At 37.0% G+C, this 57,671-nt stretch carries 53 protein-coding genes, 1 tRNA gene and 1 riboswitch (1 of these 55 only partly in view); of the genes, 31 read left to right on the forward strand and 23 right to left on the reverse strand.

Going from position 1 to position 57,671, the window contains the following annotated elements; genetic code table 11:
- Positions 1-1,363, reverse strand: partial view of a histidine kinase gene (locus V5290_RS11430; protein ID WP_333385648.1) — the 5' portion only. The gene continues 224 nt to the left of window position 1, outside the view; only the first 1,363 of its 1,587 coding nucleotides appear in the window; its start codon is at positions 1,361-1,363; its stop codon lies beyond the left edge, outside the window.
- A 167-nt stretch (positions 1,364-1,530) separates the two neighbouring features.
- Positions 1,531-1,684, forward strand: a riboswitch (molybdenum cofactor riboswitch).
- On the opposite strand from V5290_RS11430, the gene moaA reads away from it, so the two are divergent.
- The 9 genes from moaA to modC all read left to right on the forward strand — a co-directional run bounded on the left by moaA (position 1,675) and on the right by modC (position 7,690).
- Positions 1,675-2,652 carry a GTP 3',8-cyclase MoaA gene (gene moaA / locus V5290_RS11435; RefSeq protein WP_333385652.1) on the forward strand — a complete coding sequence of 326 codons (978 nt, stop codon included), beginning with the start codon at positions 1,675-1,677 and terminating at the stop codon, positions 2,650-2,652. It overlaps the preceding riboswitch by 10 nt.
- 102 nt (positions 2,653-2,754) lie before the next feature.
- The gene (gene mobA / locus V5290_RS11440; protein WP_333385655.1) at positions 2,755-3,360 is read left to right on the forward strand and encodes a molybdenum cofactor guanylyltransferase; all 606 of its coding nucleotides are present in this window, start codon (positions 2,755-2,757) and stop codon (positions 3,358-3,360) included.
- Between the two features lie 68 nt (positions 3,361-3,428).
- Positions 3,429-3,947: a molybdenum cofactor biosynthesis protein B gene (gene moaB, locus V5290_RS11445; protein WP_333385657.1), complete on the forward strand. Its 519-nt coding sequence runs from the start codon at positions 3,429-3,431 to the stop codon at positions 3,945-3,947.
- A complete protein-coding gene (gene moaC / locus V5290_RS11450) occupies positions 3,947-4,423 on the forward strand; it encodes a cyclic pyranopterin monophosphate synthase MoaC (protein WP_333385660.1) in 477 nt (158 codons plus the stop codon). The genes moaB and moaC overlap by 1 nt, the downstream gene beginning before the upstream one ends.
- 35 nt (positions 4,424-4,458) lie before the next feature.
- Entirely contained in the window at positions 4,459-4,707 is a 249-nt protein-coding gene (moaD, locus tag V5290_RS11455; RefSeq protein WP_333385663.1) for a molybdopterin converting factor subunit 1, read from the forward strand.
- Positions 4,708-5,157, forward strand: coding sequence for a molybdopterin synthase catalytic subunit MoaE (gene moaE, locus V5290_RS11460; RefSeq protein WP_333385665.1), 450 nt, complete (start codon positions 4,708-4,710; stop codon positions 5,155-5,157).
- Positions 5,158-5,218: 61 nt separating this feature from the next.
- Positions 5,219-5,941 carry a molybdate ABC transporter substrate-binding protein gene (gene modA / locus V5290_RS11465; RefSeq protein WP_333385667.1) on the forward strand — a complete coding sequence of 241 codons (723 nt, stop codon included), beginning with the start codon at positions 5,219-5,221 and terminating at the stop codon, positions 5,939-5,941.
- Positions 5,941-6,627 carry a molybdate ABC transporter permease subunit gene (modB, locus tag V5290_RS11470; protein ID WP_333385671.1) on the forward strand — a complete coding sequence of 229 codons (687 nt, stop codon included), beginning with the start codon at positions 5,941-5,943 and terminating at the stop codon, positions 6,625-6,627. Before modA ends, modB begins: the two co-directional genes overlap by 1 nt.
- Entirely contained in the window at positions 6,620-7,690 is a 1,071-nt protein-coding gene (gene modC / locus V5290_RS11475) for a molybdenum ABC transporter ATP-binding protein (RefSeq protein ID WP_333385674.1), read from the forward strand. The genes modB and modC overlap by 8 nt, the downstream gene beginning before the upstream one ends.
- Before the next feature lie 34 nt (positions 7,691-7,724).
- Here modC and V5290_RS11480 read toward each other — a convergent pair whose 3' ends face one another.
- Together V5290_RS11480 and ubiU are read right to left on the reverse strand one after the other, a co-directional pair.
- The gene (locus tag V5290_RS11480) at positions 7,725-8,600 is read right to left on the reverse strand and encodes a U32 family peptidase (RefSeq protein ID WP_333385677.1); all 876 of its coding nucleotides are present in this window, start codon (positions 8,598-8,600) and stop codon (positions 7,725-7,727) included.
- Between the two features lie 22 nt (positions 8,601-8,622).
- Positions 8,623-9,618, reverse strand: a complete 996-nt coding sequence (gene ubiU, locus V5290_RS11485; RefSeq protein ID WP_333385680.1) for a ubiquinone anaerobic biosynthesis protein UbiU — start codon at positions 9,616-9,618, stop codon at positions 8,623-8,625.
- Between the two features lie 192 nt (positions 9,619-9,810).
- Here ubiU and ubiT point away from each other — a divergent pair, with 192 nt between their 5' ends.
- Together ubiT and V5290_RS11495 are read left to right on the forward strand one after the other, a co-directional pair.
- Positions 9,811-10,335, forward strand: a complete 525-nt coding sequence (ubiT, locus tag V5290_RS11490; protein ID WP_333385683.1) for a ubiquinone anaerobic biosynthesis accessory factor UbiT — start codon at positions 9,811-9,813, stop codon at positions 10,333-10,335.
- 78 nt (positions 10,336-10,413) lie between these two features.
- Positions 10,414-10,737: a YkgJ family cysteine cluster protein gene (locus tag V5290_RS11495; RefSeq protein ID WP_333385686.1), complete on the forward strand. Its 324-nt coding sequence runs from the start codon at positions 10,414-10,416 to the stop codon at positions 10,735-10,737.
- Between the two features lie 80 nt (positions 10,738-10,817).
- On the opposite strand, the gene epd is transcribed toward V5290_RS11495, so the two are convergent.
- Positions 10,818-11,837: an erythrose-4-phosphate dehydrogenase gene (gene epd / locus V5290_RS11500; protein ID WP_333385689.1), complete on the reverse strand. Its 1,020-nt coding sequence runs from the start codon at positions 11,835-11,837 to the stop codon at positions 10,818-10,820.
- Positions 11,838-12,450: 613 nt separating this feature from the next.
- On the opposite strand from epd, the gene V5290_RS11505 reads away from it, so the two are divergent.
- Positions 12,451-14,031, forward strand: coding sequence for a BCCT family transporter (locus V5290_RS11505; RefSeq protein ID WP_333385691.1), 1,581 nt, complete (start codon positions 12,451-12,453; stop codon positions 14,029-14,031).
- A 270-nt stretch (positions 14,032-14,301) separates the two neighbouring features.
- On the opposite strand, the gene V5290_RS11510 is transcribed toward V5290_RS11505, so the two are convergent.
- Together V5290_RS11510 and V5290_RS11515 are read right to left on the reverse strand one after the other, a co-directional pair.
- A complete protein-coding gene (locus V5290_RS11510) occupies positions 14,302-15,018 on the reverse strand; it encodes a 3'-5' exonuclease (RefSeq protein WP_333385694.1) in 717 nt (238 codons plus the stop codon).
- An 8-nt stretch (positions 15,019-15,026) separates the two neighbouring features.
- Complete coding sequence (locus tag V5290_RS11515; protein ID WP_333385696.1) at positions 15,027-16,895, reverse strand: DUF294 nucleotidyltransferase-like domain-containing protein; 1,869 nt, start codon at positions 16,893-16,895, stop codon at positions 15,027-15,029.
- A gap of 365 nt (positions 16,896-17,260) precedes the next feature.
- Here V5290_RS11515 and V5290_RS11520 point away from each other — a divergent pair, with 365 nt between their 5' ends.
- Positions 17,261-18,202 (forward strand): LysR family transcriptional regulator, encoded by a 942-nt coding sequence (locus tag V5290_RS11520; RefSeq protein ID WP_333385697.1) that lies wholly within the window; start codon positions 17,261-17,263, stop codon positions 18,200-18,202.
- Positions 18,203-18,461: 259 nt separating this feature from the next.
- Here the strand turns inward: V5290_RS11520 and V5290_RS11525 are convergent, their stop codons facing one another.
- The 5 genes from V5290_RS11525 to V5290_RS11545 all read right to left on the reverse strand — a co-directional run bounded on the left by V5290_RS11525 (position 18,462) and on the right by V5290_RS11545 (position 22,888).
- Entirely contained in the window at positions 18,462-18,806 is a 345-nt protein-coding gene (locus V5290_RS11525) for a DUF3316 domain-containing protein (RefSeq protein WP_333385699.1), read from the reverse strand.
- Positions 18,807-18,885: 79 nt separating this feature from the next.
- Complete coding sequence (locus V5290_RS11530; protein ID WP_333385702.1) at positions 18,886-19,227, reverse strand: DUF3316 domain-containing protein; 342 nt, start codon at positions 19,225-19,227, stop codon at positions 18,886-18,888.
- Positions 19,228-19,307: 80 nt separating this feature from the next.
- On the reverse strand, positions 19,308-19,649 hold the full coding sequence (locus V5290_RS11535; protein WP_333385705.1) for a DUF3316 domain-containing protein: 342 nt from the start codon (positions 19,647-19,649) through the stop codon (positions 19,308-19,310).
- Between the two features lie 415 nt (positions 19,650-20,064).
- The gene (gene gabT, locus V5290_RS11540; RefSeq protein ID WP_333385706.1) at positions 20,065-21,354 is read right to left on the reverse strand and encodes a 4-aminobutyrate--2-oxoglutarate transaminase; all 1,290 of its coding nucleotides are present in this window, start codon (positions 21,352-21,354) and stop codon (positions 20,065-20,067) included.
- Between the two features lie 76 nt (positions 21,355-21,430).
- On the reverse strand, positions 21,431-22,888 hold the full coding sequence (locus tag V5290_RS11545) for an NAD-dependent succinate-semialdehyde dehydrogenase (RefSeq protein ID WP_333385709.1): 1,458 nt from the start codon (positions 22,886-22,888) through the stop codon (positions 21,431-21,433).
- Positions 22,889-23,044: 156 nt separating this feature from the next.
- Between V5290_RS11545 and V5290_RS11550 the strand changes: the two genes are divergently transcribed.
- A complete protein-coding gene (locus V5290_RS11550; protein WP_333385711.1) occupies positions 23,045-23,983 on the forward strand; it encodes a LysR family transcriptional regulator in 939 nt (312 codons plus the stop codon).
- 110 nt (positions 23,984-24,093) lie between these two features.
- Here V5290_RS11550 and V5290_RS11555 read toward each other — a convergent pair.
- Together V5290_RS11555 and V5290_RS11560 are read right to left on the reverse strand one after the other, a co-directional pair.
- Positions 24,094-24,169 (reverse strand) — tRNA-Val (locus V5290_RS11555).
- Positions 24,170-24,286: 117 nt separating this feature from the next.
- Positions 24,287-24,937, reverse strand: a complete 651-nt coding sequence (locus tag V5290_RS11560; RefSeq protein WP_333385714.1) for an AhpA/YtjB family protein — start codon at positions 24,935-24,937, stop codon at positions 24,287-24,289.
- A gap of 127 nt (positions 24,938-25,064) precedes the next feature.
- Between V5290_RS11560 and serB the strand changes: the two genes are divergently transcribed.
- Positions 25,065-26,084, forward strand: coding sequence for a phosphoserine phosphatase SerB (gene serB / locus V5290_RS11565; RefSeq protein WP_333385717.1), 1,020 nt, complete (start codon positions 25,065-25,067; stop codon positions 26,082-26,084).
- 109 nt (positions 26,085-26,193) lie between these two features.
- Here serB and V5290_RS11570 read toward each other — a convergent pair whose 3' ends face one another.
- Complete coding sequence (locus tag V5290_RS11570; RefSeq protein ID WP_333385720.1) at positions 26,194-28,515, reverse strand: PilZ domain-containing protein; 2,322 nt, start codon at positions 28,513-28,515, stop codon at positions 26,194-26,196.
- 97 nt (positions 28,516-28,612) lie between these two features.
- Positions 28,613-29,158, reverse strand: a complete 546-nt coding sequence (locus V5290_RS11575; RefSeq protein ID WP_333385723.1) for a DUF2058 domain-containing protein — start codon at positions 29,156-29,158, stop codon at positions 28,613-28,615.
- Positions 29,159-29,310: 152 nt separating this feature from the next.
- On the opposite strand from V5290_RS11575, the gene V5290_RS11580 reads away from it, so the two are divergent.
- Positions 29,311-29,679, forward strand: coding sequence for a CBS domain-containing protein (locus tag V5290_RS11580; RefSeq protein WP_333385726.1), 369 nt, complete (start codon positions 29,311-29,313; stop codon positions 29,677-29,679).
- 182 nt (positions 29,680-29,861) lie between these two features.
- Here V5290_RS11580 and aat read toward each other — a convergent pair whose 3' ends face one another.
- Both aat and gltA read right to left on the reverse strand, forming a co-directional pair.
- A complete protein-coding gene (gene aat, locus V5290_RS11585; protein ID WP_333385729.1) occupies positions 29,862-30,575 on the reverse strand; it encodes a leucyl/phenylalanyl-tRNA--protein transferase in 714 nt (237 codons plus the stop codon).
- Between the two features lie 82 nt (positions 30,576-30,657).
- Positions 30,658-31,935 (reverse strand): citrate synthase, encoded by a 1,278-nt coding sequence (gltA, locus tag V5290_RS11590; RefSeq protein ID WP_333385732.1) that lies wholly within the window; start codon positions 31,933-31,935, stop codon positions 30,658-30,660.
- A gap of 381 nt (positions 31,936-32,316) precedes the next feature.
- Here gltA and sdhC point away from each other — a divergent pair, with 381 nt between their 5' ends.
- The 9 genes from sdhC (at position 32,317) to V5290_RS11635 (ending at position 42,608) form a co-directional block, all read left to right on the forward strand.
- Positions 32,317-32,691 (forward strand): succinate dehydrogenase, cytochrome b556 subunit, encoded by a 375-nt coding sequence (gene sdhC / locus V5290_RS11595; protein WP_113818008.1) that lies wholly within the window; start codon positions 32,317-32,319, stop codon positions 32,689-32,691.
- Complete coding sequence (gene sdhD / locus V5290_RS11600) at positions 32,685-33,029, forward strand: succinate dehydrogenase, hydrophobic membrane anchor protein (protein WP_333385736.1); 345 nt, start codon at positions 32,685-32,687, stop codon at positions 33,027-33,029. Before sdhC ends, sdhD begins: the two co-directional genes overlap by 7 nt.
- Positions 33,030-34,796 (forward strand): succinate dehydrogenase flavoprotein subunit, encoded by a 1,767-nt coding sequence (gene sdhA / locus V5290_RS11605; RefSeq protein WP_333385739.1) that lies wholly within the window; start codon positions 33,030-33,032, stop codon positions 34,794-34,796.
- A 13-nt stretch (positions 34,797-34,809) separates the two neighbouring features.
- Complete coding sequence (locus tag V5290_RS11610; RefSeq protein WP_333385742.1) at positions 34,810-35,526, forward strand: succinate dehydrogenase iron-sulfur subunit; 717 nt, start codon at positions 34,810-34,812, stop codon at positions 35,524-35,526.
- Between the two features lie 53 nt (positions 35,527-35,579).
- Entirely contained in the window at positions 35,580-38,393 is a 2,814-nt protein-coding gene (gene sucA / locus V5290_RS11615; RefSeq protein WP_333385744.1) for a 2-oxoglutarate dehydrogenase E1 component, read from the forward strand.
- Between the two features lie 48 nt (positions 38,394-38,441).
- Positions 38,442-39,608, forward strand: coding sequence for a 2-oxoglutarate dehydrogenase complex dihydrolipoyllysine-residue succinyltransferase (gene odhB / locus V5290_RS11620; protein WP_333385747.1), 1,167 nt, complete (start codon positions 38,442-38,444; stop codon positions 39,606-39,608).
- 120 nt (positions 39,609-39,728) lie between these two features.
- Entirely contained in the window at positions 39,729-40,895 is a 1,167-nt protein-coding gene (gene sucC, locus V5290_RS11625; protein ID WP_333385748.1) for an ADP-forming succinate--CoA ligase subunit beta, read from the forward strand.
- The gene (gene sucD, locus V5290_RS11630) at positions 40,895-41,767 is read left to right on the forward strand and encodes a succinate--CoA ligase subunit alpha (protein WP_333385751.1); all 873 of its coding nucleotides are present in this window, start codon (positions 40,895-40,897) and stop codon (positions 41,765-41,767) included. The genes sucC and sucD overlap by 1 nt, the downstream gene beginning before the upstream one ends.
- 352 nt (positions 41,768-42,119) lie before the next feature.
- Entirely contained in the window at positions 42,120-42,608 is a 489-nt protein-coding gene (locus tag V5290_RS11635; RefSeq protein ID WP_333385754.1) for a hypothetical protein, read from the forward strand.
- Between the two features lie 59 nt (positions 42,609-42,667).
- Here the strand turns inward: V5290_RS11635 and V5290_RS11640 are convergent, their stop codons facing one another.
- Complete coding sequence (locus V5290_RS11640; RefSeq protein ID WP_333385757.1) at positions 42,668-43,816, reverse strand: methyltransferase; 1,149 nt, start codon at positions 43,814-43,816, stop codon at positions 42,668-42,670.
- A gap of 115 nt (positions 43,817-43,931) precedes the next feature.
- On the opposite strand from V5290_RS11640, the gene V5290_RS11645 reads away from it, so the two are divergent.
- Positions 43,932-45,008: a glycosyl hydrolase family 18 protein gene (locus tag V5290_RS11645; RefSeq protein ID WP_333385760.1), complete on the forward strand. Its 1,077-nt coding sequence runs from the start codon at positions 43,932-43,934 to the stop codon at positions 45,006-45,008.
- Positions 45,009-45,096: 88 nt separating this feature from the next.
- Positions 45,097-45,696, forward strand: coding sequence for a PhnA domain-containing protein (locus V5290_RS11650; protein ID WP_333385761.1), 600 nt, complete (start codon positions 45,097-45,099; stop codon positions 45,694-45,696).
- A gap of 110 nt (positions 45,697-45,806) precedes the next feature.
- Here the strand turns inward: V5290_RS11650 and pyrC are convergent, their stop codons facing one another.
- The 4 genes from pyrC to pdsR form a co-directional block, all read right to left on the reverse strand.
- Positions 45,807-46,838, reverse strand: coding sequence for a dihydroorotase (gene pyrC / locus V5290_RS11655; protein ID WP_333385764.1), 1,032 nt, complete (start codon positions 46,836-46,838; stop codon positions 45,807-45,809).
- A 141-nt stretch (positions 46,839-46,979) separates the two neighbouring features.
- Positions 46,980-47,939: a coproporphyrinogen III oxidase gene (locus V5290_RS11660; RefSeq protein WP_333385766.1), complete on the reverse strand. Its 960-nt coding sequence runs from the start codon at positions 47,937-47,939 to the stop codon at positions 46,980-46,982.
- A 24-nt stretch (positions 47,940-47,963) separates the two neighbouring features.
- Positions 47,964-50,147, reverse strand: a complete 2,184-nt coding sequence (pdsS, locus tag V5290_RS11665) for a proteobacterial dedicated sortase system histidine kinase (RefSeq protein WP_333385769.1) — start codon at positions 50,145-50,147, stop codon at positions 47,964-47,966.
- Positions 50,147-50,854 carry a proteobacterial dedicated sortase system response regulator gene (gene pdsR, locus V5290_RS11670; protein ID WP_333385771.1) on the reverse strand — a complete coding sequence of 236 codons (708 nt, stop codon included), beginning with the start codon at positions 50,852-50,854 and terminating at the stop codon, positions 50,147-50,149. The genes pdsS and pdsR overlap by 1 nt, the downstream gene beginning before the upstream one ends.
- Before the next feature lie 173 nt (positions 50,855-51,027).
- On the opposite strand from pdsR, the gene V5290_RS11675 reads away from it, so the two are divergent.
- The 4 genes from V5290_RS11675 (at position 51,028) to V5290_RS11690 (ending at position 56,611) form a co-directional block, all read left to right on the forward strand.
- Complete coding sequence (locus V5290_RS11675) at positions 51,028-52,131, forward strand: OmpA family protein (protein ID WP_333385774.1); 1,104 nt, start codon at positions 51,028-51,030, stop codon at positions 52,129-52,131.
- Between the two features lie 525 nt (positions 52,132-52,656).
- A complete protein-coding gene (locus V5290_RS11680) occupies positions 52,657-53,520 on the forward strand; it encodes an HAD-IIB family hydrolase (RefSeq protein WP_333385777.1) in 864 nt (287 codons plus the stop codon).
- A 16-nt stretch (positions 53,521-53,536) separates the two neighbouring features.
- Positions 53,537-54,760 carry a glycosyl transferase gene (locus V5290_RS11685; protein WP_333385780.1) on the forward strand — a complete coding sequence of 408 codons (1,224 nt, stop codon included), beginning with the start codon at positions 53,537-53,539 and terminating at the stop codon, positions 54,758-54,760.
- A gap of 78 nt (positions 54,761-54,838) precedes the next feature.
- On the forward strand, positions 54,839-56,611 hold the full coding sequence (locus V5290_RS11690) for a sugar phosphorylase (protein WP_333385784.1): 1,773 nt from the start codon (positions 54,839-54,841) through the stop codon (positions 56,609-56,611).
- A 114-nt stretch (positions 56,612-56,725) separates the two neighbouring features.
- Here the strand turns inward: V5290_RS11690 and V5290_RS11695 are convergent, their stop codons facing one another.
- Complete coding sequence (locus tag V5290_RS11695; RefSeq protein ID WP_333385787.1) at positions 56,726-57,652, reverse strand: DUF3014 domain-containing protein; 927 nt, start codon at positions 57,650-57,652, stop codon at positions 56,726-56,728.
- Between the last annotated feature and the right edge of the window lie 19 nt (positions 57,653-57,671).

Genomic DNA, 57,671 nt, shown 5'->3' on the forward strand with positions numbered 1-57,671 from the left:
TTGCATTGATCATGGCTTCACGAATAATTTGTAATAAATGTATGTGTTGGTTTGCATGAGTTTGGAAATTAGATTCAAATTCTCCTAGTTGAATTTTGGCGGTGGTTTGTTTTTGTAATTGAGAAATCATCACTAATACAGCTTCTTTAAAGTCAGATTCGCTGATGTTCAATCTAAAGGTAGAGAGCAGTGAACGTAGTTGAACATAAGCATCACTGACTGCTTCTTCAATATTACTTACCGAGTTTTTAACTGCCTTTTTTTCACTATCTGCGTCTATTTGTCTATTTAAAACCGTACATTGGATTTTTAAGAAAGATAAAGCTTGTGCAATGGAGTCATGTAACTCACGAGCAATAACACCACGTTCGTCCATTAATAGTAGTTTTTGCTCTTGTAGGCTGTACTCTTCTTGATACAAAGCTCTTGCTAACAAGCTACTGAAGCTCACAATTATTGAAGTGTTTTCAGCCATTGGCGTTGCTTGAATATAATTTAAATATCCAAAAGGTTCGCCATTGATCATGATTGGAATGCGTTTGTTGTTTTGATTATTTTTTGTAGCACATCCGTAATCACTGTCTATTTCAACGCCGTTTACTAGTTCTAAACATAACTTACTTAAATTAGTTTGTTTGGCTAAGGCATTCAAGGCTTCAATAATGATTGGATGAGTTAATTTAACTGTACTCAAAGTTTGAGATATAGTGAATAAAAACTGAATACTCTCATTCGCTGTTTCTAATTCCGTTTTCTTATCAAAAACTTTCTTTTGCATTGCGGTAATTAGTGACTCAAGCTCTTCAGACATACTTTTTAAACCAGTTGATAAAAAGCCTATTTCATTGCTAGTTTCTACAAAGTCGACATTGAAGTGATGATTGGAAATAGAGTAAACGTTCTCTTCCAGTCTATTCAGTGGTGTAATAATACAGCGACGACAGTAAAACAGCAGGAATATTGCACTAAATACTACAAAAATAAACATGATCATCTGTGAAATAAATATCACTGATGACTCTTTTTCGACTAATGCTCGATATTGTTCAATAGTAATTTCAATATTATCTTTTAATTGTGTTAACTTTAGTGTGAGCTCATCGTCTGACAATTGATCAAGTTGTTGTTGAATGGCGATCAGTTCAAACCTCAACTCTATATTTGCTTCGTGAATTTGGTTAACATCAAAGAACTTGTTTTGTAAAAGTTGATTAGCTACTAAAGGTGAATACTCATTGATTATACGTTGAATTTTTTGACGATCTAATCGTTCAGGATCGATAAAACTCTTCGTCTCATATCGCAGAGTTGTTAAACTTTTGATAGCATCGTTATTGCTGCTTTGGCTCTGTGTTGTTGTCATAAAAATGAAAACGTGAGCCCCTGATAAAATGAAGGTCAGTAAAGCAATCGTTGAAATCACTTTTGTAATTGAAAGTGAATGTAATAGTAGATTAATCTTCATAGATAGTTAAAAATAAAAGGTTACAAGTTGATTGAGAGGCCCAAGTAGGGAATTGATTTCATTCATATATTAATTAGCTCCGAGCTTTTATCACTAAGTTTAACACGTTTTGTTTTAAATATGTGATGCTAGCCGCTTAACTGAACATTTGGTTAAGAAGGGTAAGCTTAGAAATGAGTTTGCCTCCCGTGTTTGGAAAGGAACTTACCATGCAGTTAGTCGATAAATTTTATCGAAAATTTGAATATTTGCGCCTATCGATTACCGATGAGTGTAATTTCAAATGCAATTATTGTTTACCAGATGGTTACCAACGTACTCACCAGAAACAATTTTTGTCACAAAATGAAATACAAAACTTAATTACTGCTTTTGCAGAATTAGGCACGAGTAAAGTCAGGATCACTGGTGGTGAGCCTAGTTTACGTAGAGACTTTTCCGGAATTATAGAACAAGTTTCTAACACCCCCGGTATAAAAAAAGTCGCAACCACAACTAATGGCTTTAATCTCAGTAAGCATGCTGTTGATTGGTATCAAGCAGGGCTTAATACTATTAATGTCAGTGTTGATAGTTTAGATGCTAATACTTTTAATATTATTACCGGTAAAAATATCTTCCATAAAGTGATGGAAGGGGTTGAAGCTTGTGTTAAAGCTGGTTTTGAACAAGTAAAAGTCAATAGTGTGTTAATGAAAGGCTTAAACGATAACGATCTTAATACTTTTTTATCCTGGATAAAAACGCAACCAATCCAATTACGCTTCATAGAATTAATGCAAACAGATGATAATAATGATTTTTTTAATCGTTACCATCTTTCTGGCGAAACCATTAAGCAAGCCTTATTAGATCAGCATTGGCAACAGAAACCTCGAGTGGTCAATGATGGTCCCGCTGAGGTCTTTTCACATCCTGATTATCAAGGTGAAATAGGTTTAATAATGCCTTACAGCAAAGACTTCTGTGACAATTGTAATCGTTTACGGGTATCTGCAGTAGGTCGTTTGCATCTGTGCTTATTCGGTGAAGAGGGTGTTGATTTAAGACATCTTTTACAAGATAGTAAAGATAAAGCTGAACTTAAAAGTACCATATTATCTGCCTTAAAAGAGAAGAAATCGTCGCATTTTCTTGATCTTGGGTTAACTGGAGGTACACCACATTTAGCGTCAATTGGCGGCTAATGGTGTACATAAAAGTTATAGAAAGAATTATCTCAAGATAATTTAGGTATGGTAATTATTTCTTTTCCCATGTTACTGGGAAAAGAAATTAGCGAGAGAATTATGGATCTAAAAATAGCAGGTATTGTGTTAGCTGGAGGTCAATCTTCAAGGATGGGACTGGATAAAGCCATGCTAACCATTGAAAAACATACCTTGTTGATACGAGCATTAAATTTATTAAAACAGAGTGGTTTAAGCGATTGTTTTGTGAGCGGGGAATATCCAGATTTTTCATGTATTACAGACCAATATAACGGCTTAGGTCCTCTCGCTGGAATTGCTGCTTGTACGGAGCAATTGATTGATGATTATGATGCACTCTTCATTGTGCCGGTGGATATGCCTTTATTAGCAGAGCAAGATTGTACTGCATTGATAGATACTTACCTACAAACGATGCTACGACAGCCACTTGGACAAGCTGCAGGAGTTTATTATCAAGAGTCAATTTTTCCATTAATCTTGACTTTAAATACCCCATTGCATGACTATCTGTTAGGTATCATTCAAACACCCCATAAAAAATACCGTTCTTTATATCGTTTATTTGAAACCCTTTCTGTACAAGGTGTTGCTGCTAATGCGAATAACATAGAACGATTTGAAAATGCCAATACACCTGAACAATGGCTGCGTTGTTTAAACAGTTATTCTAAATTAGGCTAGTTCAAATAAAAAATTATTATTAACACATTTTTTTACATTATTACTCTATATAGACGACAAGGATTAACATGAGCCATCTATCAACTAAAGCATTTACACCGGCGACAATAGCCGTATTAACCGTTTCAGATACTCGTGATGAGTCAACAGATACTTCTGGTGGTTATTTAGTCGAATCTTTAAAAACAGCTGGGCACCATCTCGCAGATAAGCAGATTGTCATCGATGATCCTTACAAAATACGTGCTGTGGTATCGCAATGGATTGCAGATCCTGCGATAGAAGTTATTTTAACGACCGGTGGGACAGGTTTTACAGCAAGAGATACAACACCTGAAGCCGTATCGGTTTTATTCGATAAGCAGGTCGAAGGCTTTGGTGAAGTCTTTCGTGCTGTGTCATACCAAGAAATTGGAACATCAACAATTCAAAGCCGAGCGCTTGCTGGTTTTGCTAACAATACGGTTATTTTTTGTATGCCGGGTTCAACAGGCGCCTGTAGAACTGCTTGGACAAATATTATTGAGGAACAAATTAATTCTCAACATAAACCATGTAATTTCATGCCACATGTAGGAGTTAAATAATGTCTAGCGGTTTTACACATATTAACCAAGATGGTAAAGCGAATATGGTTGATGTAACAGGCAAAGACAGTACTGTACGTCAAGCCATTGCTGAGGCCTATGTTGAAATGTCTAAACAAACATTAGACCTAATTATTAATGGTCAGCATCACAAAGGTGATGTCTTTGCTACTGCGCGTATCGCTGGAATTATGGCGGCTAAAAAGACGGCTGATTTAATTCCCTTATGCCACCCATTAGCATTGACCAAAGTAGAAGTGCATATTACTGCTGAGCCACAGTCTAATCGGGTCAGAATTGAAAGTTTATGTAAACTTTCAGGAAAAACTGGTGTGGAGATGGAAGCTTTGACTGCAGCTTCCGTTGCTGCATTAACCATTTATGATATGTGTAAGGCTATTCAAAAAGATATGGTGATATCGTCGGTTAAATTATTAGAAAAGACTGGCGGAAAATCTGGTCATTATACGGCATAACATAAGTCACCATCGGATGTGAACTAGGAGAAATCATGATTACGGTTTTATTCTTTGCCAAATTAAGTGAGCAGCTAGGTGTTAAAAGCTTACAAGTAGATTGGCAACAAGCGCAAGATGTCGATCAACTGTTTCAATATTTAACTGAATATAAGAAAGAGTGGTCGGTAACGTTAACTTCTCAACCTTGTTTACGAGCAGTGAATCAAGAAATGGTCACTAATAATATTAAGCTGAAAGCGGGGGATGAAGTCGCTTTCTTTCCGCCTGTAACTGGTGGTTAAATGATTAGTGTACAACAGCAAGATTTTAATCAACAAAGCGAATATGAACGTTTACGTTGCCAATCATCAATTGGTGCAATCGTTACTTTTACTGGTTTAGTGAGGGACATTAATGATGGGTATTCAGTCAGTGATTTATGCCTTGAGCATTATCCTGGAATGACTGAAAAAAGCTTAATGAATATCGTTGAACAAGCTAAGTCACGTTGGAATATTATTGCTTCCACAGTGATCCATCGTGTTGGGCAATTAAGTATCAACGATCAAATTGTATTTGTTGGTATAGCCAGTCAACATCGTGGGGATGCCTTCGCAGCATGTGAATTTATAATGGATTACTTAAAAACCGAAGCACCGTTTTGGAAAAAAGAAACCATGGAAAGTGGTGAAAGCAAATGGGTTGATGCTAGGGAAAGCGATCATAAGACACGTTCTAAGTGGGTAATGTAATGGTCTTAATGGCCGTTCTTTAATTTTTCTCTATGAATATTTAAATCAATTAAGGTTTTTTATGTTTGGCTTTGTCATTCGTCTGTTTTGTATACTGTTAATTTTTCCTAGTATATCCAGTCAAGCTGCGATCAATATTGCTGTTGCCAGCAATTTCAAAGTCTCAGCGGAAGAGATAGCGGAGAAGTTCACAGAGAAGTTCGATATTGATGTAAATATTTCTAGTGCATCAACAGGCACTCTATATCAACAGATTCTGCACGGAGCTCCCTTTGATCTATTTTTATCAGCGGATCAAACACATGTGCAATTATTACAACAAGCTAATAAGGTTGGAGATAATCAACGTTTTGTATATGCACAGGGGCGGCTGGGGTTTTGGATGCCTTTAGCGGAAAAAGCGCCAAGTATTGATACTTTAATTTCTTATGCTGGGCGTTTGGCGATTGCAAATCCTAAGTTTGCACCCTACGGTGTGGCGGCACAAGAAGCGTTAACCTACTTAGGTAAATGGGGCAAACAACAATATATTCAAGGCAGTAATATTAGTCAAACCTATCAATTCGTTGAGTCAAAAAATGTTGCTGCTGGTATGGTTGCTTATGCAACATTAATACAAAAGAATAAAAAGCACTTTTTATTAATTCCTGCCGAATGGCACCAGCCAATTATACAGTCAGGGGTCGTTTTAAATACCGAACAAACAGAGCAAGCAAACTTATTCCGCGATTTCCTGCTTTCAGAATCAATCCAACAATTGATACATTCTCAGGGTTATAATTAGTGTTGAGTGCAAGCGACTTACAAGCCATCTGGCTTACTTTAAAATTAGCTGGATTAACTACCTTATTATTGATGGTATTTGCGCCGCCATTAGCTTGGTGGTTAGCTCGAAGCCAAGCTAAAGTTCGACCTTTAATAGAATCGCTCGTTGCGTTACCGCTTATTTTGCCACCTACGGTATTAGGCTTTTATCTGTTACTTGCATTTTCCCCCAACCATTTTCTAGGTCGCTGGTGGTTGAGCTTTAATGAACAGTCTCTGGCTTTTTCATTTTCTGGGTTAGTTATTGCTTCTGTTATTTACTCATTACCCTTTGTAGTGCAACCTTTACAAAGTGCTTTTGTACATTTAGACAAACGCTACTTAGAAGTTAGTGCAACATTAGGGTACGGAAAGTATGAACGGTTATATAAAATAATTTTCCCGATGCTATTACCTAGTTTTATTATTGCCGCAGCCTTAGGTTTCGCTCATACCATTGGTGAGTTTGGGGTGGTATTAATGATAGGAGGAAATATTCCTGGAGAGACGCAAGTACTATCAATTCAGCTGTTTGACCATGTAGAGTCATTACAATATAACCAAGCACATCAATTGTCGTTTATGTTGTTAGCCTTCTCTGTTTCATTGTTAGTAGTGATTTATGGTTTTTTACAAAAGAGACAACAAAGGATATTAAATGCTTAAGCTTGATATTCAAAAGTCATTTATCAATCAACAAACCGGAGTAAGCAGGGAGCTTTATTTTAAAGCTAATATAGATTTATCTGGGGTATGCGTTATTTTTGGTGACTCTGGCGCAGGAAAAACAACACTATTACGTTGTTTAATTGGCTTAGAATCCTGCGTCGGCGATATTCAATTCAAGCAACAGATCTGGCAATCAGAGCAACAGAAGTCTATTCCGACAGAAAAGCGTGGTATTGGTGTGGTGTTTCAAGAACCAAGATTGTTCCCTCACTTAAATGTACAACAGAACTTACAACTAGCGGTAAATAAAGCTTCCTCACATGCGTTTACTATTGAACAACTTGCTAATAAATTAGGGTTCACTGAGCTTTTAACGCATCAAACCACTCAGTTATCTGGTGGACAAAAACAGCGTGTTGCTATCGCACGTGCTTTATTAACCGATCCTCAGCTATTAGTGATGGATGAGCCACTTTCATCTTTAGATCAAGGTAGTAAACAATTATTGTTACCCTTCATTAAAGAGGTCAGTCAAAAAATCCCGATCTTATATATTACTCATTCAGAACAAGAGCTTTTTTATCTTAGTCGTAACATGTTGTTAGTGAACGATGGCCAAATAGAAGCCAGTGGAGAACCACAGCAACTATTCTTAAATAGCGATTTATCATTAATTAAATTTGCACATCAAGGGCTGATATTGAGTGTTGATGTAAAAAGCTACGATCCAGAAGAAGCGTTAATTAAAGCTTGTTTAGACAGTCAAAACTTATATATTTCAGCTGAAACTCCACCACTTGTTGAGAAGATACAAGTTAAAATTAATAGCCGAGATGTGATTGTGGCACTTCAACCGATTGAAGAGAGCTCTTTGTTAAATTGTCTATCTGCAAAAGTCGTGGGTTTTGATATAGATTCACAAAAAGCTGTGGTTTTGACCTTACAGTTTGAAACGCAATCTTTGTATGCTTACATTACACTACGGTCATTTAACAAACTACAGTTAGCGGTGGGTAGTGAAGTTTTTGCACATGTAAAGACCATGAGTATTGTTAATTAGTTGTTGTATTGGCTAGCCTGTTGGTTTTTAAAGTTCAACTTTTTGCTAATCCTTCGATACTATGCCAGTAACCATTGCATTGTAAGCTGTTTAATTGTGTGTAGTTATTTTTACATAATAGTTGCTCTTTGAAATGACTTATTGTTTTTAAGCTATTAAGAGAGTTAGGACTAACACGTAATATATCCACTAGACCCTCCATGCTTTCAAGGTCATTAATTAGGTTATAACAGTATCCAGACAACGTTTGTATACCATTCAATATAAACACTTGTTGATCTTCCTGAGTGTGAGCGATTCTACCTTGTGGATAGTTGATGCAGGTTAAACCACAGTCGTCTTTTGCTTTGTTTTCTGATCGTGCAGTAAAGCACCGTGCTGAATAGGCTAATGGAAGGTGACCATAGGACAGTACTTCTACTTCAAATTGATCACGCAATTTCATTTTATGAACATCATCAATTATATTTGATAACCAATCCCTTGATAACTCTACCGGCATTACCCAGCGTTGCATACCTTGATTAATCAGTAATTTAAGTGTTTGTGCATTGTAACAGTTGATAGCAGGACCACATACAAAAGGTAGTTTTTTCTCCGTTAATATTTGCACAGCTCCGAGATCATTGGCTTCGATCTTAATTTCGCCATTTTCGCAAAGTTTTCTTAACGCAGTTAATTCAGAAGGTGCTTCTAATAGCGCCATAGTGGATAAAACAATCTCTTTTTCATGTTTGTTCATTGATGTTGCTAGCTCAATCCAGTCTCTCGTTTTAAGCTCTCTGCGTTTACTGCAAACGGTTTCACCTAAGTAAATAATATCAGCATCGCTACTGATCGATTGTTGATAAAAATCTAAAGTTTGTTGTTTTGGCCAATAATATAATAATGGGCCTAATGAGACTTTCATATATAAATCCTGTTGTTGTTTTTTATTGCCAGTTACGATGATAAGCGCCAAGAGTAGTTTGATTACCTTCGGAAAGGTTAGCGAGTTGATGATCCCATTGTGGTTTAACTTGATATTGAGAAGGCTGTTGTTTGTAACTATCAATAGCTGCACGCCATACTTTGGTTATTTGCTCTACGTAAGCTGGACTACGTTGCCGTCCTTCAATTTTGACTGAGCTAATGCCCATCTCTATTAAGTCGGGTAAAAGTGACAAGGTATTTAAACTTGTCGGTTCTTCTAGTGCGTGATAAATATCTCCATCGACATTAAAACGGCCTTTACATAGAGTTGGATAACCTGTTTTTTCATGGTCTTGATATCGGTCGATTAAAATATCATTTAAGCGTGACGTTAAACCATCAGAGGTCTCTTGCCATCTAACAAATTTAGCCGGTGAACACGCACCTACGGTATTAGGTGATTCACCTGTAAAGTAAGAGGATAAATAGCATCTTCCCTCAGCCATGATACATAAACTACCGAAGGCAAATACTTCTAAGGGGACATGACTGTTTCGTGAAAGTTGTTTAACTTGATGTAGCGACAGTACCCGCGGTAATACCACTCGTTTGATATTGAAGTTACGTTGATAAAATTCAATGGCAGCAGTATTCGTAGCAGAAGCTTGTACAGATAAGTGTAGCTCTAAATCTGGGTATTTTTGAGTCGCGTAATCTAAGGTAGCGATATCCGCAATAATGGCAGCATGGGCCCCTAAGTCAACGCATTGATCGACTGCATCATACCAGCGCTTTTCTTGGCCGGGGTGAGCGAAAGTATTGATTGCTACATGTAAATGTTTGTTGTGATCTGCTACGTACTGCGCCCCCTTTGTTAACTTTGCCGCATTAAAGTTCAGTCCAGCAAAATGTCGAGCATTAGTATCATTTTTTAATCCAATATAAACTGCATCAGCGCCACAATCGATTGCCATTTTTAGCGCAGGTAAACTACCAGCAGGGCATAGTAACTCCATCTTTCCACTCCTTTTTAGCCATTTATTGTAATGAGTAAGAAGGAGGGCTTATTGACATAGGGCATATATTGTTGAGTTATTAGTAAAAATAAATATATTGAATAAGCCATTAATCATTGATGTACAGCAATTTGTTTTTTGTAAAAAAGATTAAAGTGGACATTTCATTTATCACAATTGCGAGTAATGATTATGCTGGCTTCATTTAAACAAGAAATACACCACCAACTGGTTATTAATGCTCCTAAAGTATTGGCTTTTCCTGCGCGGACGATACCTTTTTATATGCATCAAAAAGGCTTAGCTTTAATTTTAAATCAACTATTTGAAGAAGCCATTAAAGATGGGGACTTAGACTTTTTACAAGGTAAGTGGCTTGCGATTCGTATTGATGATTTGTCGATACATTGGCAAATGAGCTTCAATAAGGCGCTACTTATAAAAGAAGATGATGGCATACCAGATGTTAGTTTTACTGGAAATATCAATGATCTAATATTAATAGCAGGTCGAAAAGAAGATCCTGATACATTATTTTTTCAACGACGCTTAATCATTGAAGGAGATACTGAGTTAGGGTTAGAAGTGAAAAACTTGTTAGATAATATTGATTTTGATAATTTACCTCATTTTTTACAAACCTTAGTTGCGCAGTTTTCCTTGTTTGTACAGCAAGGTGTCCAACAACCTAATCAGTTTTTCCCCACAATAAGATAAACAATTGCATCGCATAGGTATCTTTTATTTCATAAGGTCTATAGTCTGTAGCATTTTATAGCCAATTCCAGTAAATAGATGCCAAATAATAACTCAACGCCAACTGCAGAGACGATAGCAGTTACTAATATAGATAATAACGAATTAACTTGTGCAAAATGTAATGCTGCCTGCTGTCAGTTAGAGGTGATGTTAATTACTGATACTGGTGTGCCTGAGCAATATATCGACCGTGATCAATGGGGCGGCGAAACCATGAAAAAGTTGGATGATGGTTGGTGTATTTGCGTCGATAGAGAAACCAAGCTGTGTAGCATTTATGAAAACAGACCTTGGGTTTGCAGGATTTTTGAAATGGGCTCATACGAGTGTAGTGATGAGTTTATTCCAGTAAATCAATAAGCATTAATGATAGCTTAATGTAGGCAATAGGCAGACTCATGAACCTGCCTATTATTTTATTAATGTTTGTTTTTGTTTTATTATTGGTTTGCTAATTGTTTGAAGTACAAACAGGTGTCAATTAAACGATTTGCAAATCCCCATTCATTATCACACCACACCAATAGCTTCACTAAATGACCGTCACTTACGCGCGTTTGTGTCCCATCAATGATACAAGATCGAGGATCGTGGTTAAAGTCTACAGATACTAATGGGGCTTCTGTATAGCCTAAAATACCAGAAAGTGACGTTGTAGATATTTGTTGTAAACATTGGTTAATATCATCAATACTTACTTTTTTATCAACAGTAATACTCAAGTCCATTGCCGTCACATTAATAGTTGGGACACGTACAGCAATCGCTTCAAATTTATCTGCAAATTTAGGCAAAATACGTTCAATACCGGCTGCCAATTTAGTATCAACGGGGATAATTGATTGGCTAGCCGCTCGTGTTCTGCGTAAATCATGGTGATAGGAATCAATGACAGGTTGGTCATTCATCGCGGAGTGAATAGTGGTGATAGTACCGCATTTAATATCAAAAGCAGCATCTAAACTGGCAATCACTGGCACGATACAATTTGTCGTACAGGAAGCGCCTGAAATATAAGTTTCTTGCCCGGTTAATGATTGGTGGTTAACGCCGTAAACAACGGTTGCATCTACATCGTGATCTGCTGGATGAGAGAAAATAACTTTTTTAGCACCTGCTGTTATATGTGCCTGAGCATCGATTTTTGAACCAAAGATCCCAGTACAGTCGATAACGATATCAATATCTAAAGTTTCCCATGGTAAATCACTAATATTTTCATAGGCTAAAAGTTTAATCGCATGACCAGCAATAATAAGCTGTTGTTCACTCTGCTCTACACTATAAGGGAAGCGTCCATGGGTTGAATCATATTGTGTTAAATGGCAAATAGCATCCGCAGCGGCGAGTTCATTGATAGCTACAACTTCTATTTGAGTTTGGTGATTACCTTCAAATAAAGCACGCACCACACTGCGGCCAATTCGGCCATAACCATTAATTGCAATTCGAAGAGACATTTATTGTTCCAAAATTAAAAGTGGATAGCAGATCATCACTGGTAAAGACATTTCATCTTGTGCTCAGGTATTTATATGGCGACTAACTATTGTAGAAAACGCTATGTTGAATAGAAATGCTATAAAAGGACATTGTAAAACAAAAATATCTTAATCACAGAAAAACCTGACTGATTTTTATTGAAAGTAATCAATTAATTAAAAGAGTGCGTACTGTTCATTGACGGCTTTGCTGTATTATACCAATCACACTAATTAACTGCTCTATTTTACTTGTTAAAATAACTTATTTCTTCGTTGTAATTTTCGTAAATAGAGCAACTATTAAAGAATTAACATCTTATCGTTAATTCTCCGATAGACTATTAACGAAGTTAATCGACGAAAGGCTCAAATTACGCCTTGAACTCAGTCATTTTTCTTGCGTAAAATTTAGAACACTTATTTAATATAATTGGTATTAGAAAAAGGGTGATATGTGTAATGACAATGAATTTTATAAATAAATTAAAAACTAAATTTATTTAAATCACTGAAATGTCATATTGGTTTTGTTAACATAGTCACGGTTTTAAAGGTAAATAACAGAGTGAAATGCTCTAAATGAGGAAAAATGAGTTTAAATAAGGATAAGTACAGTATTGATAATACTGACTACACAGTAGGTCAGGATAACGTACAAAAATGGGGTTTTGATGTACATAACCCTGTATTTGGATTTAGTGCAGGTTTTATCGCGCTATTTTTAGTGGCGATTATGTTTATTGACCCAGAGTTATCAAAAGCAACATTAGATGGTTTAAAGTGGCAGATAATTGGTGCATTTGATGGGCTGTTTATGTGGTCTGCTAACATATTTGTTATATTCTGCCTTGTATTAGTTGTATCACCTTTTGGTAAAATTCGTCTTGGTGGTGCAGAAGCAAAAAGTGATTATTCCACACTATCATGGTTATCTATGCTGTTCGCTGCTGGTATGGGTATTGGTTTAATGTTCTGGGGAGTTGCTGAGCCGGTTGCTTATTTTACTGGCTGGTATGAAACGCCGCTGAATGTAGAACCTAATACACCGGAAGCCGCTAAACTAGCATTAGGAGCAACTATGTTCCACTGGGGTCTTCACCCTTGGGCTATCTATGGTGTTGTTGCATTGTCATTAGCTTTCTTTGCTTACAATAAAGGCTTACCGCTTTCAATGCGCTCTATCTTTTACCCAATTTTAGGCGACCGTACTTGGGGTATACCTGGGCATATAGTTGATATTTTTGCGGTTATTGCGACATTGTTTGGTTTAGCAACGTCATTAGGGTTAGGTGCACAACAAGCAGCAAGTGGCTTCCATCATGTGTTTGGTATTGATGATGGTTTAACTACGCAAGTTACAATTATCATTGGCGTTACCATTTTAGCAATCGTGTCTGTTGTACGTGGTATTGACGGTGGCGTTAAATTAATTAGTAATATCAATATGTTACTGGCTATTGTGTTAGTGGTGTTTGTTGCGTTAGTGACTTTAGCTGTTTCTATGGGCACGATTCCGACAACGGTTATGGGCTATGTTGAAAACATTATTCCATTAAGTAACCCACATGGCCGTGAAGATGAAGCTTGGATGCATGGTTGGACGGTATTTTACTGGGCTTGGTGGATTTCATGGTCTCCATTCGTAGGTATGTTTATTGCGCGTGTATCTCGTGGTCGTACAGTTCGTGAGTTCTTAACTGCAGTGTTAATTATTCCAACTTTAGTAACTATTCTGTGGATGTCTGTATTTGGCGGTGTTGCTATCGATCAAATCATGAATAATGTTGGCGAATTAGGAACGAACGGTTTAACAGATGTATCCCTTGCTATGTTCCAAATGTTTGACCAGTTACCATTGGGTAATATTTTATCAATGATTGCAGTTGTTTTAGTTTTAGTTTTCTTTATTACTTCTTCTGATTCAGGCTCATTGGTTATCGATAGTATTACTGCTGGTGGTAAAGTTGATGCTCCTGTCCCACAGCGTATTTTCTGGGCTTCAATTGAGGGTGCTATTGCTATTGCGTTATTATGGGTCGGTGGTACATCATCGATTCAAGCGTTACAAGCAGGTGCAATTTCAACAGCATTACCGTTCACTATTATCCTACTAGTCATGTGTGTAAGTTTGATTATGGGTATGAGAACTGAGCCTAAACTAACTAAATAGAAAAACGTTAAGTTAGATTAAAGCCAATTAAAAACCGATTATCCTGTGGGTAATCGGTTTTTTTATATCTGAGGTTTACTGAAAAGGTATAGGAAATACTGATTATATCGAATAGGCTATTTACATATTAGGCTGATATAACAGAGCAATTAATACGTAAATTAAGTCTTCGAAAATTAGATTCTTTAATCGCTGTTGCCTGAAAGAGATTTACAATGAAGAAGTGGGCTATTGGTTGTGTTTAGTGTTATCAGATGCGACGTTTATTCTCTATAGCCATAAATCTTTAATTGGTGTTTCTGGATCGTAGTGATAAAGCACTTGAGCTTGTAATAACTCGGCAGTAGCAATCGCATCGGTCAGTGCATCATGGGGTTGATAAGTTGGTAAATTATAACGTAAACGGCTGTTTCCTAAACGAATCGATCCAGGCTTTTTACGCTTTAACCAACTCAAAAAACCTTCACATTGTTTACTTTGTATTGCCGCTTCAATTTGCATGGTATCAATAACTGGAAAAATAACACCTTCGTCAATTAATGCTCTTAAATTCAAATCCAAGAAAGCGCGTTCGATATTACGATAATGAACAACGACGACTTTGCCTGCTATTTGCTCGAGAAAAGGACCTAAAATCCTCAGTAAATCAGGTGCACCCTTTAAGTCAGAGTGTGTAATACCATGAATAATAATCGATTCCTCTTCGAGTTTATCTTGAGGAGTGATATACCATTTTTTAGCTTTACTACAGAAGACTCGATTTAAATTAAAAGGGACTAAACCAATACTAATAATACTGTTTTGTTTTGGGTCTAAACCGGTTGTTTCAAAATCTAAAGCCACAAATTCAATATCTTTAAGTGGGGTATCGTCGTTGTAAGTACCTGCTTTATAAAACTGAGTTAAACGTTGATCTTTACAGTGACGTGCTTGTAATCGTAGATAAGCATTCCAATTTAAAATCTCTTTATTGATAAAGTTATGCATATAAAGTCCTAAAAAGAGTTAGCTGTATAACGGTACTTTAAAAAATTCTGTGCATTACTTAATACAAGAAATGCATCTTTTAAATAACGTCTTTCAAGATCAGACATATTTTCAGGTTCAATATTGTTATCTGGTTCAATGTCTGATTCTACGTCAAGCGCTTGATGACGTAAGCGAACAATGGATATTAGTTCCATAGCATGATGTAAATCAGCCCCCTTAGATTTAGGTAAAATACCAGCTTCGATAATATCATCTAAACGCTGAAAGGAGTTTTGAGATGGAGAGCCTATCGCTAGTGCGTGCACGCGTATTAAATCTGCTAGTGGCGCCGTGCCTCGACGTTTTAAGTTGATAGAGTTGTTATGGCGGCCATCATTTTCCATAACAAAATCTTTAAAGAAGCCTAATGGTGGTTTACGGTTCAATGCATTACGCGCTAAACAAGCTAAGAAACGTTTATTGTTTTTCGTACGATTTCGAATAAAGCGGTTGAGCTGTTCAGCCCACTTAGTTCGTCCATAAACACCTGTTAAATCGAAGAAAATATTACAATTTAATAACGCTTTCGGATTTGGATCGTCAATCCATTCTCCAAAACATGCTTCCCACTGCATTTGTGTTTTACGATATTCTGGATTAGTCGCCATAATCTCGCCTGTACAATAAGTGTAACCGCAGGCATCTAAGCCATCACATACAAAGTGAGATAATTTTTCGAAATATTCTCCATGAATATCAGGATTATAATTATTATCGAGTATTAAACCGTTATCTTGATCTGTCACTAGTAGTTGTTCATCACGGGCCATTGAGCCAAGTGCTAAAAAGCAATATGGGACAGGTGGAGGGCCAAACTTTTCTTCAGCAAGCTCCAGTAACCGTTGTTTGAAACTTCGCCCAATTTCAGACATTGCTCTGCCCACCATGTGAGAGTTTGCATCTTCATTGACCATGCGAATAAAACAATCTTTAAGCTGGCTTGATAGTTGTGCTAAATCTTCAGTACTTTGTTGTTGAAAAATACTACTGACAAACAACAAACTATTTTGTGATTCATAGCGTACGATGTCCGATACTTCGATTAAACCAATTGGTCTATTTTTATTTAAAATAGGTAAATGGTGTACATTATTTCGAAGCATTAACAGCATTGCTTCTGATATATAGGCGTTGTGGTCTAAAGATATAAGATCTGTAGACATAACATCTGAAACAGGATTATCAACACTTAAGCCTGAAGCAATGACTTTAGCACACAGATCGTGCTCGGTAATTAAACCAACAAAGTGCTTCTCTTGTTCATTTTTTAGATCATTAATTAACGCAGCAGACTGTGATTCTTCAGCCATAATTTGAGCAACCCGACGGATACTGGTATCACTAGCAAGAATCAAAGGTTCCCGTGTTAACAGCGTAGTTACTTTAGAGGTGGTTAAGTCAGACCCTTGGCTTTTATTTTCAACAGCTTGTTTTAAGCGCGTGCTATCTTCAGATTCAACAAAATCGGCAAAATATTCAAATCGATCACACAGGTCATAAAATATATGACCAGGTATACAATACAATAATGTATCTTTAGTTGCCTTAGCGGGAAAGCGTACTTTATTTTTGGTTAATAAGCCCATTTGACCAAAAATGCCACCTTGGTCTAATCGGTTATAAAGATTGCCGTTACGCCTATAGATCTCAACAACGCCACTGCGTAGCATATAAAGATCATTAATTTCATCTTTAAACTCTACAATATTAGTATTTGCACGTTGGTATGATATTTCTACACTCTTTACAACTTCAATAAGTGCATCTTCAGGAAGTTCATCAAAAGGGGGATATTGACTGATAAAGTCACGGATTTCTAATAATTCAACTTCCATAGTGTACTCGATAGTGTAGTTAGAGATTGTTGTTGATTTTACACAAGTTTATTTGAGTATGTTAGTGGCGAAACATTAAAATAATAGGATTAGTAAAAATCGAAAAACAGAGTAGGGATTACTGCTAATTAATTGTTATTTATTAATCTACATTGATAAAACAAGTGTTTAGAGTGATATATTTATGATAAATATATGTATTTGCTAAGAGTACTTAAATAACTCTATTTAAAATTATGTATTTGGATATTACTTATCTGTTTTGTAGGTTAGATTATACCTGATGAGTTACTATATCGATTACATTAAAATAGATAAGCTATTTATTGTGATTGCTAATAATTAAAGGATTAATTGTAATGGGCATGTCAACAAGACTGGACCTTTTTCTAGACGTGGTACAACATGGCTCCTTTGCAAAAGCAGCAGGTGTGAGGAACATAGATCGATCAGCTTTATCAAAACAAATAAAAATATTAGAAAGTGATTTAGGAGTCAGGTTACTTAATCGATCAACACGTGCATTATCATTAACAGATGCAGGGAAAGACATATTAAAGCAAGCAGAGTTAGTAAGGGAGTTGTTAGCCACTACACAACGACTTGCTGAGTCCTACCAATCAACACCAAAAGGTTTATTAAGAATAACTAGCCCTTCATTATTCGGTAAATTATACATTCAAGACGCTGTAAATAAGTTTATGGCTGAATATCCAGATACTCACATTAAGTTGGTATTAGAAGATAGAAGGGCAGATATTATAGGAGAAAGCTTTGATATTGCTTTTCGAGTTGGTCCTCCACGAGACTCTAACTTAATTGCACGAAAACTAGCTGATAATAATACTGCTATCTTAGCGTCAAGAAGTTTCATTGACACCTATGGAGAGCCTAAAACGCCTGAAGAACTGATCAAGTTGCCAGCCATTATTTATTCAAATGGTGAAATGACATTTAATAAATTAACTATTTCTGATAAGCCAATGAGTGATCAAATGGAAACCCATATAATATCTGGTCGATTAGAAGTGAATGATCTTAGCGTTTTAATGGACGCGGTAGAGGCTGGCTTAGGATTTTCGCAAAGAAGTCTGTTTGCATTGGATAGAAACATCAAAGAAACAGATTTGGTTCCTTTGTTAACTAATTATAAGTTACCAGAAACAAATTGGGGTTTATATGCTGTATACCCGCATCGAAATCAAACGCCATTAGTGAAATTATTTATCGAAGCAGTACAAGAAGTAATAGGCTCCCCACCTATTTGGGAATCATATATAGATGATTATAAAAGTATGTATAGATAACTTTAATACTGTATAAAAAAGCCAGTAAATAACGCTATTTATACGAATTTTTGCGTTAGATTGTATTATCAATAACCAGTTATTTCTTCAATAATTTGCCTTGAGCTACGCACAACTAGCAGTGTCATCTATTATATGATGTAACTATCTAGTTTTATATGATGCTTCGCTTCCACTAACTAAAATTGAGGCTAGATAATTAAAAATAAAATGCCAGCATAAGAGCTGGCATTATTTCAATTAAGATTTAAAAATCAGATTAGTGATTGTCAGACTTAATTGTAGTGAAGTGATAATCAACATCTACAACAGCACGGTAAACAATTTCACCACGTTGTTGAGCAAACTCTTGAATTGATACTTTAGAATTATCAATTTCAATATTGTTTGCCGGAGTTTGAGAGATAATTAATAATTTTTGACGCAACTCAGGATCAGATAAGTTATCTAATTTATCAACATAAGCAAATCCTGCATCATATGCTTGTGCTTTATCAGAAAAACTATCTGTGTTGAAGTTCTTTTCTGAATGAACAACTTGTGTGCTAGCAAGCGCACCTGTACTGATTAAAAGAGCCGCAGCTAATGTAGTTAATTTTTTCATTTTTATACCTCTAAATCTATTCTTTTCGATACCGTATTTGGCGATTAAAATATTCCTATTTCAAGAATATCTTATTTAATTAGTTGTCGTTTTTAAGTGTAGTGAAGTGGTAATCCACGTCGACAACAGCACGGTAAGCAACTTCACCTCGAGCTGGAGAAAATTCTTCAACGAATACTTTCGAGTTATCGATTTCAATGTTTGTTGCTGGTACTTGAGAAATAACAATTAATTTTTGACGTAATTGAGCATCAGATAAATCTTCTAGATCATCTATGTAATCAAAACCTGCGTCGTATGCTTGCGCTTTATCAGCGAATGCATCAGTGTTAAAAACTTTGTCAGAGTGAACAACTTGAGTGCTTGCAAGTGCACCAGTACTAATTAATAAAGCCGCTGCTAATGTAGTTAATTTTTTCATGATATATACCTTAATTCTGTTTTCTTATGTACCGAATGTGAAGCTTAAAATGCTCTCTAATCGAGAGCTATTTCAAATAATTAGTTGTCATTTTTTAATGTAGTGAAGTGATAATCTACATCGACAACTGCACGGTAAGCAATTTCACCACGAGCTTGAGAAAATTCTTCTATAAATATTTTAGAATTATCTATTTCGATATCTGTCGCAGGTGTTTGAGAGATAACTAATAATTTTTGACGTAGTTGAGCGTCAGATAAATCTTTTAGGTTATCTAAGTAATCAAAACCAGCTTCATAAGCTTGTGCTTTGTTAGTGAAAGAATCAGTGTTAAAGTTTTTTTCTGAATGAACAACTTGAGTACTTGCAAATACGCTTGTGCTGATAAGTAAAGTTGCTGCTAAAGTAGTTAATTTTTTCATGTTTGTTGCCTCTATAAAATTTAAGAATGTTTTATTTATACTTTTATTTATAGAGTGAGTAGCATATCCCTATAGGCTTTCCTCTCACTCGATGGAAACATTATGCACTTCATTTGTGTGATCGTCATCACGTTTTATTTCCATTCATTGTGGCATTTATTGCACGAATCATTGTTTTGATTTGTTGCCTGGTAGTAGGCTTTCTTTTGGGAGGGAGTTGTTTTAACTTTAAATGTTTGATTTATAAGTTTAACTTTATATTTTTTAAATTGGCTTATTTTTTCTGTAAAAATCAGTCACCTTGAATATGTTACAAAAAACCATTTGTGAAGTAGATCACGTTTATTGTGGCGCTAACATATACGAGTAGCCATATTACCCAGTAAATTGGTTCTGAACAATATGGCCCCTTTAATTACTTGTTCTTATCGATAACGCTTTCAAATAAAGAGTTAAATTTATCTAAACCTTCATTAATAGTTTCATTTGAAATTGTTAAAGCAGGAAGGAAACGAATAACGTTACCGTAGAAGCCACAGGCTAATAGTACTAAACCATGTTCTGCGGCGTTAGCAATAATAGCTTGGGTTAATGCAGTGTTTGGTTGTTCCGGGTCACCATTTTTAACAAACTCAATGGCAATCATTGCACCTTGATTTCTGACATCTAAAATGACTTCAGGGTATTGCAGTTGTAATTGAGTCAAACGTTGATTAAATAAATCGCCGATTTCAACAGAACGCTGTACTAGGTTTTCTTCTTCGATTACCTCTAAAACTGCTAAAGCAGCCGCGCAAGCAACTGGTGAGCCACCATAAGTACCACCTAAACCACCGGGTAGTGGCGCATCCATAATTTCGCTTTTACCTACAACTGCTGAAATAGGAAATCCGCCTGCAATACCTTTTGCCATCGTCATTAAATCAGGTTCAACACCTGAATATTCAAATGCAAACATCTTTCCTGTTCTTCCAAAGCCAGATTGTATTTCGTCGGCAATTAACATGATCCCATGTTGGTCACAAAGCTTGCGCAGTGCTTGAAGAAATTCAGGTGGTGCAACGTAAAAACCACCTTCGCCTTGCACTGGCTCAACAATGATTGCAGCAACATCAGTAGGGCAGATATCGACCTTAAACAAATTATTTAAAGCTTTAAGAGAATCTTTAACTGATACATCATGGCGCTCCATAGGGAAGGGGGCGTGGAAAATATCCGAAGGAAATGGGCCAAATAAATTCTTGTAAGGGGTCACTTTACCAGTTAATGCCATGGTTAAATTTGTACGACCATGGAAACCACCATTAAAAGCAATAACGCCGCGACGGCCAGTGTGCGCACGTGCAATTTTCACGCAGTTTTCAACTGCTTCAGCACCTGTAGTGACAAAGATAGCTTTCTTAGGCGAATCACCTGGAGCGGCTGCTGTTAGCTTTTCCGCAAGAGTAACAGCTACTTCATAAGGGTTTACCATGACACAAGTATGGCTAAACTTATCAATTTGTTGTTTAGCTGCCTCAACAATTTTGGGGTGGCTATGTCCAGTGTTACAAACAGCAATCCCTGTACCAAAATCAATATAGCGTTTACCCTCTACATCCCATAGCTCCGCATTTTTCGCATGCTCAACATATACTGGATAAATGTTACCTTGACCACGTGCGAAGGCTTCTGTTTTTCTACTTTGTAAACTGTTGTTTGTCATGTTCATCTTCCTGATAGATAAAATAGTTTTAGTTTTAGTTTTAGTTTTAGTTTGTATTGTCGTGAATGTATTTAGCTTATTTATCTAAACCACCCATGCATAAATATTTAATTTCTAAGTAATCATCTAAACCGTATTTTGATCCTTCACGACCACTACCTGATTGTTTAATTCCACCGAACGGAGCGGCTGCATTAGAAATCATAGCTTCATTAATGCCTACCATTCCGTATTCTAACCCTTCTGATACACGCCATACTCTGCCGATATCACGCGAGTAAAAGTAAGCGGCTAAGCCGACTTCACAATCATTTGCCATTGCTAATACTTGATCTTCATCTTCAAATTCAATAATAGGCGATACAGGACCAAAAATTTCTTCGCTAGCAACAGGCATTTGATTGGTGACATTAGTTAAAATAGTTGGTTGGTAAAAAGTATTACCTGCGTCATCGCGTTGACCTCCTAATAAAACTTTAGCCCCTAAAGCAACAGATTCAATAACTAACTTATCAACGCCATCCACGGCACTTGAAGAGATCATTGGGCCAATTTCAACACCTTCTGTTAAACCATCACCAATATTCAAGTTGGCAACAGCTACTTTGAATTTTTCAGTAAACTCATCTAATACAGCGCTTTGTACAAAAATGCGGTTAGTACAGACACAAGTTTGGCCTGCATTACGATATTTAGAAGCCATTGCACCTTGTACAGCTGCATCGATATCAGCATCATCAAAAACGATGAAAGGCGCATTACCTCCCAATTCCATTGAGACTTTCTTAACGGTTGAAGCACATTGTTCGATTAAGGTTTTACCTACAGCAGTTGAACCAGTGAAAGTAAATTTTGCAATATCAGGGTGTTGTGTTAACACTTTCCCCATACCTCTAGAATCATCACCTGCAACGACATTAAATACACCAGCAGGGATACCTGCGCGTTCTGCTAGCTCAGCCATGGCTAAAGCTGAAAGGGGAGTTAATGCTGCTGGGCGAACAACAAAAGTGCAACCTGCAGCCAGTGCAGCAGCTGCTTTACGTGCAATCATTGCATTAGGGAAATTCCAAGGAGTAATAGAAGCAACAACCCCTACAGGTTGTTTAACAACAACAATGCGTTTGTCACTTGATGGTCCAGGAATGGTATCGCCATAAACGCGTTTACCTTCTTCTGCAAACCATTCTATAAAAGCTGCACCATAACCGATTTCACCTTTTGCTTCTGCAAAGGGTTTTCCTTGTTCTAAAGTAAGGATACGCGCCAAATCATCTTGATGTTGGATCATTAAATTGAACCAATTACGCATTAAAGTACAGCGTTCATTAGCTGATTTTGCTGCCCATTGTTTTAAGGCTTTTTTGGCAGCCTTGACGGCAAGTTTTGTATCATCCACACCTGCATTACAAACTTTTGCAAGTTCTTCACCTGTTGCAGGGTTAGTAACACTAAAAAATGAATCACTGCTATGCCAGCTACCATCAATATATGAGAATGTTTTTAGTAATTGCTTATCTTGTAATGCGTCCATGGTTATCTCCAAGCTTGTATGCGTTTAATGTAGCTTAACAATTTCCACTTTTATCGAGTGTCATTGTTTAGAGTTGTTTTGTAAGCTTATTGAATAACAATTTGAAATAAGGTTAAATACAAAACTTTAAACATTAAGTTTGAGTTTCATAAAACAATGAATAAATCGTCGATAATTCCTAAACCTATTGCAGAGTATGATTTACGCTTATTACGGATTTTTGTTTCTGTGGTAGAGAATGGTGGGTTTTCTGCTGCAGAATCAGCTTTGGGGATCACACGTTCTACGATTAGCATCCACATGTCTAATCTCGAAGAGCGCATGAAACTCAAACTATGTTTGCGTGGTCGTGGTGGTTTTGCTCTAACCGAAGATGGCCATACAGTCTACCGTGCAGTGATCAATCTGTTTGATTCATTGAATGATTTTTCATTACTGGTTGGTTCACTAAGTAATGAATTGAGCGGGGAGTTAGTGATCCTATGTGCAGATCAATTAAATCAAACAACACAAAGAAAATTATCTGATGTAATAAACATTATTCATCAAGATTCACCAAACTTACATCTGGTTTTAGACAGTGAACCCATTGCTAATATAGAAAAATCATTACTAAAAGATAAGGCTCATATCGGTTTATTTCCAGGCTATCAGCAAATAGAAGGGTTGGCCTATCAGCCGATTACTAGTGAAGCCGTGTACTTATGCTGCAGTAAAGACCACCCTTTTTTTAACAAAGTTGATACAGTGATTAGTGCAGATGATTTGGCTGAGGTACCTGCTATTCACCCCGGAGTGGATGTTGAGCCGTCTGGTAGTGAGCAATTGAGAAAACTAAATTTGATGGCTAAGTCGTATCAATTTGACACTCGTAAAGCAATGATTATGTCGGGAAGTTACATCGGATTCATGCCACAAAGTTATATTCAACAAGAGTTAAATCAAGGTGAAATGCGCATTATTCGCCCCAGTGAGCTTACTTATCAATTTAATTTATCTTTAGTGACTAAGAAGACACCGCGAGAAGCTAATAAAGTTGCATTACTGACAGAAGTATTTAACCGAGTATTTAACCGAGTATTTAACAAAATATAAAATATAAGAAATAACAAAGATAAACTAGAATTTTTACAAGAGGTTAAAGAAGTCGTTATTTTTGAGTGTTTAATTTTAAGTAGGGTATTTAAAAATTAGATATTAAAAGTTGGTGCTCGCTACTGGACTTGAACCAGTGACCTACGCCATGTCATGGCGGCACTCTACCAACTGAGTTAAGCGAGCATATTGAGAAGCTGTTGAAAGCAAAGTGATTTTGCGATATCTCGGCGGTGCTGTCAACTAAACTTTAGATAGTTTTGTTTGTTTGATGTATTTTTGTGCGCATAGGAGCTTGAGTGTCTATTTATCGTCCGTTTTTTGCCATTTAGCTGCTTCTAACTTAGTACGTTCAATTAATTTTGGGATTTCTGCCAAAGATTGTTTGTAGATAATATTAACTCTCTTATAGAAAACAATAGTCAATAACATACCTGCAATAAAGGCGAGCAGGGTTAATAGACTTAAAATAGATAAACCGCGCTCTTGATAATTCTCAAGCAAGCTTAATATTTTTCCTTGTTCTAGTGTGACACGAATATAGCCAATCTTAGTGTTATCGGAATAAAGTTCAGCGATATGGGGAATAACACCATCAACGTCGTGTGAACCTTCATTATTTAATTGTAGCAATTCGGGTAAAGGGAGGACTTGCTCTGATTGGTAGATGATTTTGCCAAACTCATCATAAATTGTTGCATCTCGGACAATAGGATCATCGCTTAAATCGTCGATTAATAATTTTAAGTCATCTTGATTTTCTTGGGCTAGGTAGCGAGAAGCTTCCGCAGCAGCAAGGTTAGTTAATGAGTAGGAAAATTTTTCTGTTTGTTGATAGCGAACGCCATTGGATTCATTCTGCAGGCTGTTAAATTGGTAAGCAATGATCGCAAATAGGCACAGTATTGCGGCTATTTGTGTCAGTCGTACTATCCAAAAAAATTTCTTCCCCATATCTTCAACCCTTTCGTTACACTATCTCTACTTGCATTATAAATTAGCAATCGTTATCTTGTGACTCATATTTTTATTCTATTTTTATAACAGAATCTTACATTAATTAACCCATAGGCATATTACATTGGAAACGACTATAACACTTCAACTCCCATCAAACCCTCTTTCAATTATGCAATGGAAATCTGATTTACAATCAATGATTGAAAATAACCATCCATTATTCTTGATTAATGACTCAAATGATATAGCTACTCAATCTGAGTTAGTCTTAATGAAAAGAGATTTAAACACAAATACATTGATAGCGTTAACTAATTTATTAATTAAGCAGTCTGTGTCTAATGCACAGTTGACCCATTTAAGCCAAGTTGAAGGTGTTGATTTAGTTAGAGTGTCTTTGGATAAAACAAAAGAAGAATTGCAGGATGTGATTAAGCAATTTGCTATCGATGAAAGCTGTGATTTCGCTTTAGTTGCTAAATTACCTGATTTTTCTGCACCGGGTTTAGTGTTAATGGATATGGATTCTACGACTATTCAAATTGAATGCATTGATGAAATCGCGCGTTTATACGGTGTTGGTGACCAAGTATCTGCTGTAACAGCTGCTGCGATGCGTGGTGAGCTAGATTTTAATGAAAGTTTACGTACACGAGTTGGTAAATTAGCTAATGCACCAGAAAGTGTGATTAAAGAAGTCGCTGATAATATGCCATTAATGCCGGGTTTAATACCATTGATTGCAGGATTAAAAGCAGCAAACTGGAAAGTGGCCATTGCATCAGGTGGATTTACTTATTTTGCCAATCGATTAAAAGATGATCATGGATTTGATGCTGCATATGCAAATACCTTAGAGATTATTAATAAGACATTAACGGGTAAAGTAACCGGCGAGATTGTTAATGCAGATGTTAAAGCACGTACATTAAAGGAATTAGCTGAAAAGTTTGATATACCAATGTCTCAAACTGTTGCAATAGGTGATGGAGCCAATGATTTAGTAATGATGACAGCTTCTTCTTTAGGTATTGCCATTCATGCTAAACCAATAGTGCAAGAAAAGGCATCTGTAGCACTTAATAATTTAGATTTAGAAGGGGCATTAGGGCTATTGAGTGCTTCTTTACCCTTAGCTTAATATTTTTAGGTGAGTAGCATATTTAATGTTACTCACCTTTTTACATATTTCTAAACTTAGGCTGTCTTTAAAAATCATTAAAGTCACTTTTTGACTATTAACATCGTTGTTATAAGATTTGCTCAGTTCTATCAATTACTTGTATCATTGCTTTTATATTCAAAAGCTCCTCCTCTAAACGCTTGCTAAGGTGCATTGCATGGCAAGAGATAATATCTAATTCTGATTTCACCAGTGCTAGATTAGGTGCGTTAATGGTACTCAATCGGTAATGAAGTATCTGCAATTGTTTCAATTTTTTATGTTCAGCAATAAATTCACGCTTTGAAAAATCAGATTCAAAATCTTCATCTAAGTAGGTTTCAATTGACCACTTATTGTTATCATCTTTTACTTTTTTTACATAGAGAGTACGTTCAAAATTGAATACAGTTTCACCAAGCGTAGTTTGTCTTAATGGTGCAGATAAGAGGCGCTCTAATAACTTGTTATTTGATAACGGAATGTGGTTATTTTGATTGTTACTTTTACAATCAAAATTAAATAGTTGTTTTAGAGAGCGAGATGTAGCTGATATTGATGAAAAGCTAATATTAGGCTTACCATTAATAACTGAAACATAGAAAAAAGCAGGGTGTAATGCTGATTCTGCGGCTTCATGTAAGCGCGAAGTAACAGGCTGTTTATAAGATTTTAGTGGTATCTCTTTAAAATGAGCCGGATTACTTTTTACTAATAAGGTAAAGAATTGCTGCATCGTCATGTAGCTATCACGTGAAGCTATCTGAAGGTGATAAATATGCTTTGCACTAGCAGAAACAACTCTGTAATTGATGTTATTTAAACTGAATTGTTTGGTTACTTTTTGTAAATCAATAAAGTCAATATTCACTAAGCTACGCTTTGCGATAGCTTTAGGCATTGCTAACTCAACTTTTAAACCAGATCCTGAAAAATCAACAATTTTTCCGGCTAATGTTTGATCTGCAATTTTCAGTTCAATATTACTTGTGTAGCGGTAGCGTTCTTCTTTGCGCAGCTCATCAGGGAACAAATCATAGGTAGGTGTAAAGCCTTGTTCCACCTCTTTATGTACAAATCTATTTAATAAGTTAGGATTGCCCTTCTCTGCTCTTGGATCAACTTCTATTACTTCATGTGTAGCAACTTCTGTTAATGTTGCAACATGTGTTATGTCGTTAAATATAGTAGGGCGAACATCTGTTAGCTTGTAATTTTTAACTGCTTCATAGGTGTACTCTTGAAGTGTTAAGTGATAACAATGCCAATTAGGCTTGCTCCTTCCATATTCAATGAAGAGGTGTTTTAGCCCAGTTTGTTGTAACTCTTGTTCTGTTGCTGAGAGCAAATATTCTTCACCATCTTTAATGTAGGTAAAGCTATAAACTGTTGTAGATATTTTAGGTTGAGATAGAGCGAGTAAAGCTTTTAAGCGTTTCTGGTTAAACAAAAAAGGCAGTTGGTTAGCATTATTACAACGCCACTGATTTAGAATATCTTTATTAACTGCATTACGCTGCATAAAAAGAATGGGGTTGTCGTTATTTGCATTTATAAAAAGTGGTAAAGTATTAAGAGAGCTTAACGTACTGTTTTTTAACGATTTCTCACGCGCCACTTTGAAGTAATAGAGTACATCTAATTTGTATTTATGTTGATTAGCACGAATAAAGCCTTGAATAAATTTAACGAAGTCAGGCTTGTCATCTTCTAAATTGAGGTAAAGATAAAATCCAGTTTTTTCTTGTTGTTGTTTAACTAAGCGGTAGCAAACCCTTCGATTGTTGATTGCTTTGTCTTTATATTCACTACCCAAGCCAGTAAAAATGACTTTTACTAATTGTACTTCTAAGTATTGCTCTTGTTCAGGCAATTTAACTTTAATACCGGAGACTGAAATGTTAGAGGTAGCTGCGTCGATATTGGTACCATCTGCCAGTACAATATTGACTTTAGAGACATAAAACATACGTGCTGCAGCTTGCCTGCGGTGATTATTTAGCTCTATATTTTCAGTAATGTTTTCATTTACTTCAGTGGTACTTGCTTGTAGTGCTTTTTCATTTTGGATCTTTTTGATTTTTTGAACATGGTTAATAACATGTTCGTATGCACCTATTGTATATCCGCCATATAGTTTGATCGCCGCTTTAAGCTCTCTGTTGGCTGATAAAGTTAGGTGATGACTGATATCAAAATGGATGTATTGGTTTGTTTTTTCTATTACTTTTTCACGTAAATCGATAATACGTGAACAAGGTTTAACAAGACGATTGAGCTCCATCTTGATTAGGAATTTATCGCTATTACTTTCCCCGAAAAAAATTTTATCAAGCATGCTATTGAAGTCTGTTTTATCTTTGTAAGGAATCAATGCATTGATTTGGGGTTGGTAATCCTTAAAGTTCATAAATGTTCGTTTCTCGTGTAATCAGTAAAGCGTTGAAATATAGTGGTATGTCGATAATAATTAATTTATATACCACTATCAAATTTATAGTTGTTAATTACCACATTAAGTCATCTGGAATTGCAAATTCTGCGTATGGGTCATCTTCTTCACTTGCAGCTTCATTTTGGGTCTGGTCATGTAAAGCAACTAACACAGACTCATCAATGGCACGTAGTTTCTCTGCAGCCTCTTTATTAATTAAATAAAACTCGTCATTTAACACACAAATTGCAAAACTACCTTTAATTAACCCTTGTTGGATATTGGGTGTGACTGCAATTCGTTTCACTTTATTGTCATAGGTGAAATGATAATCTAGCTCACCTTGATAATCTTTTTCACAATGCTGGGCAATCATTTGTATTAATTTGCCATGTGCTGCTCGTGCCGCTAACTCTTGTTGCGTTTGTTGATTATTCTCTAAATCTTTTTGTTTTTGTAATTGCGCTTGTTCTTGTACTGCTTTTTGAACATCAGAAACGGCTACACTGCCTTTTTTCTTTTTCTGTTTTGCTTGACGACGTTTTTCGGTCTGCGCTTGTTTTGCTTTTTGTTTATTGATTAATCCTGAATTCATTAATTGGTCTTGTAATGAAGCCATATTGAAACCCTTTGCTAAAATTTGAAAGGATTAGTTTATCACACTATAGAATTTGCTATGTCGACTTTGTTATTAAAATGGTCTAGATTTAAAAAACAACATAAAAAATGAGGGATCTGAATATGTTAGATAATTTACAGGTGAAACAGTTTATGTCAGGTAAGACAATTGCATTCACTAAAGAAATGAATTTACAAACGGCACTTGATAAGCTTTTAGCATCAAATCTAATTGGTGGACCCGTAGTTAATGCCGAAGGCCTTGTGGTAGGGTGGTTGTCTGAACAGGATTGTTTAGCAAAGCTAATTGAGGCAAGCTATTACAGTGACCATTCCGCTCTTGTTGAAGATGTTATGTCGGGGGCTCCTTTAAGTATTCCTTCTACCTTAAGCATTGTAGATTTAGCACAAAAGATGATTAATGAAAAACCTAAAATGTACCCAGTATTAGATGAAGACAATATCTATGTTGGACTCATTACTCGCAAAATGGTGCTTGGTGCAATAAAAACCCAACTCTAATTTTTATGAAGAAAACTTGGAACTAAAGTTAAACTTTAAAATCCTCAGAAATCAAGCAACTGGGTAAAAAATACAATGCACTTTAAAACAGTGCATTGTATTTTTTGATAGTCTGAAATTTCAATAAGAGCTAATAACTTATTAATTCTAATTTAGATTTTATCCTAATACAGGTAAGCCGTTTATTTCGATAATACTAGTTTTTGCCGCTCCCAGCATTGTGCGGAAATGTTACATGATTGGTACTGCGTTAATTGGCGAATAAAATCACCTCTTAATGCTTCCTTTACTCCTAAACTAGCTAGGTGCGCAGTGATCATTTGACAATCGATGACTACTCCACCATATCGCTTAAAGTGCTGACATAGGCCAATAAAAGCTAATTTCGATGCATTGCTATGCTCATGAAACATAGATTCACCACAAAACACACCACCTACATTGACCCCGTATAGACCGCCAACTAATTTATCATCATGCCATACTTCAACTGAGTGAGCTTTTCCTTGTAAATGTAATTGATGGTAAGCGTTAATAATATCAGAACTAATCCAAGTTTCTGCCTGTGTTTTACGTGGCATTGAGCAGGCATGAATAACATCATTAAAAGCATGGTTAATGGACAGTGTTAGGTCTGTTTGACGAATAAATTTAGCCATACTTTTACTGATGTGTACTTCTTCTGGCATGATCACCGCACGTTTTTTTGGGCTCCACCATAAGATTGGTTCTCCTTCTGAAAACCATGGGAAAATTGCTTGTTGATAAGCATTTTGTAAACGTGCAACAGATAAATCACCTCCAATAGCGAGTAAGCCATCAGGATCATTTAATGCACTTTCAGGATCTGGGAATGATAGGTTATCTTCGGAAAGAACAATTAAGTGTTTAGTCATTGATAATTAATAAGCTCCATCAAAAAAGCCAGTCACATGACTGGCTTGTTTTATTTTAAATCACTAAGTGATATTACTGTATTTATTTTCCAGGATACTTTAAATCAGTTTCACCAGTGTATAACTGACGAGGGCGACCGATTTTTTGACCTGGTTGATCTAGCATCTCTTTCCAATGAGAAATCCAACCGATAGTACGAGATACTGCAAAGATAACCGTAAACATAGTACGAGGAATACCCATTGCACGTAATACAATACCTGAGTAGAAATCAACGTTAGGGTAAAGTTTTTTCTCGATGAAGTAAGGGTCTTCTAAAGCAATACGCTCTAATTCCATTGCTACGTCTAGTAGTGGATCATCGATGTTTAATTCTTCTAATACTTCATGACAAGTTTTACGCATTACAGTAGCACGTGGATCGTGGTTTTTGTATACACGGTGTCCAAAGCCCATTAAACGGAATGGGTCATTTTTATCTTTCGCTTTAGCAACAAACTCTGGAATGCGGTCAACAGTACCGATCTCTTCTAACATTTCTAAACAAGCTTCGTTTGCTCCACCATGAGCAGGACCCCATAAAGATGCAATACCTGCTGCGATACAAGCAAATGGGTTTGCGCCAGAAGAACCAGCTAAACGTACTGTTGAAGTAGAAGCGTTTTGTTCATGGTCAGCGTGAAGGATTAAAATCTTATCCATTGCGCTTTCTAGTACAGGATTAACAACATATTCTTCACACGGAATACCAAACATCATTTTTAGGAAGTTACCTGCATACGATAATGTGTTATCAGGATACATGAATGGTTGACCAACAGAATATTTATAACTCATTGCTGCTAGTGTTGGTACTTTAGAAATTAGGCGGAAAGCTGCAATTTCACGACATGATTCATTCGCTACATCTAGAGAGTCATGGTAGAACGCAGATAAAGCCCCAACCACACCAACCATAATTGCCATTGGGTGAGAATCACGACGGAAACCGCGATAAAATGCAACAAGTTGCTCATGCAACATAGTGTGATGTAATACGGTGTGTTTGAATTTAGCAAACTCTTCTTCTGAAGGTAATTTACCATTTAGTAGTAAGTAACATACTTCTAAGTAATCCGATTTATCAGCTAACTCATCGATTGCATAACCGCGATGTAATAAAATACCTTTTTCACCATCGATGTAAGTAATTGCAGACTCACAAGAGGCTGTTGCTAGAAAACCAGGATCGTAAGTGAAGTAGCCTGATTGACCTAAGCTACGGATATCAATTACATCGTTACCAGCAGATCCTTTATGGATAGGAAGTTCAACAGGCTCTTGCCCTGGTAACTGAAGTATTGCGATTTGATCCGACATTATTTTCCCCTTTGTCTGTAAATTATAACGATTCTTATATTCTGTATTCTTATTCTTTATTCTTTAGACTGTTTTTCGATGGCATATTTTTACAGTCTAAATTTCAGCTTGTCAAATTTAACATTTAAAGTTTGCGAGTTACTAGGCGTCTTTGACACCTTAAAATCTATTAAGGAAATTAGTACTACAAGTTCGCTCAAGTCTCTGATATCCTGATGTTTGAGTTAATTATTTTTTGTGTTTTATCTGTCACAAAGTTCATTTTTTTTCGTGCTTAGCTCACAAAAGATAGAATTGACCATCACAAGTTGTTAACATTGTGATAACAATAGCGTCTGTAAACCAACCCCTAACTTTTGGCCATTAATAAAGAGATAAATTGTGCGCAAAGAGAGACCCAAAAACTTAGACCTATCCACGGTTAAATTTCCCATTACCGCCATTGCTTCTATTTTGCATCGTGTATCTGGGATCATCGTTTTTATTGCTTTAGCAATATTCCTTATCCTTCTAAACTGTTCATTATCATCCGCTGAAGATTTCCAACGAGTACAAGGTTACCTTGATATGTTTATCGTTGAATTTATCTTTTGGGGAGCATTAACTGGCTTGGCATATCACGCAGTATTTGGTATCCGCCACATGATTCAAGACTTGGGTCATTGGGAAGAGTTAGACAGTGCTTCATTAAGTGCAAAAGTGGGCTTCGGTATCACTGTTGTATTATCAATATTAGCGGGGATTTTAGTATGGTAAATATCGCAGGTACTTTTGGACGCAGTGGTGTACATGATTACATCCTGATACGTGCCAGTGCAGTTATCCTTTTAGCCTACATTTTGTATATTGTAGGCTTTGTAGCAACTGCCGATTTAACTTATCAAGTTTGGACAGGATTTTTCTCATTAACATTTACTAAAGTAATGACCCTGTTAGCTTTAGTTGCAATGTTAGTACATGCATGGATTGGACTATGGCAAGTACTAACCGATTACGTTAAATGCACATTACTACGTGGCACATTGCAATTTGTGCTAACAACAGTGGCATTTGCGTATGTTATTTTTGGCTTTGTAATTTTGTGGGGTGTTTAAGTGAGTTTACCAATTAGAGAATTTGATGCGATTGTGATTGGTGCTGGTGGTGCAGGTATGCGCGCAGCATTATCAATTTCGCAAGAAGGCAAAAGCTGTGCGTTGATTAGTAAAGTATTTCCAACGCGCTCACACACTGTTTCTGCGCAAGGTGGTATTACCGTTGCTTTAGGTAATGCACATGAAGATAATTGGCAGTGGCACATGTACGATACAGTTAAAGGTTCAGATTTTATTGGTGACCAAGATGCTATTGAATATATGTGTAATGAAGGCCCTGAGGCAGTGCGTGAACTTGAAAACATGGGATTACCATTTTCTCGTTTTGAAAATGGTTCAGTTTACCAACGCCCATTTGGTGGTCAATCTAAAGAGTTTGGTGGTGAGCAAGCTGCTCGTACTGCTGCTGCTGCCGACCGAACTGGTCATGCTTTATTACATACGCTTTACCAGCAAAATATTAAAAACAAAACAACCGTTTTCTCAGAATGGTATGCGCTTGATTTAGTAAAAAATGATGATGGCGATATTGTAGGTTGTACTGCTATTGAAATTGAAACCGGTGAAGTGTGTATGTTTAAAGCACAGGCTACTGTGCTTGCAACTGGTGGTGCTGGTCGTATTTATGCATCAACAACTAACGCACATATTAATACTGGTGATGGTGTTGGTATGGCTCTTCGCGCAGGCGTACCTGTTCAAGATATGGAAATGTGGCAATTCCACCCGACAGGTATAGCGGGTGCAGGTACACTAGTTACTGAAGGTTGTCGTGGTGAAGGTGGTTATCTTTTAAATAAAGATGGCGAACGCTTCATGGAACGTTATGCGCCTAATGCTAAAGACTTAGCAGGTCGTGATGTAGTTGCTCGTTCAATTATGATTGAAATCCGTGAAGGACGCGGTTGTGATGGACCTTGGGGTACACACATTAAATTGAAATTAGACCACCTTGGTAAAGAAGTTCTAGAAAGCCGTTTACCAGGAGTATGTGAATTATCACGTACTTTTGCACACGTAGATCCAGTACAAGAACCGATTCCAATTATTCCAACTTGTCATTATATGATGGGTGGCGTACCTACAACTGTTAATGGTCAAGTATTGAAACTTGATAAAGACGGTAAAGATATTGAAGTGAAAGGGTTGTTTGCAGTAGGTGAAATAGCATGTGTATCTGTTCATGGCGCTAACCGTTTAGGCGGTAATTCATTACTAGACTTAGTGGTATTTGGTCGTGCGGCCGGTAAACACTTAGGCAAAGTATTGAGCGTTGAAAACACTTCTAAAGCACCAACTGAAGCAAATATTGAAGCTGCATTAGAGCGTTATAATCGTTGGGAAAAAGGTGACGGTACTGAATGTCCTAACGAAATTCGTAAAGATCTAAAAGAATGTATGCAGAATAACTTTGGTGTATTCCGCGATGGCCCTGCAATGGCAGAAGGTCTTGCTGAACTTGAAAACATTCGTAAGCGTTTGAAAAATGCTAAGTTAAGCGATAAGAGTAGTGAGTTTAATACTGATCGCATCGAATGTTTAGAGTTAGATAATTTGATGGAAACTGCTTTGGCGACTGCTAAATCAGCTAATTTCCGCACAGAGAGTCGAGGTGCACATAGCCGTTTCGATTTCCCTGATCGTGATGATGCAAACTGGTTACATCACAGTATGTATATCGCAGAAACAGAAAGTATGTGTAAACGTGACGTTAATATGGCGCCAGTACTACGTGAAGCTTTCCCCCCTAAAGCGCGTGTTTACTAGAAGGTTTATAGATATGAATATTAATTTCTCAATTTACCGTTACAACCCTGATGTTGATGCTAAACCTTATATGCAGGATACATCGTTAGATGTACCTGAGGGTTCAGATATGATGGTATTAGATGCACTTATCTTATTAAAAGAAAAAGATGCGTCACTTTCATTCCGTCGTTCATGCCGTGAAGGTGTTTGTGGATCTGACGGCGTTAACATGAATGGTAAAAATGGACTTGCATGTATTACGCCATTGTCTGATGTGTTATCAACAGGCAAAAAAGTAATCATCCGTCCACTACCTGGCTTGCCTGTGGTACGCGATTTAGTGATCGACATGTCACAATTTTATACTCAGTATGAAAAAGTGAAACCATTTTTAATCAACGATGACAGAACTCCACCTGCTGGTGAATTTAAACAATCACCTGAAGAGCGTGAAAAACTTGATGGTTTGTACGAATGTATCTTATGTGCATGTTGTTCAACTTCTTGTCCTTCATTTTGGTGGAACCCAGATAAGTTTATTGGGCCAGCAGGTTTATTGGCTGCTTATCGTTTTCTCATTGACAGCCGAGATAGTGCAACAGAAGAACGCTTGTCGAATTTAGATGATGCTTTTAGTGTTTTTCGTTGTCACAGTATCATGAACTGCGTTAGTGTTTGTCCTAAGGGATTAAACCCAACTAAAGCGATTGGTAAAATAAAATCGATGTTATTACAGCGCGCTGTTTAATTACTAATTTACACATGATTAGTGAAATAATCATAATAATATAAGGAACGTTAATGCCAACTAATGTTATGGAAACTTGGTTAGCCTCATCGCATCTTTCCGGGGCAAATTCCACTTATATTGAAGACCTTTATGAGTCTTATTTAGACGATCCATGTTCAGTGGACGCTAATTGGCGTGAAGTCTTTGATGAATTACCAAGTGTGAGTGATACTCCAGAAGAGCGTCACTCTATTATTCGCGAACAGATGAAGCATGCGGCGAAAGCGCCAAAATGTTTCACACCTCCACAAGGAGCTGTTCATAATGATGCTAAACAAGTAAAAGTATTGCAGTTGATCGGGGCATATCGTCATCGTGGTCACGAAGCAGCTAATTTAGATCCACTTGGTTTAGTTAAAAGCGAAACAATCAAAGAATTAGACCCATTTTATCATGATCTAACAGGATCTGATTTTGATGCAAACTTTAACGTAGGATCATTTGCCGCTGGCAATGAAACTATGATTTTAAAAGATTTAGTGGCTTCTTTAAAACGTACTTATTGTGGTTCGTTAGGTGTGGAATATATGCACATCACGGATACAGATGAGAAACGTTGGATTCAAAATCGCATTGAATCAAGTGAAAGTCGACCTTCTTTTAGTAATGAAGCAAAACAACGTTTTCTTGAAGAGTTAACGGCAGCGGAAGGCTTGGAACGTTATATCGGTTCTAAGTTTCCAGGTGCAAAACGTTTCTCCCTAGAAGGTGGTGATTCATTTGTTCCTATGCTGAAAGAGTTAATTCGTCGCTCTGGTGAGCAAGGTGCTGAAGCTGTAGTTATTGGTATGGCACACCGTGGTCGTCTAAATGTACTGGTTAATGTGTTAGGTAAAAAACCAACAGATCTTTTCAATGAGTTTGCTGGTAAGCATGACAATATTGATGGTTCGAGTGATGTTAAATACCATCAAGGTTTCAGTAGTGACTTTAAAACACCTAAAGGCAACGTTCATTTATCATTAGCATTTAATCCGTCTCATTTAGAGATTGTTAATCCAGTGGTACTTGGTTCAGTGCGTGCGCGTCAAGAACGTTTGAATGGTATCGGTGAAAGTGTACTGCCTATTACTATTCATGGTGATTCGGCAATTGCAGGTCAAGGGGTGGTGCAAGAGACATTTAACATGTCACAAGCAAAAGCCTTTAAAGTGAGCGGAACTATCCGTATCGTGATTAATAACCAAGTTGGTTTCACAACTTCTAATCGTGAAGATACACGTTCAACACGTTACTGTACTGATATTGCGAAAATGGTCCAAGCACCTATTTTTCATGTAAACGGTGATGATCCTGAAGCGGTAATGCACGCGACACAAATTGCAATTGATTTCCGTAACAAATTTAAGCGTGATGTTGTTATCGATTTAGTTTGTTACCGTCGTCACGGTCACAATGAAGCAGATGAACCAAGCGCAACACAACCTGTGATGTACAAAAAAATCAAAAAACATCCAACACCTCGTGAAATTTACTCTAAGCAATTAGAAAGTGAAGGTGTAATTACAGGTGCTGATGCGAAAAGTTTAGTGACCACATATCGTGATGCATTGGATAATGGTGAGTGTGTTGTTAAAGAATGGCAAGAAATGCAGGGTAATAACTCTATTGATTGGACACCATACCTTAAACATACTTGGCAGTCTCCATATGAAGCAGCTTTCCAAAAAGATCGCCTAAGAGAGCTTGCTGAATCCATTAGTCAATATCCTGAAGATCAAGTACAGCATCCGCGTGTTGCAAAAATCTACAAAGACCGCTTGATGATGGCACGTGGTGAGAAATTATGTGATTGGGGTTTTGCTGAAAACTTAGCATATGCAACCTTACTTGATTCACGTTATAACATCCGTTTAGTAGGTCAAGATTCTGGTCGTGGTACTTTCTTCCATCGCCATGCTGTACTACATGAGCAATCTGAAGCGGGTCGTTATATTCCACTGCAGAATATCTCAGATGAGCAAGGCCATTTTGATGTACATGATTCAGTATTATCAGAAGAAGCGGTATTAGCATTTGAATATGGTTACTCAACAGCAGCTCCTAAAGGTCTATGTATCTGGGAAGCGCAGTTTGGTGATTTTGCGAATGGCGCACAGGTTGTTTTTGACCAGTTCCTATCATCAGGTGAGCAGAAGTGGGGCCGTATGTGTGGTCTAACTGTATTGCTTCCGCATGGTTATGAAGGTCAAGGTCCGGAGCATTCATCTGCACGTTTGGAACGTTACTTACAATTATGTGCAGAGCATAATATGCAAGTTTGTATTCCTTCCACGCCTGCTCAGGTTTACCACATGCTACGTCGTCAAGTAATTCGCTCTATGCGTCGTCCATTAATCGTTATGTCTCCTAAGTCATTATTACGTCATCCAATGGCTGTATCTAGTTTAGATGAGCTATCTTCAGGTACATTCCAAAATGCGATTGGAGAAGTAGATGAGTTAGATTCGAAAGCAGTAGATCGTGTTGTACTTTGTAGTGGTAAAGTTTACTACGAATTATTAGATAAACGTCGCAATGAAGAATTGAATAACGTAGCTATTGTTCGTATCGAGCAACTGTACCCTTTCCCAACGGATGAGTTAAACGACATAATTGAACAATACGCACATGTTAAAGACTTTGTTTGGTGTCAAGAAGAGCCACAAAATCAAGGTGCTTGGTACTGTAGTCAACATAACTTTAGAAGCGTTCTGCCAGAAGGTGCTAACTTGCAATACGCAGGTCGTGCAGCATCGGCATCAACAGCCGTAGGTTATATGTCACTACATGTTAAGCAGCAAAAAGCATTAGTCAATGAAGCACTTGGTTTTGATGAACAGTAATCAAAATTAAATTTAATTATATAAAATTTATAGTAGGAAGTATTAATTATGATTGAAATATTAGTTCCAGAATTGCCTGAATCAGTTGCAGATGCAACAGTGGCAACATGGCATAAACATCCTGGCGACTTCGTAGAGCGCGATGAAGTGCTAGTTGAAATCGAAACCGACAAAGTTGTACTTGAAGTACCTGCTACAGCAACTGGTATTTTAAAAGAAATTATTGAAGATGAAGGCGCAACTGTTTTATCTAAGCAACTTTTAGCTAAACTTGAAGAAGGTGATGCACCAGCAGCGAAAGAAGAAGAGGTTGTTGAAGAGCAAGCACCAGCGAAAGCGGCTGACGCAAGCCCATCTATTCGCCGTTTAATGTTAGAGCAAGATATTGATGCCCGTGATATCAAAGGTTCTGGTAAAGGTGGCGTAATCACTCGTGAAGACGTTGAGAAGTTCCGCACAGAGAAAAACAAAAGCGAAACTACACCTAAAGTTGATATCGTAGCAGCTGTTGCAGCGCGCAGTGATAAACGTGTACCAATGACTCGTCTTCGTAAACGTGTTGCAGAACGTTTATTAGAAGCTAAAAATTCAACAGCAATGTTAACAACATTCAATGAAGTAAACATGAAACCTATCATGGATCTTCGTAAGCAATACCAAGAAGTATTTGAAAAGAAACATGGTATTCGTCTAGGCTTTATGTCTTTCTACATTAAAGCTGTAACAGAAGCGTTAAAACGTTACCCAGAAGTAAATGCAGCAATTGATGGTGACGATATTGTTTATCATAACTTTTTCGATATCAGCATCGCAGTATCTACACCACGTGGCTTAGTAACACCGGTATTACGTGACACCGATACTCTTAGTGTTGCTGAGATTGAGCAGGGCATTCGTGACCTCGCAATCAAAGGTCGTGATGGTAAATTAACTGTTGATGAAATGATGGGTGGAAACTTCACAGTAACGAACGGTGGCGTATTTGGTTCGTTACTTTCAACACCAATTATCAATCCACCGCAAGCTGCTATCTTAGGTATGCACAAAATTCAAGACCGCCCAATGGCTATTGATGGCAAAGTTGAGATATTACCTATGATGTACTTAGCACTTTCGTATGATCATCGTTTAATTGATGGCAAAGAATCAGTAGGATTCTTGGTAACAATTAAAGAGCTACTGGAAGACCCAACTCGTCTATTATTAGACATTTAATTCCGCGCTTCAGTATCCCTTCCTTAGCTGCCTATATTGATAGGCAGCTAATTTCATAAATTGTTTTTACACTCACAGCTTTCGGGCTATTAAGTTTAACTCAACAAATGGAAATCAAACATGAATTTGCATGAATATCAGGCAAAACAGCTATTTAAAGAGTATGGTCTACCAGTTCCACAGGGTGTTGCCTGTGACAGTGGTGAAGATGCAGTTAATGCCGCGTCTAAATTAGGCGGCGACAAATGGGTTATCAAGTGTCAAGTACATGCAGGTGGTCGCGGTAAAGCGGGTGGTGTGCAGTTAGTTGATTCAAAAGAGTCTATTCGTGAATTTGCTAAAAAATGGTTAGGTCAGAACTTAGTAACTTATCAAACTGATGCCAACGGCCAACCAGTCAACAAGTTGTTATTAGAAAGTTGTAGCGACATTGCTAATGAGTTGTATTTAGGTGCTGTTATTGACCGCGCTTCACAACGTGTTACGTTCATGGCATCAACCGAAGGTGGCGTTGAAATTGAGAAGGTCGCTGAGGAAACTCCTGAGCTTATTCACACTGTTACTATTGATCCATTAGTCGGTGCACAAGCATACCAAGGTCGTGAGTTAGCGTTTAAGTTAGGACTTTCTGGTAAACAAATTGGTCAATTTACAAAAATATTCTTGGGTTTAGCAACTATCTTCCAAGATAAAGATTTATCTTTGTTAGAAATCAACCCGCTTGTTGTAACAGGTAGCGATGACTTAATTTGTCTAGATGGCAAAATTTCTATTGATTCTAATGCAATGTATCGTCAAAAAGCACTCAATGAAATTAACGATACTACTCAAGATGACGCACGTGAAATGCATGCAGCACAGTGGGAGCTTAACTATGTAGCACTTGATGGTAACATCGGCTGTATGGTTAATGGTGCCGGTTTAGCAATGGGGACAATGGATATTGTTCATTTACATGGCGGAAACCCTGCAAACTTCTTAGATGTTGGTGGCGGTGCGACTAAAGAGCGTGTTACAGAAGCATTTAAGATCATTTTATCTGACGATAAAGTTGAAGCAGTATTAGTTAATATCTTTGGTGGTATTGTACGTTGTGATTTAATTGCTGACGGTGTTATCGGAGCGGTTGAAGAAGTGGGCGTATCAGTTCCAGTTATTGTTCGTTTAGAAGGTAACAACGCTGAATTAGGTCGTAAGATCTTAGCGGAGTCTGGTTTAAATATTATTGCAGCAACATCATTAACAGATGCAGCTGTGCAATCTGTGAAAGCGGTAGGTGGCAAATAATGAGCATTTTAATTAATAAAGACACTAAAGTAATTTGTCAGGGTTTCACTGGTGGACAAGGTACATTTCATTCTGAGCAAGCGCTTGAATACGGCACAAAAATGGTTGGTGGTGTATCACCAGGCAAAGGCGGCCAAACGCATTTAGGTTTACCGGTATTTAATACAGTAAGCGAAGCAGTACAAGAGACAGGCGCAACAGCTTCTGTGATTTATGTACCTGCGCCATTTTGTAAAGATGCTATTTTAGAAGCAATTGATGCAGGTATTAAGCTGATTGTTACTATTACTGAAGGCATCCCTACATTAGATTTAGTTGAAGTTAAAATTAAACTAGATCAAGCTGGTGTTGTGATGGTTGGCCCGAACTGTCCAGGTGTTATTACACCTGATGAATGTAAGATTGGTATTATGCCTGGTCACATTCATAAGAAGGGTAAAGTTGGGATTGTATCTCGTTCTGGTACATTGACTTATGAAGCAGTAAAACAAACCACTGACGAAGGGTTTGGTCAATCAACTTGTGTTGGTATTGGTGGTGATCCAATTCCTGGTTCAAGTTTTATTGATATATTAAAACTGTTCCAAGAAGATCCAGAAACAGAAGCTATTGTGATGATTGGTGAAATTGGTGGTACTGCTGAAGAAGAAGCTGCTGCTTTCATTAAAGCAAATGTAACTAAACCTGTTGTTTCTTACATTGCTGGTGTAACTGCACCTGCTGGTAAGCGTATGGGGCATGCTGGTGCAATTATCGCAGGCGGTAAAGGTACAGCTGAAGATAAATTTAAAGCATTGGAAGATGCTGGTGTTAAAACCACTAAATCATTAGCAGATATCGGTAAAGCATTGCGCGAAATCACTGGCTGGTAATTAAGTTTCATTAAACAGTTTTATTATTAAACCTCGCTTATGCGGGGTTTTTTTATGCCTTTAATTTATACTGCTTCTTATTAAACAAAAACTTTTGAACAAGTTTTTAATCGTCATTATCAACGCTATACCTTCTACTTGATTCAAAAAATGCTGCTAAAAGTGTCAATTATCATCAATATTCTGTTCAAAATATGCAGCTTATTCCATAGAGGTATTCTACAAAAAATATTTATTCAAAGATTGGGATTTATTTGCTTAAGTTGTTGACTAAGTATTGTGAGAAGCTTAATCACTCCCTAAGCTTAAACACTATTGTTAATTTATTATTTCGTCTGTGACAAGGTTACCCATGAACTTAGTTAAAATATTACCTGCATTATTACTGTTCTATGCAATTCCAAGCATGGCAGAATCAAATGTTACTAATGTATCTCCAATCAATAAAAGTAACCTCTACGGTAGTTGGTTTTGCCAACATAAAATAGAAGAGCCCAACTCTAAAATGGTGATTGATGTTAATTACCGCATTAAATATAACCAAGATAATACATCTCAAGGTTATGGGATTTTATTATTTGCGTTAAGTGGCATGCCAAAATTAAAATACAGTATAACGGATAGTTCAACATGGCAGTTAAACGAAGATACGTTAAGTATGAGCTCGCAAAATATAGAGTTTAAAAATGTTAGCCATCCAGAGCTTGAATCAATTTTAAATTTAAAGAAAATACTACCTGCGACAGTTAATGAATCAGGAAAGGTTATTCATTTAAGTAATGATGAGTTAACAGTTAAGTCTGAAGCTTATAGTGACTTAATTCAATGTGTTAGAGCATAAATGGTTAGGTTAATTTATTAACCTAACCATGAATTATTAAAAGTCTATCTTTAGGCTAATTAATCTCTTTTAATAGCGCGCAGAATAACGAATTTTTTGTTTTCTGCAATTAGCTCACAGTTACCGAATATACGATTTAACTTATCTTGATAATCTAAATGACGGTTCCCGACAATCACCAGCTCACCGTTTATTGCTAAACAAAAGTGTGCGTCATTGAACATGCTCCAAGCGATATGATCGGTAATAGCGTGCTGTTGATGGAAAGGTGGGTTACATAAAATCAAATCATAGCTGCGTGACTTAAAACCAACTAGTCCATTATTCACTACAAATCGAGTGTTATCCGAACGCTCTTCTTCAAAGTTCTTCAACATGTTAATTCGTGCAGAGTCGACAGCCATATATGACTCATCAATAAAGGTAATTTGTGCATCTGGGTAAGCTTCTGCTGCCGCCATACCAACCACACCATTACCACACCCTAAATCGACGACTTTAGTGAAATCACCTTCAGGAAGGTTCTCCATTAAGTAACGGCCACCAATATCTAAATGGTTACGTGAAAATACATTGGCGTGGTTGTGTATTTTCCAATCAAAACGTTCTATGTCCCAAGTGATTGCTACTTCTTTTTCTGAAACGTTTATTTGATCAGGCAAGCTAAATATAAGACGAGATTTCTTCTTCGCTAATGACGTTTTAGTTGTACCAATATATTTTTCAAACAATGCCAGCGTTGATTTATGAATCGCATCGACTTTACCTGCAGCAACAACAATAGTGTCTTTATCAATAACTGAGCTTAATTGTTGTAATTGATACTCGAGAAAAGACAAGGTTTTAGGCACTTTAATAAGCACTACTTTTGCATTTGTGGGTAATGGCTGCAAACTATCTTGAATTAATAGTGTCTCAGTAGGACATTGATTACGCTGCATATTGAGTTTAATAGAACCAACAGATAAAAATGAATCTGAAACAACAGTTCTTTGAGTCTCTTGGAAGAAACAGCTAAGTGCACCAAAACCATCATTGATAATTAATAATTGCCCATCTTCGGTAATGTATTTACCTAAATCATTATCTTGGAAATGGTTGATCAGGTATTCATCTGCTGAATCCCATGCTTGTAAGGTTTCATTTTTTCTGCGTGGGTGACGATGTAAAATTAATATTTGATCTGCAATGATTAATGCTTCATTCATAGGTTTAGCCTAGTTGTGTATATAGTGTAAGTTAATGTGCTATTTTAACTTGCTTGCTTGCTTAAGGTAAGTGATATTATGCCTGTACTCAAAATGAATAAGGATGAGACGCTTTGTGAATATAATAATAACTAAAAATAAATTAATGAAAGCACTACTTATCAGTGCTTCATTATTCACTATAACAGCTTGTGATAACCAAATTGATGATATTTTATCTGATATTGCCGATGGGGAAGATGAAGTCGTTTGTAGTACTGATACCACTACCGTCAACTTTAAACAGATTGCCTATTGGGGGGAGAATGATGAAGATACGCTAGACGATATCGATTTTACTATGTTAACTCATGTTATCTATAACAAAATTGGTGTGACTTCTAGTGGTGAATTAGTCTTACCTGATGACACTGACGATTTTGAAGATATGGTCGAGGCCGCACACGACGCAGGTATTTATGCGATGGCTTCAATTGGTAATTCAAGTGACTCCGCATTTAATACTATTGCAGCAAGTAACTCTGCTATGAGTAATTTTATCGATAATATGGAAGATCTCATTGATGATTATGATCTAGATGGTATTGATATTAATTGGCAGTTTCCAGAGGGTGACGATGAAGGTGATCTGTTTGAAGATTTAGTCAAAGAAGTCAGTGAGTCACTAGAAGATGAAGATAAAATCTTTAGTTTTGTTGTTGATACTGGCCAGGACGATGATGACACAGATGATGGCGTTCAGGATGATGTATTAGATTACGCTGATTTCATGAACGTGATGGCATTAAATACAACCGATGATGACGATTTACACTCTTCATTGGAAGATGCTGAAGATGCTATTGAGTATTGGACTGATCGTTGTGTAGTTAAAAATCGTCTTGTACTCGCTATACCTGTTTATTCAAAAGGTGATGGTGTACTAGATTTTAGAGAGATTGTTGATGACGATGATGATAATGCCTGTGTAGATGAAGCCTCTAACGTAGAAGATGAAGACGGTAATAAATACGATGACATTAACTACAATGGTATTCCAACAGTAAACGATAAAACAGAGTATGCACAATCGTATGCTGGTGGCGTGATTATTACATCATTAGAGCAGGACTATTTTGATAGTGATTACTTTTCTATTTTAGCGGCGGTCGATTGGCAAGTCGCAGGGAGTGCCAACGATATTTGTGATTAATTATAAAATATAATTCCATGGTTTTTTTTGTGGTTAAAAGGGCGCATAATAGCGCCCTTATTTTTTCTAACCACATTAAGGTCGTATTATGCCGATTAAAGCCGCTTTAACTGAACGTAGCAACGGATGTTGTGAGTTGTGTTCATCTACTAATGATTTGTCTATCTTTGAAGTCCCACCAGTTAAAGAGCCTAATTCTGACAAGTCGGTTTTAGTTTGTTCGACCTGTTCTGAGCAAATTGCTAAAACAGCTGAAATGGATAATAACCATTGGCGTTGTTTAAACGACAGCATGTGGAGTCAAGTTCCTGCGGTACAAGTAACCGCTTTCCGTATGTTAACTCGTTTGAGCAAAGCAGGTGAAGGCTGGGCACAAGATCTGTTAGATATGATGTATATGGAAGATGAACAGAAAGCATGGGCTGATTATGGAGTAGCAGCTGATGAGATTGAAGAAGTTGCCCCAACACGTGATTCTAACGGCACTGTTTTAGTAGCTGGTGATAATGTTACCTTGATTAAAGACCTAGAAGTAAAAGGGGCAAACTTTACTGCAAAACGAGGCACACCAGTACGTAATATCTCATTAACTGATAATCCAGAGCATATAGAAGGACGTGTTAATGGCGTACGTATCGTTTTATTAACAACTTACCTTAAAAAAATGCCTTTGTTTGAAGATAAGTAATACCAGTTACATTCATTAGTAAAAACATAGTCATAAACAATAAAGGCCCTAGTACATAATAGTATTAGGGCCTTTATTATTAAGAAGATACAGTACGTTTTAACGGATGGCTAAAGTACTTTCCATGTCATGTTTTCACCTGCTTTAATAGGCACCACAATATCATTACCAAAAGCTAATGATTCAGGTACTGGCCATTCTGTCTTTTCTAAAGTCACAGTATCTTGATTACGTGGAACACCATAGAAGTCAGGACCATTAAAACTAGCAAAACCTTCTAACTTATCTAAAGCATTTTCAGCTTCAAATACTTCAGTATAAAGTTCTAGTGCAGCAAATGCAGTATAAGAACCAGCACAACCGCAAGCCGATTCTTTTGCGCCAATAGCATGTGGCGCTGAATCCGTACCTAAAAAGAATTTTTTGCTACCGCTAGTCGCCGCTTTCACTAATGCTGCTTGATGCGTATTTCTTTTTAAAATAGGTAAACAATAGAAGTGGGGTTTAATGCCGCCTACCAACATGTGATTACGGTTAAACATTAAATGATGTGCCGTAATAGTAGCGCCAACGTTATCGCCTGCTTTATTAACAAATTCAACAGCATTTGCTGTCGTAATGTGCTCTAAAACAATTTTCAGATCTGGATTCTGCTCAACGATTGGTGACAACACTTCTTTTAAAAATACTTCCTCACGATCGAATATATCAACGTGATTTGAAGTCACTTCTCCATGAACGAGTAAAGGCATGTTGACTTCCTCCATCGCTTTAAGAGTTGCCTTTAGTTTAGTTGCATCTGTCACGCCTGAATCAGAATTGGTCGTTGCGCCAGCAGGATATAATTTAGCTGCGTAAACATGACCTGATGCTTTGGCTTTTTTGATCTCTTCTGGCGTTGTATTGTCAGTAAGGTAAAGCACCATTAATGGTGTAAAAGTTGTTTTTGGTTGAGCTGCTAAAATACGCTCTCGGTAAGCTAATGCACTATCAGTTGTCATCACTGGAGGCACTAGGTTTGGCATTACAATTGCTCTCCCCATATAACGGCTAGTATCGCGAACTGTATCTGCTAACACATCGCCATCGCGTAAGTGTACATGCCAATCGTCAGGTCGTGTGATGGTTAGTTTAGTGCTCATATAATACTCCGTGTGATAGAGGCTGGGGAAGTTGACGCTGATTCTAGAAGTTAGATTAAGCTAAGTAAAGAGCAAACTGGCTGGTTTAATGATTTAACAAGATTACCGCTCATATTTAATAGATGAGCGGTAACTCAATAATTAGCTTAATTGAGCGTAATGGGCTCGAATAGTCTCTGCAATTTTAGCTTTAATACTTGCGTTTACATGAACCGCTTGTTGCGTTGGGAATAAATCAACTAACGCTTTTACTAAAGGCTGTTGAGCTACTTCAGATTGTTCAACCCAACTTAAAAGTAAGTGTCGGTTAATATAAGCAGGTAATGATCCTAAAGTGCCCACATCATTTTGGTTATGAATTAATAAACCAGCCGTTGTCCCTTTATCTAAAGTTAATACCTGATAAAAGTACAAGGTATGATAGTCCAACTGCTGAGCTAACTCTTGATCAGATGGAGGCGGAAGGCTGCTAAATTTATCGGTTAATATAGCGATATAACAATCGATAACTTGCTTAGCAAAATTAATTGCAAAGTACTTAGGTGTTTGTTCATCGCCAACAAAGCCCTCTAAATAAAAATGCGAAACACCACGGTGTTTATCTAATGCCGGAATATAAAAATACTGTTCGCCTTGTTCAATACCGCTATCGTAATGTTTACCACTGGCCTGTTTGAGCGTTTCATTAAACACAGTTTTGTCTGTTGCATCTTCGATCGCTGGGTTTAAATCTGCCATTAGACGCCAGTAGCGTTGACCATTTTTTAATTCAGTCCAACTAACATGAATATGAATAGAAGGTGCTAAAGGGTGTTGAGGGTGAATAATTGTTGATAACGCGGTAGCAGATAAAAAGGCCTTATCAGGCTTATCTTCATATTGTACTTGCGAAACATTAACAGAAGCTCGATTAAATACACTGTTATCGCTGGCTTCATAACGTTTACCACCACCATGAGTTCCTTCATCACGTAGCCATTCGACAGGGATAAACTGAGTACCTGTCGAAAGGGTCGATAATTTATTTACAAAATAGTCTTGTACTTGACTAAGTTCGGTTAATGCAAATGTTGCTTGATCTGATGTGGCGAATACGCGCATGAGCTTCCTATAGTATCGAGTCATTCAAGGTTTATGTTGGATGATAGGAAAGGTAATGGTAACTGTAACCCCAGTCAAGTCAGGATTGTTTGCTATCCGTAAATCCGCATCATGATAGTCACAAATCATTTTGGCTATATATAAACCTAAACCTAAATGTGCATTATGTTGATGTGCTTCAGGCCTAATTGATACCATAGATTGAAATAGATCTTGCTGAGTTCCTTCGACGAGCAAAGGCCCTTTGTTCTCAATGTTAAGTATCGCATGTTGCTGTTGTACTTGTATGCTAAAACTAATCGCCTGCTCTTGTGGAGAAAACTCAACGGCGTTATGCACTAATTTATCTAATAATTGCACGATAAAATCAGGATCGGCTTCTATCAAAATAGACGTAGACGAAGCGTCTTCAGTAAACACATTATTAGGATAAATCATTTGATAACCTTGAATACAGCCTTTGATCAGTTCATTTAGATCGATATTCTGTTTATCAAGGTGCGATAAGCTTTGTTCAATACGGCTAGCTTCACTCATATTAGTTAAAATTTTATTTAGCCGTTGGATACCTTGCTGAGAGCGAATAACATATTTTTGTTGTTGTGAATCTGATGGCAGTGCAGCGAGGTTTTCTAGTGAAGATCTAACGATCGCAACAGGGGTTCTTAATTCATGGGATAACCTAGCTGATAACTGCTCAACATATTGATGGTATTGCCCTAAGCGTTTTATCATATCTTCCATGCTACGTGATAAATCACCTATTTCATCTTGTTGTTTACTTGCCAGAAAGTGTCCAGTTAAACGGCCATTTTGATCAAGCATTGCCTCACTTTGATCGCGTAAATGTCTAATACGTTTAACCACCGTCGACATAAAACCAAAAAGCAAGATCCCAACAACGATCAGTACAGTAAACAAGACGTTAAATAGTTTCTCTAAGGTTTCATTACGTAAACTTAATAAGCCATGGTTTGTTTCTTCGGCTAATACGGCACCGACGACTTGGCCATTAACAAAAATAGGTTGAGCCGCACTTAATATGGACGCTTTATCATCCTGGCTTGAGCGCCATTGTGTCGCTGAATAGCCGGATAAAGCTTGAGTAATTAAAGCATCATTCAAACGTGTTGGGTTTTCTTTTATATCAGTAAAGCTCGGATCGGGTTTGTCTAAAAAGAGCTCATAAATCGGTGATAAAAACTGTTTTTGTATCGTCAGCCAAAGGCTATCCTCTTGTTTGCTCTGTTCGATGTCATTCAAACTATCAGGCCAAATACCTTTTGCTTGGTGAATATCCCCAGTATTAGCGATAACGCGCTGAAATTTATCCACGACCCATAATCGAGAAGAAGTATGGCTCATCGCTTGAAGCAAGTTTTTGATCTCCGGAGAGGGGATTAAAACACTGCCTAGACGTTTAACATCTAATAAATTTGAAGTCATGATCTGTTGATCGATGTTATTACTATTTATGTTAGAGCGGGTATTAAGTTGAAAACCGAGTTTATTACCAAGTAAATTAAGGGGGAAGCGTAACTCTATATTGTAACCTGTAGAAGTTGTTTTCCAGATACCTTGAATTGATTTTTCTCGATGACGTTGAGTTGTATAAAGGCTATTTTCTGGGTAACGATAAGCGTTAAACCAACCATCTGAAGTGACAGAAACAATATAACGCTTTAATTCTCCTTGTGGTGAACTCATAGCGATAATCAAGTGGTCAGCTTTATTTAATTGCGGTGAGTCAGCGTTGCGAATAAGTGGGTATGGGTTTTCCACTTCGAATAAAGCATATAAATAACCATTGTGTTTACCTAAGGTTTGTTCAAACTGTACAGGATTATTTCCTTTCGTTGTTGAATCAGTCAATGCAGTTGATTGTGTCGGGTAATGATTCTTAAAGTTAATAATACTTTGCCAATCATTTTTCTCTCCATCTAATATCATAGGCTGCTCAAGGTTATAAACATATAAGTCATGACCTTGTTTAATCCCTTCATTATTATTGATATCAGTATTAAATAAGCTTGAACGCTCATGAAGCGCTGCAGCAATCCCACTCGTTGTACCTAATAAGGTCTGTTGTTGGCCAGATTTTAAAAAGCTTTCCATCTCAATAACAAATTGATAGGCAAACCAGGGTAACAATAAAAATAAACTACTTAAGATAAAAAGTTTAGCTCTTAAACCAACTTTAATGGCCATTATCTAACGCTCTCTGTAGTGACATCCCAACGGTAACCCATGCCGTATATCGCTTTAATTTCATCAAAATTTGCATCGATTTGGATAAATTTCTTTCTAATTCTTTTAATGTGTGACGTGATGGTATTATCATCGACCAGCATATTCGCTTCGCTCATTAGTTGTTGACGACTTCTGACCATACTCGGCTTATTAGCTAATGCGTGAATAATCCAAAACTCCGTGATAGTCACGTCTAACAGAGTACTGTTCCAACTTACTTGCATTTTATCGTTATCAATAACCAATGCGCCTCGCACAACGACGGAGTCTTCAGTAGCTGGTATAGATTCATGTAAATTAGCACGTCTAAATAAAGCACTTATTCTCACCATTAAATGCTCTAATCCAATCTCTTTACTAAGATAATCATCTGCTCCCAAACGTAGACCTGAAATGGTATCAAAGTCGTTATCTCTCGCAGTTAAAAAGATAATTGGAATGGTTGCAGAAAGTTGACGTAATTGTTGGCATAGCAGAAATCCGCCATCATATTCATGGCCTAAACCCACATCAATAATTGCTAAATCAGGTAGTTGGATAGTAAATGCTTGTATAGCTTGCTCACGATCTTGATATCCATCGACTTGGTAACCGTGACGAATCATTACATCACGATAGTTTTCTCGAATAGCAAGGTCATCCTCAATGATGGCAATACGTTTCATAAATTACAAAGTCCTCTTTATTAATATTGATTCAGAGAGAGGCACTGCCATTTTTTGAACATAATTGATCAGCAGTTTGCCTTTTTTGCTCCCTAATCTTGCCATTTAGGTTTGTTTTAATACAGACATCAAAACAACAACCTAAGTTGCATTTATTATTAAGGAGTCACACTATGACAACATCATCTCAAAAACTATCGGCAAATTTAAAAAAATCAATGGTATGTATTGTGGCTTTGTCTGCACTAACTGGTGGGTTAGTCGTTTTAGAGGACTACAGAACGGCTAGGGAAGCACAGCAGTTTTCAGAGCATTTAAAACAATTTACTCAACCTGTCACAACAAAATCACAACAGGGTCATAAGAAAGTATTCTTTAAAAAACATCAAGATAATAGTTTATTAACAACAGATGCGAGTGAATTAGCGAAAATTGCAGAGCAAAATTTAGTCGCTAAAGTGGAAAATACAACACCAGTATCGTCAGTTAAACCGCTTGAAAAAGTAGCATTAACTCAGTCGATCCCATCACAAGATCTTAATCAAGAGAAGTCGGATAAAATAGATCCAAATGATATGCATGTCTTATTTTCGTTATCTTCTTCACAGATCACACCTGAATATAAGTTACAATTATTGGACGTTGCTGATTACATTAATGGCCATAGCAAACAAGCTAAATGGCAAGTGGTAGGGCATACCGACAAATCAGGACGTGCTAGTTATAATTTAGATCTAGCAAAAGAAAGAGCTAATAATGTTGCGCGATTCCTTGTTGAGCACGGTGTTCAAAAAGCACAGCTAACCTTATTTACCCTAGGTGAATATGAAGCTGGGCATACTGAAAACAGCACTTATAACGAAAGTTTACGGAAAGTGCAGGTCATGCCTTATGAATCGAGCATCGAAAAGTTAGCTAAAATGATTAAGAGAGATAACCAACAAGCAGAAAAATATCGCTTAGTTAAAGCACAACTTAACAATCAAAAAAATGTAATCGAAAAGGAGTTTCGACACATCACTGAAACATTAAAGGAAGATAATAATACGATACAGCTAAATACTGAATTAAATCTGGGTGATATCAACTTGCAAGAGCAAGAAGTTAGTATAAAAGAGGCACCTTTAAATCGTCAACGTAATAAAAGCAATACATTGCTGGTGGATGATGGAAGTGACTCGATGAACACTCAAGATAGTATCAGTACTAGTCAAGTATCGACTTTATCACTAAATGAATCTGAGTCATTGGCTTATGCATCAGGTTATTCACTATAAAGGGAGTTATGTATGTCATCACAACAAGATAACCAATCAAATATGAATGATACGTTTAATGCAGGTGAATTAATTAATTCAGTCCTCATTTCGAGTATTAGTTTGTTTTGCTTAATTCATTTCGTTATTTAACTATTTATTAGGTCATTAACTTACCAAATCATTAACTACTTAATGGTGGCAATTAGTCGCCATTAAGCATCTCTAAAACTCCCATCTCATTCCTGCTTATCGTTGAAAATTAGTACAATTTGTTTAATTAATGTATTGTATTATTTAACCTAATTAAATTTACTGACACCAGTTATTGGCACCATAAAAATTGAAATAACATAATTAATTCATTTTTTGGCTCTAACATATAAGAGGTATTTATTGTTAAATAACTAATAAATAAGGATTATCAATTTTTACGATAAATAAATTTTTATCTATTAAAAGTCAGAAAATTGCATAATATTAATGGAATTAATATATTGATTAGGGTAAAAAATAGAAGTGGCTCATCAAATAAATGGAATATAGATGAATAAAAAGATATTAGTTTTTACTGATTTAGATGGCACATTATTAGATCATTACACGTATCAGACAAACGATGCACAAGAGATGATGGACAGGTTAAAACAAAGCGACATTGCCATTATCCCAAACAGCAGTAAAACATTACCCGAAATTGAACTAATTCGACAACAACTCTCTTTTCACTCTCCCTTTATCACCGAGAATGGCGCAGCCATTTATATCCCAATCGATTATTTTGAAAAACAACCTGAAGACACCGTTTTATCTGGGCCATATTGGGTTAAATCTTTTTCGCATAACAGCGAACATTGGCAATCACTGTTAAAACAACATGCCCAAGACTTTAAACCTTATTATCAAGGTTTTTCTGAAATGTCTGTTGAAGAGCTTATGGCGTTAACCGATTTAAGTCATGAAAATGCATCAATGGCCAAGCAAAGACAATTTAGCGAACCATTGCATTGGAGAGGGGATGAGCAAGCACAAACTAAGTTTATTACTTGCATGGAGGCTCAAGGCGCTAGAGTGTTACAGGGAGGACGCTTTTTACATATCAGTGGTCATTGCGACAAAGGACAAGCGCAACAATGGCTTAGCGAACAATATGCACAATATGCTGCAAAATCTACTTCACAAAATACTTTCATCGAACCACAAGAACAGATCATCACTATCGCACTAGGAGATGGTAAAAATGATATTGCAATGCTAGAACAAGCAACGTTTGCTGTGCAAGTGAAATCTCCAGTGCATGACTTTCCATCTCTCAATAGGCAAAGCAATATTTATCAAAGCCGTCAATATGGGCCCGCTGGCTGGGCTGAATCATTACATGAAATTTTATCTTCGACACTAATTTGTTAAATTAAGGAATTATATAATGGCTGATTTTTATCAAAATGGCATCGTGACTACAATGCATAACTTAAGACAGCGTAGTAATGAAAACCTAGAAGCAGAGCTACAAAAATTCTCATCAACACGTCCAATGGGCTTAATTTTACCTTCACTCTTTTCTGAATTAGAAGGCGATGCATTTCCTGATATCGTCGACCACCTTTGTGAAGTCCCTTACTTAAGTGAAATTGTTATAGGATTAGACCGTGCGAACGAAGAGCAATACCGTCATGCACTTAAATTTTTCAAAAAGTTGCCACAACACCATCGTGTATTATGGAATGAAGGACCTCGATTAAAAGCCTTAGATGCAAAACTGCAAGCATTGGGTGTTGCGCCAAAAGAGCTAGGTAAAGGCCGAAATGTTTGGTATTGCATGGGCTACACATTAGCTTCTGGTAAAGCTGAATCAGTGGCATTACATGATTGTGATATCGTCACTTATGACCGCTCTCTACTTGCGCGCTTAATCTATCCCGTAGCGCATCCTGGTTTTAACTACGAGTTCTGTAAGGGGTTTTACTCAAGGGTTGCCGATGGCAAAGTGAATGGACGTGTATCGCGCTTATTAGTTACACCATTAGTAAAAGCATTGAAGAAAACCATTGGCCATAATGACTATCTTGAATTTATTGATAGTTTCCTTTACCCACTGGCAGGTGAATTCTCATTCCGTAAAGATGTGCTGAGCGATTTACGTATCCCAAGCGATTGGGGTCTTGAAATTGGTGTGTTATCTGAAATGCATCGAAATTACGCAAGTAATCGTACTTGTCAGGTCGATATTTCAGATGCTTATGACCATAAACACCAAGATTTATCACTCGATAGTGTAGAAGGTGGCTTATCAAAAATGTCCGTAGACATCACTAAAGCCTTCATTCGTAAACTAGCAACACAGGGTGAAACATTCAGTACTGAAAGTATCCGTACTTTAAAAGCAACATATTACCGTATCGCGTTAGATTACTTAGAAATGTACCGTGGTGATGCGCTGATGAATGGTTTAAGTTTAGATATCCATAATGAAGAAAAAGCTATCGAGATGTTTGCTGAAAATGTGATGACTGCTGGTCAGATCTTCCTAGATAAACCAATGGATACGCCTTTCATTCCGTCATGGAGCCGAGTGATCAGTGCAATGCCTGATGTGCTGGAGCAACTGAAAGAAGCCGTAGAGTTAGACTATCAAGAGTTCAGTGAGTAAGCATCACTCATATTAAAATCAATAATAAAATGACACCAGGCAAGCGCTTAATTGCTTGATGTTGATAAGGGGAGTTTTATGGCGGAGTTAAGTGCAGCAGAAAATGAACTGTTACTATTAAAAAGTAAACTAACACAACAGCTTAACTTTATTTATAAAGATGTTGAGCTAAGTATTAGCTGTGAAGATTTGAGTGACCAATTAGTTGAATTGATGCGCTTGGATGAAAGCTGCACAGCTCCGATTGCTTATAAAAATCATTGGTCACAAAAAGATATCATTATGATCACCTATGGTGACAGTGTGATGAAAGCGGATGAAAAACCGCTGGTGACGCTTCAGCACTTTATGGATAACTACTTAGCGGACAGCGTTAATAGTGTTCATATCCTGCCATTTTTCCCTTACAGCTCAGATGATGGCTTTTCAGTCATTGATTATTCAAGTGTTAATGAGTCACTAGGTGGTTGGGAAGAGATTCAAGCAATCGCCAAAGACCGTCGCTTAATGTCTGATTTAGTGATTAACCACTGTTCTAGCCGAAGTGCATGGTTTGATAACTTCATAAAAGGTGAAGGGATCGGTAGTGACTTTTTCTATACCGCATCACCTGATGATGACTTATCAAATGTGGTCCGTCCAAGAACCTCTGATTTATTAAGAGAAACAGAAACAGGAAAAGGCACACAGCATGTTTGGTGTACCTTCAGTCATGACCAAGTAGATTTTGACTTTAGAAATCCCGAAGTACTCAAAAGCTTTGTCTCTATCATTCGATTGTACCTGGATATGGGCGTGAAAATTTTCCGCTTCGATGCAGTCGCATTCCTATGGAAAAAACTTAATAGTAGCTCTATTAACTTACCTGAAACCCATGAAGTGGTTCGTTTATTAAGAACGCTATTAGAGCATGCTCAACATGACGCTGTGATCATTACGGAAACAAATATTCCTAATACCCAAAACCTGACTTATTTTGGTAATGCCAATGAAGCGCATGCAATCTATAACTTCTCATTACCGCCTCTACTAATTAATACTTTAGTAACCGGCAACTGTTTATATCTGAAGCGTTGGCTAATGAGTATGCCTCCTTCGCAAAATGGCACCTTCTACTTTAACTTTATAGCATCCCATGATGGTATCGGTTTGCGTCCTGCAGAAGGTTTGTTAAATGATTATGAATTAACGACCTTAGTAGAAACCATGCAGCAATTCGGCGGTAAGGTTTCATGGCGCACCACTGAAACTGGCGCACCTAAAGCGTATGAAATTAACATTGCTCTGTATGATGCGTTACAAGGAACAACCAAAGGTAAAGATAAACTTGGGTTACAACGCTTTTTATGTGCACATTCCATAATGTTTGGATTAGAAGGGGTGCCAGGTGTTTATATTCATAGTTTATTGGGAACCCAAAACGACTATGAGAAAGTAGCCAATACGCAGCACAATCGATCTATCAATAGACATCGTTGGGATTACGAAGAGTTGCAAGATAATCTAGACGACGAAACAAATCACCATTCTATCGTTTTAAATTCATTAAAAGATCTATTAGATATTCGTATTAAACAACCAGCATTTCACCCTAATGCAACACAATTTACATTACATTTAGGGCTGCAAATGTTCGGGTTCTGGCGTCAAAGCTTAGATAGAAAACAAAGCATATTCTGTATCAGTAATATCACTAGCCATGAAATGGAACTGGCTATTCATGACTTAAACCTGATTATGACAGATAACTGGTATGAGTTAATTTCAGGTGAAGTCATCGATGTTCAAGCAGACATGATGATGCTCGCACCTTATCAAACCGTCTGGATAAGCAATATCTTATGTGAATAATCAATTTGACGTTTGGTTTAACCTTGTTGTAGCAGGTATCAACTAAACAGATTCTTAGTCATTTAAACCGCGTTGATAAAAAGCCAATCGTAATAATACGATTGGCTTTTTATTTTATAAGGAAGTAGAGGTGTCAGTTGATTGGTTGGTCGATGCAGATTTATTTAATTCAGATTGAATCTCTGCTAATTTATTTTGTATGGTGATTAAGTTATCAGGCCCAAAACGTAGTAGCAGCTTTTGAGCATCGCTTAAACTTTCCAAATTCGGGTCATCAAACAAATACATTACAGAAGGTGAGTATAAAGTAATTGGCTCATCAATCACGGGAACACTCAAAGCAACGTCAATCGCATTATTTAGCACATCATGAAACTCTGAGCCCGGACGCGCAATTTCTCCGTATGACTCGTCTATTAAAGGTTTAAATCTTTGATAAGCCTTTATCAGCTTCTTCGTATCTAATGAGTCAATGTAAGCGGCATAACTATCATAACGTTGATAACTTTGTTGCGCTAAAATCGGTTGTCCGTCTTCTTTATCAATAACAAAAGGTAATTTAGGAGGCAGTAATGGGCTGAAACTAGCAATGAAATCACCTCGACTAAAGTTATCGATAAATACAACAGTACTACTGATAATACCTTTTTGTAGCATCTTGTTATTCATTAAACTTGGCTGACTGAATTCGTCCATGGACAATAATACATCTGGATCAGACTCCATTAATGTTGGTAAATCAGGCTCAACAGGTGCGATAGTTGTGGGTTCCGAAGGTGAAACTTGGGGTGCAGCTACTGCTTCAGTCTGGTCAGCGCTGTTTTCTGTTGTTTGATTCTGAACTGTATTTTTATCTTCATTACTAATATGTTGGTTGTTTTCAAGTAAAGAAGATAATCCAAGTCTCTCAACTAATCGATGGTGCTGATCTGGATAAGTGAAATAATAAATACTGTAACCAAATATTGAGACACAAATGACAATTAAGAGAATATTTAGCCATGAATACGATTTTTCTTTTGGGAAGTCAGGGTAGGGCATGTGTTATTTACTCCATTTT

The sequence above is a fragment of the Psychromonas arctica genome (assembly GCF_036697365.1).
Lineage (GTDB): Bacteria > Pseudomonadota > Gammaproteobacteria > Enterobacterales > Psychromonadaceae > Psychromonas > Psychromonas arctica_A.

Bases quoted from the DNA above. Each gene is read 5' to 3' on its own strand.
- moaC (WP_333385660.1), top strand. From the start codon at position 3,947: ATGTCTAGCGGTTTTACACATATTAACCAAGATGGTAAAGCGAATATG.
- V5290_RS11675 (WP_333385774.1), top strand. From the start codon at position 51,028: ATGACAACATCATCTCAAAAACTATCGGCAAATTTAAAAAAATCAATG.
- V5290_RS11520 (WP_333385697.1), top strand. From the start codon at position 17,261: ATGTCAACAAGACTGGACCTTTTTCTAGACGTGGTACAACATGGCTCC.
- aat (WP_333385729.1), bottom strand. From the start codon at position 30,575: ATGACTAAACACTTAATTGTTCTTTCCGAAGATAACCTATCATTCCCA.
- V5290_RS11580 (WP_333385726.1), top strand. From the start codon at position 29,311: ATGTCAGGTAAGACAATTGCATTCACTAAAGAAATGAATTTACAAACG.
- pyrC (WP_333385764.1), bottom strand. From the start codon at position 46,838: ATGAGCACTAAACTAACCATCACACGACCTGACGATTGGCATGTACAC.
- V5290_RS11495 (WP_333385686.1), top strand. From the start codon at position 10,414: ATGCCAAATAATAACTCAACGCCAACTGCAGAGACGATAGCAGTTACT.
- sucA (WP_333385744.1), top strand. From the start codon at position 35,580: ATGCCAACTAATGTTATGGAAACTTGGTTAGCCTCATCGCATCTTTCC.
- moaB (WP_333385657.1), top strand. From the start codon at position 3,429: ATGAGCCATCTATCAACTAAAGCATTTACACCGGCGACAATAGCCGTA.
- V5290_RS11510 (WP_333385694.1), bottom strand. From the start codon at position 15,018: ATGCATAACTTTATCAATAAAGAGATTTTAAATTGGAATGCTTATCTA.
- V5290_RS11695 (WP_333385787.1), bottom strand. From the start codon at position 57,652: ATGCCCTACCCTGACTTCCCAAAAGAAAAATCGTATTCATGGCTAAAT.
- V5290_RS11560 (WP_333385714.1), bottom strand. From the start codon at position 24,937: ATGGGGAAGAAATTTTTTTGGATAGTACGACTGACACAAATAGCCGCA.
- V5290_RS11650 (WP_333385761.1), top strand. From the start codon at position 45,097: ATGCCGATTAAAGCCGCTTTAACTGAACGTAGCAACGGATGTTGTGAG.
- V5290_RS11535 (WP_333385705.1), bottom strand. From the start codon at position 19,649: ATGAAAAAATTAACTACTTTAGCAGCAACTTTACTTATCAGCACAAGC.
- modC (WP_333385674.1), top strand. From the start codon at position 6,620: ATGCTTAAGCTTGATATTCAAAAGTCATTTATCAATCAACAAACCGGA.
- mobA (WP_333385655.1), top strand. From the start codon at position 2,755: ATGGATCTAAAAATAGCAGGTATTGTGTTAGCTGGAGGTCAATCTTCA.
- sucC (WP_333385748.1), top strand. From the start codon at position 39,729: ATGAATTTGCATGAATATCAGGCAAAACAGCTATTTAAAGAGTATGGT.
- V5290_RS11480 (WP_333385677.1), bottom strand. From the start codon at position 8,600: ATGAAAGTCTCATTAGGCCCATTATTATATTATTGGCCAAAACAACAA.
- ubiU (WP_333385680.1), bottom strand. From the start codon at position 9,618: ATGGAGTTACTATGCCCTGCTGGTAGTTTACCTGCGCTAAAAATGGCA.
- modA (WP_333385667.1), top strand. From the start codon at position 5,219: ATGTTTGGCTTTGTCATTCGTCTGTTTTGTATACTGTTAATTTTTCCT.
- V5290_RS11525 (WP_333385699.1), bottom strand. From the start codon at position 18,806: ATGAAAAAATTAACTACATTAGCTGCGGCTCTTTTAATCAGTACAGGT.
- V5290_RS11635 (WP_333385754.1), top strand. From the start codon at position 42,120: ATGAACTTAGTTAAAATATTACCTGCATTATTACTGTTCTATGCAATT.
- V5290_RS11550 (WP_333385711.1), top strand. From the start codon at position 23,045: ATGAATAAATCGTCGATAATTCCTAAACCTATTGCAGAGTATGATTTA.
- gltA (WP_333385732.1), bottom strand. From the start codon at position 31,935: ATGTCGGATCAAATCGCAATACTTCAGTTACCAGGGCAAGAGCCTGTT.
- V5290_RS11610 (WP_333385742.1), top strand. From the start codon at position 34,810: ATGAATATTAATTTCTCAATTTACCGTTACAACCCTGATGTTGATGCT.
- moaA (WP_333385652.1), top strand. From the start codon at position 1,675: ATGCAGTTAGTCGATAAATTTTATCGAAAATTTGAATATTTGCGCCTA.
- odhB (WP_333385747.1), top strand. From the start codon at position 38,442: ATGATTGAAATATTAGTTCCAGAATTGCCTGAATCAGTTGCAGATGCA.
- pdsS (WP_333385769.1), bottom strand. From the start codon at position 50,147: ATGGCCATTAAAGTTGGTTTAAGAGCTAAACTTTTTATCTTAAGTAGT.
- V5290_RS11505 (WP_333385691.1), top strand. From the start codon at position 12,451: ATGAGTTTAAATAAGGATAAGTACAGTATTGATAATACTGACTACACA.
- sucD (WP_333385751.1), top strand. From the start codon at position 40,895: ATGAGCATTTTAATTAATAAAGACACTAAAGTAATTTGTCAGGGTTTC.
- epd (WP_333385689.1), bottom strand. From the start codon at position 11,837: ATGTCTCTTCGAATTGCAATTAATGGTTATGGCCGAATTGGCCGCAGT.
- V5290_RS11545 (WP_333385709.1), bottom strand. From the start codon at position 22,888: ATGGACGCATTACAAGATAAGCAATTACTAAAAACATTCTCATATATT.
- sdhD (WP_333385736.1), top strand. From the start codon at position 32,685: ATGGTAAATATCGCAGGTACTTTTGGACGCAGTGGTGTACATGATTAC.
- pdsR (WP_333385771.1), bottom strand. From the start codon at position 50,854: ATGAAACGTATTGCCATCATTGAGGATGACCTTGCTATTCGAGAAAAC.
- moaE (WP_333385665.1), top strand. From the start codon at position 4,708: ATGATTAGTGTACAACAGCAAGATTTTAATCAACAAAGCGAATATGAA.
- V5290_RS11515 (WP_333385696.1), bottom strand. From the start codon at position 16,895: ATGGAAGTTGAATTATTAGAAATCCGTGACTTTATCAGTCAATATCCC.
- V5290_RS11660 (WP_333385766.1), bottom strand. From the start codon at position 47,939: ATGCGCGTATTCGCCACATCAGATCAAGCAACATTTGCATTAACCGAA.
- gabT (WP_333385706.1), bottom strand. From the start codon at position 21,354: ATGACAAACAACAGTTTACAAAGTAGAAAAACAGAAGCCTTCGCACGT.
- V5290_RS11530 (WP_333385702.1), bottom strand. From the start codon at position 19,227: ATGAAAAAATTAACTACATTAGCAGCGGCTTTATTAATTAGTACTGGT.
- moaD (WP_333385663.1), top strand. From the start codon at position 4,459: ATGATTACGGTTTTATTCTTTGCCAAATTAAGTGAGCAGCTAGGTGTT.
- ubiT (WP_333385683.1), top strand. From the start codon at position 9,811: ATGCTGGCTTCATTTAAACAAGAAATACACCACCAACTGGTTATTAAT.
- V5290_RS11575 (WP_333385723.1), bottom strand. From the start codon at position 29,158: ATGGCTTCATTACAAGACCAATTAATGAATTCAGGATTAATCAATAAA.
- V5290_RS11680 (WP_333385777.1), top strand. From the start codon at position 52,657: ATGAATAAAAAGATATTAGTTTTTACTGATTTAGATGGCACATTATTA.
- V5290_RS11570 (WP_333385720.1), bottom strand. From the start codon at position 28,515: ATGAACTTTAAGGATTACCAACCCCAAATCAATGCATTGATTCCTTAC.
- V5290_RS11685 (WP_333385780.1), top strand. From the start codon at position 53,537: ATGGCTGATTTTTATCAAAATGGCATCGTGACTACAATGCATAACTTA.
- V5290_RS11690 (WP_333385784.1), top strand. From the start codon at position 54,839: ATGGCGGAGTTAAGTGCAGCAGAAAATGAACTGTTACTATTAAAAAGT.
- V5290_RS11640 (WP_333385757.1), bottom strand. From the start codon at position 43,816: ATGAATGAAGCATTAATCATTGCAGATCAAATATTAATTTTACATCGT.